General features: G+C 57.8%; 42 protein-coding genes and 1 pseudogene. 28 read left to right on the top strand and 15 right to left on the bottom strand.

The window, feature by feature from the left end; all coding sequences use genetic code 11:
• A pseudogene (locus V7665_RS02140) lies at nt 1–242 on the top strand (hypothetical protein); the annotation flags it as partial.
• Between the two features lie 69 nt (nt 243–311).
• On the opposite strand, the gene V7665_RS02135 reads toward V7665_RS02140, so the two are convergent.
• Nucleotides 312–1,619, bottom strand: coding sequence for a M20/M25/M40 family metallo-hydrolase (locus tag V7665_RS02135; RefSeq protein WP_335662887.1), 1,308 nt, complete (start codon nt 1,617–1,619; stop codon nt 312–314).
• Between the two features lie 229 nt (nt 1,620–1,848).
• On the opposite strand from V7665_RS02135, the gene V7665_RS02130 reads away from it, so the two are divergent.
• From V7665_RS02130 to V7665_RS02120, 3 genes are all read left to right on the top strand, one after another.
• On the top strand, nt 1,849–3,135 hold the full coding sequence (locus V7665_RS02130) for an OmpP1/FadL family transporter (RefSeq protein WP_335662886.1): 1,287 nt from the start codon (nt 1,849–1,851) through the stop codon (nt 3,133–3,135).
• Between the two features lie 405 nt (nt 3,136–3,540).
• Nucleotides 3,541–4,401, top strand: a complete 861-nt coding sequence (locus V7665_RS02125) for an OmpA family protein (protein ID WP_335662885.1) — start codon at nt 3,541–3,543, stop codon at nt 4,399–4,401.
• A 44-nt stretch (nt 4,402–4,445) separates the two neighbouring features.
• Nucleotides 4,446–5,102, top strand: coding sequence for a hypothetical protein (locus V7665_RS02120; protein WP_335662884.1), 657 nt, complete (start codon nt 4,446–4,448; stop codon nt 5,100–5,102).
• A gap of 13 nt (nt 5,103–5,115) precedes the next feature.
• Here the strand turns inward: V7665_RS02120 and V7665_RS02115 are convergent, their stop codons facing one another.
• Nucleotides 5,116–6,432, bottom strand: a complete 1,317-nt coding sequence (locus V7665_RS02115) for a hemolysin family protein (protein ID WP_335662883.1) — start codon at nt 6,430–6,432, stop codon at nt 5,116–5,118.
• Nucleotides 6,433–6,588: 156 nt separating this feature from the next.
• On the opposite strand from V7665_RS02115, the gene V7665_RS02110 reads away from it, so the two are divergent.
• Together V7665_RS02110 and V7665_RS02105 are read left to right on the top strand one after the other, a co-directional pair.
• Nucleotides 6,589–7,269, top strand: a complete 681-nt coding sequence (locus V7665_RS02110; protein ID WP_335662882.1) for an OmpA family protein — start codon at nt 6,589–6,591, stop codon at nt 7,267–7,269.
• A gap of 67 nt (nt 7,270–7,336) precedes the next feature.
• Nucleotides 7,337–8,104 (top strand): SDR family NAD(P)-dependent oxidoreductase, encoded by a 768-nt coding sequence (locus tag V7665_RS02105; RefSeq protein ID WP_335662881.1) that lies wholly within the window; start codon nt 7,337–7,339, stop codon nt 8,102–8,104.
• A 3-nt stretch (nt 8,105–8,107) separates the two neighbouring features.
• Here V7665_RS02105 and V7665_RS02100 read toward each other — a convergent pair whose 3' ends face one another.
• Entirely contained in the window at nt 8,108–9,340 is a 1,233-nt protein-coding gene (locus tag V7665_RS02100; RefSeq protein WP_335662880.1) for a UbiH/UbiF/VisC/COQ6 family ubiquinone biosynthesis hydroxylase, read from the bottom strand.
• A gap of 171 nt (nt 9,341–9,511) precedes the next feature.
• Here V7665_RS02100 and V7665_RS02095 point away from each other — a divergent pair, with 171 nt between their 5' ends.
• The 5 genes from V7665_RS02095 (at nt 9,512) to V7665_RS02075 (ending at nt 15,451) form a co-directional block, all read left to right on the top strand.
• Nucleotides 9,512–11,824, top strand: coding sequence for an FtsK/SpoIIIE family DNA translocase (locus V7665_RS02095; protein WP_335662879.1), 2,313 nt, complete (start codon nt 9,512–9,514; stop codon nt 11,822–11,824).
• 82 nt (nt 11,825–11,906) lie between these two features.
• Entirely contained in the window at nt 11,907–12,536 is a 630-nt protein-coding gene (locus V7665_RS02090) for a LolA family protein (protein ID WP_335662878.1), read from the top strand.
• Between the two features lie 291 nt (nt 12,537–12,827).
• Nucleotides 12,828–13,622, top strand: a complete 795-nt coding sequence (gene xth / locus V7665_RS02085; protein ID WP_335662877.1) for an exodeoxyribonuclease III — start codon at nt 12,828–12,830, stop codon at nt 13,620–13,622.
• Entirely contained in the window at nt 13,619–14,716 is a 1,098-nt protein-coding gene (gene ribA / locus V7665_RS02080) for a GTP cyclohydrolase II (RefSeq protein WP_335662876.1), read from the top strand. The genes xth and ribA overlap by 4 nt, the downstream gene beginning before the upstream one ends.
• A gap of 249 nt (nt 14,717–14,965) precedes the next feature.
• Nucleotides 14,966–15,451 carry a DUF2165 family protein gene (locus tag V7665_RS02075; protein WP_335662875.1) on the top strand — a complete coding sequence of 162 codons (486 nt, stop codon included), beginning with the start codon at nt 14,966–14,968 and terminating at the stop codon, nt 15,449–15,451.
• A 96-nt stretch (nt 15,452–15,547) separates the two neighbouring features.
• Here the strand turns inward: V7665_RS02075 and ssb are convergent, their stop codons facing one another.
• The 4 genes from ssb to V7665_RS02055 all read right to left on the bottom strand — a co-directional run bounded on the left by ssb (nt 15,548) and on the right by V7665_RS02055 (nt 19,045).
• Nucleotides 15,548–16,075 (bottom strand): single-stranded DNA-binding protein, encoded by a 528-nt coding sequence (gene ssb / locus V7665_RS02070; protein WP_335662874.1) that lies wholly within the window; start codon nt 16,073–16,075, stop codon nt 15,548–15,550.
• 46 nt (nt 16,076–16,121) lie between these two features.
• A complete protein-coding gene (gene feoB / locus V7665_RS02065) occupies nt 16,122–17,981 on the bottom strand; it encodes a ferrous iron transporter B (RefSeq protein WP_335662873.1) in 1,860 nt (619 codons plus the stop codon).
• A gap of 3 nt (nt 17,982–17,984) precedes the next feature.
• A complete protein-coding gene (locus tag V7665_RS02060) occupies nt 17,985–18,254 on the bottom strand; it encodes a FeoA family protein (RefSeq protein ID WP_335662872.1) in 270 nt (89 codons plus the stop codon).
• Between the two features lie 125 nt (nt 18,255–18,379).
• On the bottom strand, nt 18,380–19,045 hold the full coding sequence (locus tag V7665_RS02055) for a COQ9 family protein (protein ID WP_335662871.1): 666 nt from the start codon (nt 19,043–19,045) through the stop codon (nt 18,380–18,382).
• 130 nt (nt 19,046–19,175) lie between these two features.
• Here V7665_RS02055 and V7665_RS02050 point away from each other — a divergent pair, with 130 nt between their 5' ends.
• Nucleotides 19,176–20,276 (top strand): alkene reductase, encoded by a 1,101-nt coding sequence (locus V7665_RS02050; protein ID WP_335662870.1) that lies wholly within the window; start codon nt 19,176–19,178, stop codon nt 20,274–20,276.
• A 15-nt stretch (nt 20,277–20,291) separates the two neighbouring features.
• Here the strand turns inward: V7665_RS02050 and V7665_RS02045 are convergent, their stop codons facing one another.
• Both V7665_RS02045 and V7665_RS02040 read right to left on the bottom strand, forming a co-directional pair.
• Complete coding sequence (locus V7665_RS02045) at nt 20,292–20,747, bottom strand: DUF1465 family protein (RefSeq protein WP_335662869.1); 456 nt, start codon at nt 20,745–20,747, stop codon at nt 20,292–20,294.
• A gap of 160 nt (nt 20,748–20,907) precedes the next feature.
• A complete protein-coding gene (locus V7665_RS02040) occupies nt 20,908–21,105 on the bottom strand; it encodes a YdcH family protein (protein ID WP_335662868.1) in 198 nt (65 codons plus the stop codon).
• A gap of 195 nt (nt 21,106–21,300) precedes the next feature.
• Here V7665_RS02040 and V7665_RS02035 point away from each other — a divergent pair, with 195 nt between their 5' ends.
• The 6 genes from V7665_RS02035 to ftsH all read left to right on the top strand — a co-directional run bounded on the left by V7665_RS02035 (nt 21,301) and on the right by ftsH (nt 28,932).
• Entirely contained in the window at nt 21,301–21,453 is a 153-nt protein-coding gene (locus tag V7665_RS02035; RefSeq protein WP_335662867.1) for a YdcH family protein, read from the top strand.
• Nucleotides 21,454–21,561: 108 nt separating this feature from the next.
• Nucleotides 21,562–23,844, top strand: coding sequence for a phosphoenolpyruvate--protein phosphotransferase (gene ptsP, locus V7665_RS02030; RefSeq protein WP_335662866.1), 2,283 nt, complete (start codon nt 21,562–21,564; stop codon nt 23,842–23,844).
• 173 nt (nt 23,845–24,017) lie between these two features.
• Nucleotides 24,018–24,854 carry a helix-turn-helix domain-containing protein gene (locus V7665_RS02025; RefSeq protein ID WP_335662865.1) on the top strand — a complete coding sequence of 279 codons (837 nt, stop codon included), beginning with the start codon at nt 24,018–24,020 and terminating at the stop codon, nt 24,852–24,854.
• A 121-nt stretch (nt 24,855–24,975) separates the two neighbouring features.
• Nucleotides 24,976–25,854: a hypothetical protein gene (locus V7665_RS02020; RefSeq protein ID WP_335662864.1), complete on the top strand. Its 879-nt coding sequence runs from the start codon at nt 24,976–24,978 to the stop codon at nt 25,852–25,854.
• Nucleotides 25,855–25,857: 3 nt separating this feature from the next.
• Complete coding sequence (gene tilS / locus V7665_RS02015; RefSeq protein WP_335662863.1) at nt 25,858–26,811, top strand: tRNA lysidine(34) synthetase TilS; 954 nt, start codon at nt 25,858–25,860, stop codon at nt 26,809–26,811.
• Between the two features lie 168 nt (nt 26,812–26,979).
• Entirely contained in the window at nt 26,980–28,932 is a 1,953-nt protein-coding gene (gene ftsH / locus V7665_RS02010) for an ATP-dependent zinc metalloprotease FtsH (RefSeq protein ID WP_335662862.1), read from the top strand.
• A 104-nt stretch (nt 28,933–29,036) separates the two neighbouring features.
• Here ftsH and rpoZ read toward each other — a convergent pair whose 3' ends face one another.
• Nucleotides 29,037–29,384, bottom strand: coding sequence for a DNA-directed RNA polymerase subunit omega (rpoZ, locus tag V7665_RS02005; RefSeq protein ID WP_067201203.1), 348 nt, complete (start codon nt 29,382–29,384; stop codon nt 29,037–29,039).
• Nucleotides 29,385–29,545: 161 nt separating this feature from the next.
• Between rpoZ and V7665_RS02000 the strand changes: the two genes are divergently transcribed.
• Together V7665_RS02000 and V7665_RS01995 are read left to right on the top strand one after the other, a co-directional pair.
• Nucleotides 29,546–30,757: a phospholipase D-like domain-containing protein gene (locus V7665_RS02000; RefSeq protein ID WP_335662861.1), complete on the top strand. Its 1,212-nt coding sequence runs from the start codon at nt 29,546–29,548 to the stop codon at nt 30,755–30,757.
• A gap of 159 nt (nt 30,758–30,916) precedes the next feature.
• A complete protein-coding gene (locus V7665_RS01995) occupies nt 30,917–32,008 on the top strand; it encodes a serine hydrolase (protein ID WP_335662860.1) in 1,092 nt (363 codons plus the stop codon).
• Between the two features lie 3 nt (nt 32,009–32,011).
• On the opposite strand, the gene V7665_RS01990 is transcribed toward V7665_RS01995, so the two are convergent.
• Nucleotides 32,012–32,185 (bottom strand): hypothetical protein, encoded by a 174-nt coding sequence (locus V7665_RS01990; protein WP_335662859.1) that lies wholly within the window; start codon nt 32,183–32,185, stop codon nt 32,012–32,014.
• A gap of 108 nt (nt 32,186–32,293) precedes the next feature.
• A complete protein-coding gene (locus V7665_RS01985) occupies nt 32,294–32,617 on the bottom strand; it encodes a hypothetical protein (RefSeq protein ID WP_335662858.1) in 324 nt (107 codons plus the stop codon).
• A gap of 235 nt (nt 32,618–32,852) precedes the next feature.
• On the opposite strand from V7665_RS01985, the gene V7665_RS01980 reads away from it, so the two are divergent.
• The 5 genes from V7665_RS01980 to V7665_RS01960 all read left to right on the top strand — a co-directional run bounded on the left by V7665_RS01980 (nt 32,853) and on the right by V7665_RS01960 (nt 39,668).
• Nucleotides 32,853–33,872 carry an ArsR/SmtB family transcription factor gene (locus V7665_RS01980; RefSeq protein WP_335662857.1) on the top strand — a complete coding sequence of 340 codons (1,020 nt, stop codon included), beginning with the start codon at nt 32,853–32,855 and terminating at the stop codon, nt 33,870–33,872.
• Nucleotides 33,869–34,825, top strand: a complete 957-nt coding sequence (metF, locus tag V7665_RS01975; RefSeq protein WP_335662856.1) for a methylenetetrahydrofolate reductase — start codon at nt 33,869–33,871, stop codon at nt 34,823–34,825. Before V7665_RS01980 ends, metF begins: the two co-directional genes overlap by 4 nt.
• Nucleotides 34,822–35,871, top strand: coding sequence for a homocysteine S-methyltransferase family protein (locus tag V7665_RS01970; protein WP_335662855.1), 1,050 nt, complete (start codon nt 34,822–34,824; stop codon nt 35,869–35,871). The genes metF and V7665_RS01970 overlap by 4 nt, the downstream gene beginning before the upstream one ends.
• Before the next feature lie 103 nt (nt 35,872–35,974).
• Nucleotides 35,975–38,590 (top strand): methionine synthase, encoded by a 2,616-nt coding sequence (gene metH / locus V7665_RS01965; protein WP_335662854.1) that lies wholly within the window; start codon nt 35,975–35,977, stop codon nt 38,588–38,590.
• Nucleotides 38,591–38,723: 133 nt separating this feature from the next.
• Nucleotides 38,724–39,668, top strand: a complete 945-nt coding sequence (locus V7665_RS01960; protein ID WP_335662853.1) for a right-handed parallel beta-helix repeat-containing protein — start codon at nt 38,724–38,726, stop codon at nt 39,666–39,668.
• A gap of 15 nt (nt 39,669–39,683) precedes the next feature.
• Here the strand turns inward: V7665_RS01960 and V7665_RS01955 are convergent, their stop codons facing one another.
• A complete protein-coding gene (locus V7665_RS01955; RefSeq protein ID WP_335662852.1) occupies nt 39,684–41,357 on the bottom strand; it encodes an alkaline phosphatase family protein in 1,674 nt (557 codons plus the stop codon).
• Nucleotides 41,358–41,440: 83 nt separating this feature from the next.
• Here V7665_RS01955 and V7665_RS01950 point away from each other — a divergent pair, with 83 nt between their 5' ends.
• Both V7665_RS01950 and V7665_RS01945 read left to right on the top strand, forming a co-directional pair.
• On the top strand, nt 41,441–43,528 hold the full coding sequence (locus V7665_RS01950) for a protein-disulfide reductase DsbD family protein (protein ID WP_335662851.1): 2,088 nt from the start codon (nt 41,441–41,443) through the stop codon (nt 43,526–43,528).
• A 43-nt stretch (nt 43,529–43,571) separates the two neighbouring features.
• Nucleotides 43,572–44,186 (top strand): thioredoxin family protein, encoded by a 615-nt coding sequence (locus tag V7665_RS01945; protein WP_335662850.1) that lies wholly within the window; start codon nt 43,572–43,574, stop codon nt 44,184–44,186.
• A 614-nt stretch (nt 44,187–44,800) separates the two neighbouring features.
• Here V7665_RS01945 and V7665_RS01940 read toward each other — a convergent pair.
• Together V7665_RS01940 and uvrB are read right to left on the bottom strand one after the other, a co-directional pair.
• Entirely contained in the window at nt 44,801–45,592 is a 792-nt protein-coding gene (locus V7665_RS01940) for a class I SAM-dependent methyltransferase (RefSeq protein ID WP_335662849.1), read from the bottom strand.
• A 113-nt stretch (nt 45,593–45,705) separates the two neighbouring features.
• Nucleotides 45,706–47,883: an excinuclease ABC subunit UvrB gene (gene uvrB, locus V7665_RS01935; protein ID WP_335662891.1), complete on the bottom strand. Its 2,178-nt coding sequence runs from the start codon at nt 47,881–47,883 to the stop codon at nt 45,706–45,708.
• A gap of 140 nt (nt 47,884–48,023) precedes the next feature.
• Here uvrB and V7665_RS01930 point away from each other — a divergent pair, with 140 nt between their 5' ends.
• Nucleotides 48,024–48,566: a DUF3617 domain-containing protein gene (locus V7665_RS01930; protein ID WP_335662848.1), complete on the top strand. Its 543-nt coding sequence runs from the start codon at nt 48,024–48,026 to the stop codon at nt 48,564–48,566.
• Nucleotides 48,567–48,789 lie beyond the last annotated feature (223 nt).

Here is a 48,789-nt window from a genome sequence, read left to right as displayed (position 1 = left end):
TGCACATCGTCGATTTCGGCCAGTCGGAGCAATTGCCGCCGCTGTTTCGCTCGATCTTGCAGCAATGGCTGGCGCTGTTTCATGTGGCACCGCGCGCGCATCTCGGTGCATTTCTGGCCGAGCTGGACAGCGAGATTGGCACCCAAAGCGAATTTGTCAGCCAATATCGCGGCTATAGCTGGCGGTTCGTGGTCAGGCGGCCGACAACGGCAACTCTGGCAGCTTCGGCAATATCGCCTTAAAGATTGCTGTGACAGTGCATTTTGATTTCCATAATTTACCCCTTCTCCCGTGAGGGAGAAGGGTAATCATCACTGCAACAGATCACTCGCCAACAAATCCGCCACCAGCAAGGCGGTGCGTTGCGTGGCCTGCTGAAGGCTGGTCAGGTCCATATCTTCATCGACGGTGTGCGCGCCGGTACCCGCAACGCCCAGTCCGTCCATGCTGGCGACATAGGGTGCTACGAAGCTGATGTCCGCCGCGCCGCGCCCTTCCGGCGGGAAGGATTGAGCGGGTTCGAGGCCGAGTCGCGCGTGCACCGCGTTGACGCGGTCGAGCAGCGCTTCATTCGCCTCGGTCAGCTCCATCGCGGGATATCGGTCCTCGAAGGTGATGGTCGCCCTGGTCAGCGGCAGGCTGTCCTCGACAATCCCGCGCATCAGGGTTTCTGCGGCACGCAATTGCGCGTCGTTCATGAAGCGCAGGCCTCCGGAGGCGATGGCGGTCTCGGCGATCACATTGTCCTTGCCGCTGAGCGTCACCGCTCCGGCGCTGCCGACGGGGTCGATGGCCGATCCGGCCGCGACCATGCCGGGATTGAAGGTCAATCCGAGCGGTCCGCGCACCTCGCCGTAGAAGCGGTTCAGGATGCGCGCCATTTCGAACGCGGCGCCGGCACCGCTACCATCGCTGAAAATTCCCGAAGAGTGAGCGCGCTTTCCCGTTACCTCAAGCTTCCATTTCGAGGAACCGCGCCGGCCAACCACGGCCCACTCGGCGCTGCCGCCTTCGAAGTTAAGCGCGTAGTCGGCAGCTTTGCCCGCCGCAATCAGGTCCTTGCGGGCCTCGGCCAGCGGTGCACCGACGCTTTCCTCATCGCCGGTGAAAAATATCGTCACCTTGCCGCCCTTGATCGCCTCCGCCTCGATCAGCGCCCGCATGGCATAAATGACCACTGCATTGCCGCCCTTCATGTCAGAGATGCCCGGGCCGCGCAGCTTGTCACCGTCGCGCTCGAAGCGCTGGAACGGACTGTCGGGTTCGAACACCGTGTCGAGATGGCCGATCAGCAGGAGGTTTGGCCCTGCGCCAAAATCCCGTTCGGCGACCAGGTGACCGCCGCGCGCCATCGATTGCGGCATGTCGATCCAGCGAACCGCAAAGCCGATATCCTCCAGTTCGCGCCGGTAGATTTCGCCGACCTTGCGGACCCCTTCGGCATTGAGCGTCCCGGAATTCTGATTGACCGTCGCTTCGAGCAATTGCAGCTGCTCCGCGCCATTGGCGTCGACGGCGTCAAGAATGGGCTTGTCACTGGCGCTGGCACCAGTGATCGAGACCGTGATCGTGGCAAGCAGCAGGCAGGCGGAAGTGGCGGCTTTCATTATCGCGAACATGGTGAGGCCTTTTCTCTTCGGTCATGGATATTTGCAATGAGGGTGGAAAATAGCGGCCCAGCGCTCAACCGCAAGGGGGCATCTGCCGCCAGCACCGATCCCACCAAGCTCAGCTACTTCGCACGCAATCTTTCCTAACTTGCTGCGCGCGGCTGGGGATCGCTAGGGACGCGCTCCGGCGAACACCCTCTCCCGTTCCGCCGATGCATTAACAGAAAGTCGCATCGTCATGTCCCGTCTTATTTCACACGCCTCCAGCCACCGGATCACTTCGCTTGCCGGCCTTCTGCTCGCCAGTGCGGCGCTTTGCCTGCCGAGTGCGGCGCAGGCGACGGACGGCTATTTTCTCAACGGCGTCGGGGCCAAGGCCAAGGGCGCTGGCGGCGTCGCCATCGCGATGCCGCAGGATGGTTTCGCGATTGCCACCAACCCGGCTTCGGCGACCGCAATCGAACACCGGCTGGATGTCGGCTTCGAAGTCTTCATCCCCGATCGCGGGTCCGAGATCATCGGCAATCAGGCGGGGCTAGATGGCACTTATTCGGGCAATGACGCCAATCCCTTCATCCTGCCCGAATTTGCTTATGTCCGGCCGCTGTCCGACACGGTTTCGATCGGCATTGCGGTCAACGGCAATGGCGGCATGAACACCGATTACAAGAGCAATCCCTTCGCCAGTTTCGGCGCCACCGGTCCGGCGGGCGTGAACCTGCGGCAGGTTTCGATTGCGCCGACCATTGCGGTGGAGATTGCGGAAGGACAGAGCCTGGGGGTGTCGCCGCATTTCGTCGTGCAAAGTTTCGAAATGAATGGCATCCAGCCGTTCGCCGCCAATTCGCAAAACCCGGGCGCTTTCACCAACCGGGGTGAGGACTGGGCCTTTGGTGCGGGTTTCCGCGTCGGCTATCTCGGCTCTTTTGGCGACAATCTGCGCCTTGGGGCCTTTTACCAGTCGAAAGTCTGGACCACCAAATTCGACCGCTATGCCGGGCTGTTCGCCGAACAGGGCGGTTTCAACATGCCCGCTTCCTGGGGCGTGGGCGTTTCGGTAGACGCGACGCCAAAGCTTACCCTGGGCGCAGATTTCAAACATATCGAATATTCCCATGTCAACTCGGTTGGAAACCCGATTGCGGCGCTGCTCCAGGGCAGACCGTTCGGCGCGGATGACGGCCCCGGCTTCGGCTGGGACGATATCGATGTGTGGAAATTCGGCGCGGTCTATCAGGCCAGCGACAAGCTTGCCCTGCGCGCCGGCTATGGCCGTTCCGCCAACCCGATCCCGCAATCGGAGACCTTGCTCAACGTGCTCGCGCCCGGCGTCGTGCGCGATCATTTCACGGTCGGTGCAACGTTCAAGCCATCGGAAAATTTCGAAATCACCGGCTATGCGATGCGGGCGCCGCGCCAGACGGTGAACGGGTCCGGCTCGATTCCCGCGCCCTTTGGCGGCGGCGAAGCGAATATCCATCTGGCCGAAACCGCGGTCGGATTTTCCTTCGGCTTCGGCTTCTAAACCGACTTCACCGGATTAATGCACCCCATCATAATGATGGGGTGCATTAATCCTCCAACTCTCGGCGGGAATAGAAATTTCGGGACAATGCCGAGCAAATTTCAAACGCACGAAAGCCTGACCGCAACACCGGCAACAGCGATCATGAAGTGCATTGCCTGCACCGTCAGCTTGGGCCGAACAGGCTCGGTACAACCGCAGCAACCAAGGCAATTGCAGCTGTCCAACCGACAAATCCGGCTAAATTAACCATAGATAGCTGCATTTTGTTTCATATAGGGACATTTTTACTGCCCACGCCTATGTACAGGCGGCTAGCAACTGGACTCAGCCATCAATTTCCGTCATTTTGATGAAATATTTCGAGCAGTGGCAATCCACCGAAAAAGGGACTGAGGTTAGCTAATGAAAATCGGAAGCAAAATTTTAACCGGTACGGCGGCGACATTGATTTTGGCGCTGGTCGGCCATGCTGCAACCGGTGAAAAATTCATCTCCGGTCTGGAGCAAAAGGCGCAGACAGAACTGGCCGCGCGGGGACTCGATGGCGCCAGCGTCAGCCTGGGTCGCGATCCCCTGTCCCGCGGTGCCATTCTGGATGGCGCAGTGACCGATGAGGTAAAACAGGACGCACTGAACGTGGTCATGACGATCCCGGGCATCTCCGGCGCGAGCTGGCAAGCCGGGGAAGCCGTCGAAACAGCCGAGGGCACCGCCGCATCAGTCTCGACCGCTGCCGACCAGGATAAAGTCGCCAAATGCCAGGCCGATGTCGACAAGATTATCGCAACCAAAGGCATCAGCTTCCGCTCCGGCAGCGCCTATTTGTCGCTGGAAACCAAGCAAATTCTTGACCAGCTCAGCGCAGCTTTGCAGGCTTGCGCGGGACTGTCGATCACGGTCGAAGGCCATACCGACGACAATGGCGATAGCGAAGTCAACCTCATCATGTCGCAAGAGCGGGCCGATCGGATCAAGGCGGGATTGGTCGAACGCGGGATCCCGGAAGCTCTGATCACCGCAAAAGCCTTTGGATCGACGCAGCCACTGGTAACCGGTTCGGATGCTGCCGCCGATGCGCAGAATCGCCGAATTGCGATCCGGATCGCCGCCGCAAGCAGTCCGTCACAAATTGATGCAAAAGCGCCACAGCAAAATTCATCCATGCCCCTTTTGCTTGAAAATCTGTTGCTCCTGCTGGTCACTTTTGCGATTGGGCTCGCTATTGGCTGGTTCATCTGGGGTCGCAACGACAAAAATTATTAGCCAATCGTGGCGATGGACAGAATTCAGAACGGGGTTTTGAGACAATGATTACGATGATTTCGGCCAATTGGCTGTTATACCTGATTGCACTGCTGATCGGTGTCGTCACGGCTTTCTGGATCTGGGCTGCAACCGGCCGGGAAGCATCCGCCGTCGATAATTTTGACGCCAATGACGGCCTGCTCGAAAAAGCCGGCGAGCCGGTCCAGCCGACAGAAGCCCATCCCGAACCATCCCCGCCAGCGGCAGCGGTGCCGAAGCCAACGCCAAAGCCCGAAGCGGTCGTCAAGCCTGCGGCAGCTATGCCGGTGCCAGAGCCCTCACTGCCGCCCGAACCGGTTGTCGAGCCTGCCGCCGCTGAACCTGTAGCCCCGGTCAAGCTGGTGGTAACGACAGAGGCTGAAACAGCAGCGGACGACACGCCAACCGCCGGCAAGCCCGACATACCGGCGGCGGTCGGAGAGCCGGACAATCTGCGTCTTATCAAGGGCATTGGTCCGAAACTGAACAAGCAGCTGATCACGCTTGGCGTCACCCGGTTTGACCAGATTGCCGAGTGGAAAGAGGCTGAAATTGCCGAGGTCGATCGATATCTTGATCCGTTCAGCGGGCGGATTACAAAAGATGCCTGGATCGATCAGGCCAAATTCCTGGCCAAGGATGATATCGCCGGTTTCGAGAAGAAATACGGCAAGCTCTAGGGTCTGAACCTCGTCAATCGATATCGGGGTTGCTCGCCCGGACAATCAGCTTGTCGATCTTGCGGCCATCCATATCGACAATTTCGAATATCCAGTCCTGATCTTCAAAGCTTTCGCCTTCTTCGGGCAGATGGCGCAATTGCGCCAAGGCATGACCGGCAACCGTCGCATAGTCGCGGCCTTCTGACAGCCGGAGACTGAGCTTTTCGGCCAGCGCATCAATGGCCATCGCCCCGGAGACCAGAAAGCTGCCGTCCGCACGCTCGATCAGGCTGCGCTGGGTTTTTTCATCCTGGTCGGAGACAAATTCGCCGGCGATCGAGCTGAGCAGGTCATTGGGCGTCACGATCCCTTCGAAATGGCCATATTCGTCGTGGACCAGGATCATCGGCACTTCGGTTTCGCGCAATATTTCCAGCACATCGAGCGCATCCAGCTGGTCCGGCACCTTTTCCAGCGGCCGCATCAGCTTGCGCAGGTCCAGTTCCTCGCCGCCCAGTTGCGCCGCGACGATATCGCGGGCCTGGACCACGCCGCGAATTTCGTCGACAGAATGTTCGGCGACGGGAAAGCGGCTGTGCTGGGATTCCATCAGCAGCTTGTGAATATCCTCGCGCTGCGCATCGATGTCGAGCCAGTCGATTTCGGTCCGAGGGGTCATCACCTCGCGAATAGGGCGGTCGGCCAGGCGCACGACTCCGGCCATCACGGCGCGTTCATGCTCTTCGATGACGCCGGAACGCGTCGCTTCGGCAAAAACCATCTGCAATTCGTCCGCGGTCACATGACTGATCTGATCGCGTTTCATCCGCATCATCCGAAAGATCAGCGCGCTGCTATTGTCCAGCAGCCAGACCAATGGCGCGGAAATACGGGCCAGCAATTCCATCGGCTGGGCCATGGCCAGCGCGATTCGTTCCGCCGAGCGCAAGGCAATCTGCTTTGGCACCAGTTCGCCAACCACCAGCGAGGCATAAGTGGTCAGGCCAATGACCAGCACGAAACCGACCGTGATCGATGTTTCCTGGCCCATGCCCAGCGCCTGCAAACGTTCCGCAACCGGCCCGCCGAGGCTGGCTCCGGAAAATGCCCCGGCAATGATACCGATCAGGGTGATGCCAATTTGCACGGTGGAGAGAAATTTGCCGGGATCCCCCGCAAGGCGAAGGGCGGCTTTGGCGCGCCTGCTCCCCTGGTCCGCCAGACTGTGGAGCTGCGCCTTGCGCGCAGAAACAATCGCCAGTTCCGACATGGCAAATACGCCATTGATCAGCACCAGCACAACTATGATCGCAACATCAAACCAGGGAAAGGGTGTCATATTGTCCATTTAAAGGGCGAAATGCCATAAGCCCTTTAGCAGCAAGTTTTACATAATCTCAAGTTTGCTGTCAGTCGCCGTTCATTTATCTTGGGTTAAATGAACGCTTCTGATTGGCGGGGCGTATTGCCAATCGAAAAAAGAACCAAAAAAAGGGAAAATAACATGCGGATGAACAGATCAATAATTGCAGCGGCTTCGCTTGGTGCCTTGGCGCTAACCAGCGGCTGCGTGACCGATCCCGAAACCGGGAACCGGACCATTTCAAAGGCAGCCATCGGCGGCCTCGGCGGCGTTGTCGGCGGCTACCTGCTAGGTGATGTTCTTGGCGGAAAAAATGACCGTACCGCCAAGATCGTTGGCGCCGGCCTTGGTGGCCTCGCTGGTGCGGGCATCGGCTATTACATGGACGAGCAGGAAAAGAAGCTTCGCGAACAGACTGCCGGTACCGGTATTGACGTGACTCGCGAAGGCGACAATCTGATTCTCAACATGCCGTCCAATGTCACATTTCCAGTCGACAGCAGCGCGATCCAGCCCAGCTTTCAGACCACTTTGGCCAATGTCGCCGATACGCTTTCTCGCTATGAGAAGAGCTATGTCGATGTACTCGGCCATACCGACAGCACCGGTAGCGACGCCTATAACCAGTCGCTGTCCGAACGGCGCGCGGAAGCGGTTGCCAATTTTCTTGCCAACAGCGGCGTCCAGCGCGCCCGTCTGGCGACAAGAGGCTATGGTGAAAGCCAGCCGATCGCCAGCAACGCCACCGAGGCAGGACGGGCAGCCAACCGCCGGGTCGAAATCAAGATTGTTCCGATCGCGCAGTCAGATCTGAACAACTAAATTAGCGCTTGCGTTAGACCGATCATTCCGGGCATCCCCGGCAAAAATTTGCAGAGGATGCCCGGCCATGACCACAGTCAATTTTTCGATCGATCTCACAGGACGGACCGCCATCGTAACCGGTGCATCCGCTGGTCTGGGGCGCCGCTTTGCCAAGGTGCTGGCGGCCTGCGGCGCGAAAGTCGCCTGCACAGCTCGCCGCAAGGACAAGCTCGACGATCTGGTTGCCGAAATCACCGCGGATGGCGGCACGGCCCAGGCCTTTGCGCTGGATGTGCGCGATGCGGCCCAGCTGCAGGCGATCATTCCAGCCGTGACGGAAGCTTTGGGCCAGCCGGATATCCTGGTGAACAACGCCGGGATCGTCGATGCCGAACATGCCACAAGGATGTCGATCGAGTTGATCGACGATGTTCTGGATACAAATCTGCGCAGCGTGTTCATCTTGTCGAACGAGTTTGCCCGTCCACTGATCGCCCAAAAAACGCCCGGACGGATCGTCAATGTCGCGTCTATCGCAGCGACCAGCTATAGTGGTGGCGGGGCCGCCCTCTATTCAATAACCAAGGCCGGTGTGGTTCGTGTCACCGAAACGCTGGCGGTGGAATGGTCGAAATTTCACATCAATGTGAACGGCATCGCGCCGGGCCTGTTCGCCACCGACATGGCCGATGGCATGATCGAACGTGCCGGCGATTTTTCGGTACATTTCCCGCGCAAGCGCGTGGCACAGCCGGAGCAGATGGACAGCACATTGCTCTTTCTGGTGTCGCCTTCGTCGGATGCGGTGACCGGAACCGTGATCAAGATCGATGACGGCCAGGGCTCGCGCTAGACCCTAGACCAGCTCACCCCGGAGCAATTTGGGCAGATCGCCGGTCTCGCCTTTTGCCTCGGCCATGAATTGCGCCTTGAGCGGCGGAATCCGCTGGACCAGGCCGATGCCCATGCGGCGGATTTTCGAAGAGGTTTCGCCCGGCAGGCCGAACAGGCGGGTCAGCAGATCAGTCGCCGCCGACACCATCATATTGTCAAGACTGCGCCAGCGATCATAGCGCGCCAATATCTGTGAATCGCCGAGATCAAGGCCGGTTCGCGCCCCTTCGACCAGACATTCGGTCAGCGCCGCGACGTCGCGCAAGCCCAGGTTGAGCCCCTGCCCGGCGATCGGATGGATGCCATGGCCAGCATCGCCGATCAGCACCAGCCGATCGGCGGTCAGATGGGAACTGTGGTGGAAACCCAGCGGATAGGTCGGGCGATCGGTGAGCAGCTCGATTGCGCCGAGAAAGCCGCCGGTTTTCTTCATCATTTCGGCAACAAAGGCGCGCTGGTTGATCTTGGCATAAGCGGGGCCGTCTTTTCTCGAGACCGTCCACACAACCGCCGAGCGGTGTCTGCCCTCCGCGTCGTCTAGCATCGGCAGGATGGCAAAGGGGCCGGACGGAAAGAACAGCTCATAGGCGGTATTGCCATGCGGCTTTTCATGGGCGATCTTGCAGACAATCGCGCTATGGTCATATTGCCAGTGCGCCATGATGATCCCGGCTTCCTCGCGCATCCGGCTGCCCCGGCCATCGGCCGCAATCAGCAACGGCGCCGATAGCTGCTCGCCATTGTCGAGCGTTATGTCGACCAGATGTTGCTTGCGATCACAGGAAGCGATTTGTGCCGACAGGTGCAGCGCAATCCCGTCATGGGCCTGAACCGCTTCAAACAACAGCCGGCGAAGCACCGCATTTTCGACCATGATGCCCATCGGGCCTTCGCCTTCGCCGGGTACAAAGTCGAGGGTTCCCGGCTTCAGTCCATCATTGACCAGTATCTTCTCGATATCACAACCATGCGGCCGCAGCTTGTCGGCCAGGCCAATGGCATCAAACATCTTCCAGCTGGCGCTGTTGATCGCCGAAACCCGGGCATCATTTTGCGGATTCAGCAGGTCGGCCGGGTCAGCTCGGTCGATGATCGCGACCCGCAAGCCATGGGCAGCCAGCGTCAGCGCCTGAGTCAGGCCAATCATGCCTGCGCCCAATATGATGATATCGCTATTCCGAGAATCAAATCCCATGGAGACTGCCTTTCCGCGCCATAATATTGAGATATAGGTAGGCATCGACGGCGGGGAAGGAAAGGCAAATCCGGTAAAATAACGCCAAGAAACTTGACGGCGAGTCCCCGATTCGCGCAAAGGAGCGAATAGTTAATGCGCGCCTTCGGCTGGGGTGACGCACGGGAGTAAATGATGGCCGATAAAGCCGATGAAGCGAACTGGCGCGAAATCATGCGTCTCAGCCTGTTGCGCAGTGGTGCCCTGCTCGGGGCCATCGCGATCTATCTGGCGACGATATTCCTGTTGCTGGCATTGCTCAGCTATTCCCCCAGCGACCCTTCGTTGAACACCTCTGCCGGCAGCGTCGATCATAACTGGATGGGCATTTTTGGCTCCTATCTGGCCGATCTTTTATTGTTGCTGATCGGCTTGCCGGTCATGTTGTTCCTGCCGCTGCTGCTTTTGCTGGCCAATCGGCTCTGGCGGGACATTCCACAGCCGGCCTGGAAGCGGCAATTGCTGTGGTGTCTGCTCGCAGCCTTGCTGGTCGGCACCGGTCTGGCCTTATGGTTCCCGGATTCGCAAATGGAATTGCCCTCGGGTCTTGGCGGACTCGCCAGCATGCTGTTTGCAAACGCTATCAATGCCGGTCTCAACGCCTTGTCTGCCAGCTGGAGCGGCCTGATTTCCGGTGCCCTGATCGCCCTGACCATGGCTAGCGGCCTTGCCCTCGGCTATAGCAGCCTGCGGCTCGACAGACCGCTGTTTTCCGGAACAACTTTAAGAATTCCGTCGGTAAAAAGTCCCTTTGCCCAAAAAGAAGACGGTCTGGTGATCGAACCGGATCGGTCCGGCGTTGCCAAGGCCAAGAAAGAACCCGCTCCGCGCAAATCGGTGAAGCCCGACAACCGGCCACCACCGGAGATCAGCGACCGGGCCTTGCCGCCGAAAAAGGCTGGCGTCGGCAAAGGCAAGCAGGGTGATTTCTTCGGACCCTATGTGCTGCCATCGCTCGACCTGCTGACCCCTGCGCCGCCACAGAATAACAATGTGATCGACAAGGCCGGCCTCGAACGCAACGCTCGCCTGCTCGAATCCGTGCTCGATGATTTCCACGTCAAGGGCACGATCAACGCGGTCCGGCCGGGGCCGGTGGTCACCATGTATGAACTGGAACCGGCACCGGGCATCAAGGCGAGCCGGGTGATCCAGCTGGCCGAGGATATTGCCCGCAATATGTCGGCGCTGTCGGCGCGCGTCGCCGCGATTCCCGGACGCACCGTCATGGGCATAGAATTGCCCAATGCCACCCGCGAGATGGTTGTGCTGCACGAGATGGTTGGTAGCGACAGTTTCGCCGAACAGACCGGCAAGCTGCCGATCATATTGGGCAAGAATATCTCCGGCGATCCGGTCATCGCCGATCTGGCGCCGATGCCGCATCTGCTCGTTGCCGGTACCACCGGTTCGGGTAAATCCGTCGGCCTGAACTGCATGATCCTGTCGCTGCTCTATCGGCTGACGCCGGACGAGTGCAAGATGATCATGATCGATCCGAAGATGCTGGAACTCAGCACCTATGACGATATTCCGCATCTCTTGTCCCCGGTCGTCACCGAACCGGCCAAGGCGATAAGAGCGCTGAAATGGGCGGTCGAGCAGATGGAAGAACGCTATCGGATGATGTCCTCGCTTTCGGTGCGAAATCTGGCCAATTACAACGACAAGGTGAAGGGCGCCAAGGCCAAGGGCCAGCCGCTCGGCCGCCGTGTCCAGACCGGCTATGACCCCGAAACATCGCGACCGATCTACGAGGAAGAGCAGCTCGATTATGAAGTGCTGCCGCAGATCGTGATCATCGTCGACGAGCTTGCCGACCTGATGATGACCGCGGGCAAGGAAGTCGAATTTCTGATCCAGCGGCTCGCGCAAAAGGCGCGTGCGGCCGGCATCCATTTGATCATGGCAACCCAGCGGCCATCGGTCGATGTCATCACCGGCGTCATCAAGGCCAATCTGCCGACCCGGATCAGCTTTCACGTGACCTCGAAAATCGATTCGCGGACGATCTTGGGCGAACAGGGCGCAGAACAGCTGCTCGGCAAGGGCGATATGCTGTACATGCCCGGCGGCAAGCAATTGACCCGGGTCCACGGGCCGTTCGTTTCCGATGACGAAGTGCGGCGGGTCGCCGATCACTGGCGTTCGCAGGGAACGCCGGATTATATCCAGGCGGTGACCGAAGAACCCGAAGATGGCAGCTTTGCCCTCGACGGTGCTGATCTGAGCGACAGCAAGGAAGACCGGCAATATACGCAGGCCTGCCAGATTGTCTTCGAGAGCCAGAAAGTTTCGACCAGCTGGCTGCAGCGGCAGTTGCGGATCGGCTATAATACCGCCGCCCGGATCATCGACCGGATGGAAGAGGATGATTTCATCAGCGCGCCCAACCATATCGGCCGCCGCGAAGTGCTGCGCGATCAGAATGGCGAACCGCTCTAGCCTTTTTTGCTGACAGACTGATTAAGCCACTGTTCAATCGCCACTGGCTAGGCGGGCATCTGGATAATCTGGAGTTTTCTTAATGTTGAAATATGGTTTCGCCTTGATCGCTGCGCCGCTGGCCCTGACAGCCAGCCTGCCGGCCACCGCCCAGCAAAGCCCGACCGACAGTCTGTCGAAAATTTCGACCCATTTGCGTTCGATGTCGACGATGACCGCGAATTTCAGCCAGACCGATCGCGGCGGCCAGTTGCTGACCGGGACGCTGATCATCAAGCAACCCGGGAAAATTCGCTTTCAATATCAGAAGGAAGCCAATCTGCTGATCGTCGGCGACGGAAAAGCCCTGACGCTGATCGACTATGACGTGAATCAGGTCCAGCGCTGGCCGATCAGCAACAGCCCGCTGGCGGCGCTGCTCAATCCGGAACGAGACCTGTCAAAATATGGCAAAATCGTTCCGACTCGCAATCCGGCGGTGTTGAGCGTCGAGGTCAGCGATCCGAAACGCCCGGAATATGGTATCATCACCATGGTTTTCAGCAAAAAAGCCGGTGCGCCTGGCGGGCTGAAGCTGGACGGCTGGGTGTCACTCGATTCGAAAAATAATCGCACGTCGATCCGGCTTTCCAATCAGAAATTCGGGGTTCCAGTCTCCAATAGAAGTTTCAACTGGGACGATCCGCGGAGAAAAAGCCGCGCCAAGCGATGAACCGAGACGGACTGCCGATCAGCAGAAAATGATATGTATTCCGTTCATATTCGCGACAGAAATACCGGCCTATAACCAACTACAGGATGCGAAGAGACACTCAGGTTTTCCCCCCTGTTACCTGATGAAACAAGTCTCTACCCATTCTATGCGTGACGAACGCGAGTTAGCCCCCACCTCCTTAATGCCCCCGGAGGTGGGGGTTTTACTTTCTCGACCCGGCAAAATTACCGAACATCCCGATTGCCTTTGCGCTTGGGTTTCTGTGCGAGCGTGGCTATCAGTCTCGGCATGAATGATACCCTGAAAATCGTCAGCTGGAATATTAACAGCGTCCGTGCCCGTCTCGACATCGTCGAGCGCTTTCTGACCGAGGAAGCACCCGATGTCCTGTGCCTGCAGGAAACCAAGGTGCGCGACGACCAATTCCCCGAAGGGATGTTCCGGCGCCTCGGCTATAATCATATGATCCTGAACGGTCAGCCGATGCACCATGGCGTTGCCATCATCAGCCGCATCCCGCTGCACAAGGATGAACGATTTGACTGGCAGGACAATGGCGAAGCCCGCCATGTTGGCGCGGTGCTGCAAAATGGCGTAAGAATCGAGAATGTCTATATTCCCGCAGGCGGCGAAATCGCCGACCGCGAACAAAATCCGAAATTCGGCCAGAAGCTCGATTTCTTTGGCCGGATGACCGAATGGTCGGAAAATCTCAAGGAGCCGACGATCCTGCTGGGCGATTTCAACGTCGCGCCACTGCCGTCCGATGTCTGGAGTCACAAGGCATTGCTCAAGGTCGTCAGCCACACCCAGATCGAGATCGACCATCTCTACAAGATGCGCGATGCGCATGGCTGGGTCGATGTCGGTCGCAAGCTGGTTCCCGATCCCGAGCGCCTGTTCACCTGGTGGAGCTATCGCGCCAAGGACTGGCGGGCGTCTGACAAGGGCCGCCGGCTCGACCATGTCTGGGTCAGCCCGGAACTGGAAGACAAGGCGATCAGCCATTCGGTCCTCGAAGATGCGCGCAGCTGGGGCAAGCCATCGGATCACGCGCCACTGATCACGGAATTCAAATTTTGAACGCAGCGCCTCTCGATGGGGCCCGTGAGGTAGATGGGCCCCGAAAGGCTGCCGCTCGCCGAGCGGCCCGCGCGATTGATGCGCTGCGCCGGGGCTGGCCAGTCGGCGTCGAAGCGGATGGCGCGCGGCTGAATCTGCTGCCGGTGGAAACCGGCAATCTGGCGGAGGCCCTGCCTTCGTCCGGCATCGTGTCGCTGCTGATCTCCGCCAGCCGCGCGGCGACGCTCAAATTGCTCAACCAGTTTGCCGCAGCCGACCCGAATCTGCCGATCCAGATCAGCCTGCCTGCACCGGTCACAGCGGCAGAGATTACCGCGATCGTCGATCCGGTGCTCGACATGCAATATCCGATGAAGGGCCCGTTTCGCAGCGAAACGCTGACCAATCCGCCAGCCGCGATGGCGGCGATGGAACTGGCGCGGCAAGCCGGTCTGTTGCCCGCCTTTCTGATCGTCGATGATGCGGAGGATATTGCCCTGGCAGAGGATGCTGCGGCCTATGCCGATTCCACAGCCCTAGCGATTAGCGCCCATGCCCGGCTGCCGGTCGCGGCCAATGCCGAAGCACATATTTACGGCTTTCGCAGCGATGCCGATGCCACCGATCATATCGCACTGGTCGTCGGCAAGCGCGACAGCAGTACGCCGGTCGTCCGCCTGCACAGCGAATGTCTGACCGGCGATGTGCTCGGCAGCCTGAAATGCGACTGCGGCCCGCAACTGCACGCTGCGCTGGAACAGATGGGCGAGGCCAGCTGGGGTGTGCTGCTCTATCTGCGGCAGGAAGGCCGCGGCATTGGCCTGATCAACAAGCTGCGCGCTTATGCTTTGCAGGATCAGGGCTTTGACACGGTCGATGCCAATCAGCGGCTGGGCTTTGCCATAGACGCGCGGGATTTTTCGATTGCCGCCCGGATGCTGCAATTGCTCAATATAGCAAAGGTCAAATTGCTGACCAACAATCCGGAGAAAGTGGAAGGGTTGGAAGCATCCGGCGTTACGGTAGAAGAACGGCTGCCGGTCAAGATTGTCGCCAATCCGCACAATGAATTTTATCTCGATACCAAGCGCGACCGGACCGGGCATAAATTATAGCGGATTGCGACGACCGCTTTAAAGTTGCATGAAAAAAACGTCCGCTTTCGAAAGAAAGCGGACGTTTTTTATGCGGTACCAGCGCGAACGCCCTAGACCGGCTCATCATTATCGAAATCGCTGTCAAAGGCGCCGCTCCGTTCGGCATTGTGAAGATCGCGTCTGACGAACGGATCCAAAGCGTCGAAAAATATCACTTCAGTTGCTGGCTCCCAACCGATATTGACAGACCGGAGGGGGGATAATGATATGTTACGGATCTTGAAAATCTTGCTGGTTTTGAGCGTCGCGAGCTGGGGATTGCTCGGCGCCTTTGGAAATATTGTCGACTGGAGTGGAACAACAGGAGCAGTGACAGCTGCAACTTCGATGACAACATTCGACGGCGGTGCCGATAATTGGCGGGCAACCTCCAATCCCGCCATCATTCTTGCCGGCGCGCTGGCCATAGTGTTTTTCAAATCGGCCAGCGCCATTTTGTGCCTGACCGGATCATGGCAGATGTGGGTCGCGCGCGCAGGTGAAGCCAGCGCCTTTGCCAAGGCAAAAACATACGCGCTCGCCGGCTGTGCAGTCGCGATTTTCATGCTGTTTTCCGGATGGATCGTCATCGCCGAAACATGGTTTGAACTGTGGCGATCCGAAGTCATGCGCGAAGCGGCGCTCGACGCCGCCTTCCGCTATTGCGGGATGATTGGCGTGATTGCGCTGTTTGTCGGGATGCACGACGAATAGGTCAGCCACCTTTTCTGTGTCGAAAAAGGGCCGACCCTTCGCTCTGCTGCTATCGCGGACGATGCCTCAGACGTACTCAGGCTCTATATTTGCCTATCAAAACGGAACGTCGTCGTCCAGATCGCTGTCAAAGGCGCCGCCGCCCTGGCCGCCACCGGAACCGCCACCGGTCTGGCCCCAGCTATCGTTGCCGCCACCGCCGCCGGAAGGTGCGCCGCCGCCTTGACCGCCGCCCCAGCCATCGTTGGAACCGCCCTGACCGCCGCCACCTGGCTTGCTGTCGAGCATTTCCATTTTCGCGTCAAAGCCCTGCAGCACGACATCGGTCGAATAGCGGTCATTGCCGGACTGATCCTGCCATTTGCGGGTCTGCAGCTTGCCTTCGAGATAGACCTTGCTGCCCTTGCGCAGATATTTTTCGGCGACCCCGGCAAGGCCTTCGTTATAGATCGAGATATTGTGCCACTCGGTCTTTTCCTTGCGCTCGCCGCTCTGCTTGTCTTTCCAGCTTTCCGATGTCGCAACGCTGAAATTGCAGACTTTGCCGCCATTGGCAAAGGTGCGCACTTCCGGATCCTTGCCCAGATTTCCTACGATGATGACTTTGTTGATGCCGCCGGCCATTTCAAATTCCCCAAAAAATATACGTGATTATCGATTCTTGAGGACTCTATAGACCGAGGGCGACGGCACTCCAATATGTAATACCGGCCGCGACATAAGCGAGCGTAAAAAGATAGGCGACCATGAACGCCGGCCATCGCCAGCCGTTGGTTTCGCGGCGGGTAACCGCGATCGTCGAGATGCACTGCGGGGCAAAGACAAACCAGGCGAGAAAGGCCAGCGCCGTCGGCAGCGACCAGCGGCTTTGCAGGCGCTCGGTCAGGGATTTGGCTTCCGCCTCCTCATCCGGTGCATCAATCGCGTAGGTGGTGGCCAATGCCGCTACCGCCACTTCCCGCGCCGCCATCGCCGGGATCAGGGCAAGCGCGATATCGCGATTGAAGCCGATTGGTTCGACGACCGGCGCGATGACATTGGCGATCCGCCCGGCCACACTATAATCGACCTGACTCATCGCGCTGTCTTCGGGCACTTTCGGAAAGGTCAGCAGCAACCACAGGACGACGGTCGCACCGAAGATGATGGTGCCGGCGCGGCGCAGGAAAATCCAGGCGCGCTGCCACAGACCGATCAATATGTCTTTCATCAGGGGCAGCTGATATTTCGGCATTTCCATCAGGAAGCCGCTATTCGGGCCCTTGGTCACCGTGCTGCGCAGCACCAGCGCGACGATCATCGCGCCGACAATGCCAAAGACATAGAGGCCGAACAGCACCAGACCCTGCAGCCCGATGCCGGGCCCGACCTGGGTCGGCGGGATGAACGCGCCGATGATGATCGCGTAAACTGGCAGGCGGGCCGAACAGGTCATCAGCGGAGCGACCAGGATCGTCGTCAGCCGGTCTTTCGGATCGGAAATGCTACGCGTCGCCATAATCCCGGGTATGGCGCAGGCAAAGGAGGACAATAGAGGAATGAAGCTGCGTCCGGACAGGCCGACGCTGGCCATCATCCGGTCCATGATGAAGGCGGCGCGAGTCATGTAACCGCTGGCTTCGAGCAACAGGATGAACAGGAACAGGATCAGGATCTGTGGCAGGAACACGACCACCGAACCCACGCCGCCGATCGCGCCTTCGATGATGAAGTCGCGCAGGAAACCCGACGGCAGATTGGCCTCGACCCCGGCAGCCACCCATTCGCTGGTGCTTTCGATCAGGCCGATCGGCGCCTCCGACCAGGCGAAGACCGCCTGGAACATCACGAACAGGACGGCGAACAGGATGATTGGTCCGGCGAACGGGTGCAGAAAGAGCCGGTCGGCCCGTTCTGACCAGCGCCGGCCGGCGGTTTCGGAAACCACCGCCAGATTGGCAATCCGCTTTGCCTGTTTGCTCAGGCCCCGATCGCGATCCTTGGCAACGACCGGTTCGATATTTTCGGGCTTGTGCAGGAGGCGGTTTTCCACCGCAGCGGACAAATCTTCGAGACCGCGTCGCCGTACAGCTACGGTCGGGATCACGGGTACGCCCAGAGCCTGCTCCAGCTTCGCCGGATCGAGCGTCAGCCCGTCGCGCTCCGCCAGATCCATCATGTTGAGCGCGACCACGACCGGCTGGCCGAGCGCGATGACTTCGAGCGCGAACCGCAAATGATTGTCGAGATTGGCGGCGTCGAGCACCAGGATGATCACGTCGGGGCGGCGTTCGCCTTTCTGCAAACCCATGACGACGCTGCGTGTTACTTCCTCGTCGGGGCTGGTCGGATCGAGGCTGTAGCTGCCCGGCAAGTCGACCAGTTCCGCAGGCCGGCCATCGGCAAAGCTGAAATGACCGGATTTGCGTTCGACCGTGACGCCGGGATAATTGGCGATCTTCTGCCGCGCGCCGGTGAGCGCGTTGAACAGGGCACTCTTGCCGGAATTGGGGTTGCCCGCGAGGACAATGAGAGGAGCGAGTTCTGACATCAATCAGGCGGGGGTCGTCACCGCAACGGGGCAAACCGATATTGCCTTGGCATGCGACTTGCGCACGGCGATCATCATCCGCCCGACTTTCAGGGCGATTGGGTCATTCATCCCGAACATACCCTTGTAAAGCTTTTCAACCGACACGCCTTTGTCGATGCCGAGCGCCCGCAAACGCCGACCCTCGTTGTCGGAAATGGCCGCCCAGTCAATCGCCACGACTTCAGCGCTTTGCTTGAGGGACAGCTGGTCCAGGGTTGTGGGTGTTTGCATAAATCGCAACGCAGCCTTTCTAATTGCGATTGATTATCAATATTGATTAGGCTTGGCGAGTCTTTTTGTCAGATTATGCTCCGCCGGTGGTGGCAAACTCCAACCAATTACAGCGCTATGCCGTGTCAGGCCCCCCGATAGCGCAACCGGCCGACAAAGCGCGCCATGCTGAAGCGATCGCCACCCCGGCCCGTGACCTTGGCCTTGACCTTCTCGAACTGCATTATATTTTCGATTCTACGGTCCAGAAAGGCACGGGTTTCGACAAAATCTTCGCTTTCATCGTCAAGAAAGACACTGATTGTGCTGCCATATACCCCGGATAACAGGGTTCTTTTGCTATAATGATTATAGTCGGTGGCGGTATCTCCGGCGAGCCGCCACATCCGGTCCGCCGCCCGCCAGCCCATTTTCGCGGCCCGGCGCACATGCGGCGGCGCCGCAAGGATCGCCAGAGCCCGCCGCAAACCTTCGCGATCAGCCTCCAATGCTTCCAGTCGCGCTTCGACCAGCGCCTTGATCCGTTGCCGCACTTTCATCGCAGCCAGTTCATCCGCGCTATATTTCGCCGCCATCTGCGCATCAACCGCCTGAAACCAGGCGTCGATCATGTCGACCGGTCCTTCGTTAAAGGCGAGTCTGGCAAGATCGGCATCGATACCGGCGAGGTCAGCAGCGGCCAGCACAGCCGTCTCGTTCCAGCCGTCAAACGCGGCCTGCGCCGCCAGTTCAGGCGCTAGAAAGGCGCGCACCTCATCCAGGGTGGGATCTTCAGGAAGCGATGCGGTCATGGGAGTTCCTTTGAAATCAGAGCTATCAATATAGACAGAAATTGCTTGGTTTCAAACCATTGCATTTGGCCCTGCGGTCTCTTAACTGTCTGATTAACAATTCAAGCCTCTTGATTCAGGGAATTCCATCTTGACCACATTGTTCGACCCGATCTCCATTGGCGCCATCGAGGCCCCGAATCGCATGTTCATGGCCCCCCTCACCCGTTGCCGTTCAACCATGGAACATGTTCCGACGCCGATCATGGGCGAATATTATGCTCAGCGCGCCGGCGCTGGTCTGATCATTTCGGAAGCGACTGGAATCAGCCAGCAAGGCCTAGGCACACCATTTGCGCCTGGGATCTGGAACGAGGCACAGACCGAAGCATGGAAACCCGTGATCGAACAGGTCCATCAAGCCGGTGGCAAGATCATCTGCCAGCTCTGGCATATGGGCCGCATCGTCCATCCCGATTTCCTGAATGGCGAGAAGCCGGTTTCCGCTTCCGCCACGACCGCGCCGGGCAGCGTCCGGACCTATGCCGGCAAGAGAGACTATGAAGAAGCACGCCCGCTGGAAATCAGCGAAATTCCCGGCCTGCTTGACGATTATCAAAATGCTGCGGAAAATGCCAAAAAAGCTGGCTTTGATGGTGTGCAGCTGCACGCCGCCAATGGCTATCTTATCGACCAGTTCATCCGTTCCGGCACAAATTTGCGGATCGATGAATATGGTGGACCGGTTGAAAATCGCATTCGTCTGCTCGGAGAGGTAACCCAGCGCCTGGTTGATGTCTGGGGCGGTGACCGCGTTGCTGTCCGCCTGTCTCCCAATGGCGATTCCCAGGGTGCGGATGACGCGACGCCGGTCGAGACCTTTACCGCAGCCGCGAAATTGCTCGACAAGATCGGCATCGCCTTTCTCGAACTGCGCGAGCCCCCTGCCCATGGCACCTATGGCAATACCGATGTGCCACCAGTCAGCCCGCATATCCGGCCGGTGTTCAAGGGACCACTGGTGCTCAACAGCGACTATTTCTATGACAATGCAACGGCGGCGCTGGCCGAAGGCAAGGCCGACGCGATCAGCTTTGGCCGGACCTTCATGACCAATCCCGATCTGCCCGAACGATTCCGCACCGGCGTGGAACTGAACCCGATCGACTTCACCCCGACCTGGTATAGTCAGGGACCGGAAGGATATATTGATTATCCGACGATAGATCAGCAGGAGGTAGCGACTGCCTGAACCGAGCTTGCCTTGCTAAAAGGCGCTTTGCAGGCGGCGGAACATGTCCTGAACCGCTGACTCGGCCTCCATTTCCTGCTCCATGCGCGTCGCGAGACGCTGCAGGCGCTGGAACAATTCTTCGCTGGCCATGACGATCTGGCGCGCTTCGACCGGGAAACGATCCGTCATCGCCTGGTCGGTGGCTGGGGCCTGACCGAGCGCGCGATCATGGTTCCAGGCTTCTCCTGCGGACAATTCCCCGCTGTGCAGGGCTTTCTGGTTCAAAAGCCAGGCGATGCAGTGCATCAATCTTGTCGTCACTTTCAGCGATTCACAGGAAAAGGACACGGCGAGAAGATTGCCCGGATCGGACTCTTCGGTGAATCGCCCCGACTCAAAATAGGACCGCGCCTCGTCCGCCAGCAACATCGCTTCGGTATAAAGGGCGTCCAGCAATTTGGGTGTCAAAAGAGATTCACGATCTGCCATATTTGCGCCGTAGCAAAAAACCGGCCCCGGTTGACAGTAAATTTTGGCTTTCCGACCGGCCCAGGAGACGTCTGTTTCAAACTGACACGTGGGAGATTCCGGGGTTAACTGGTGGATAGCTTTGGTTAACGATTGGCAAGCCCGCAGAACAGCGAGTGCCTCAGGCAATGATGTCGGGAATGAGTTGGTTCTCCAGCAAGATGATACGATCGCGCAATTGCAATTTTCTTTTCTTGAGTCGCGCCGTGCGGAGCTGATCCGGACTGCCTGCTTCGACCAGCGCGGCAATCGCCTCGTCGAGATCGCGATGCTCAATTTTCAGCAGTTCGAGCCGCGTTTGCAACTCTTCATCGCTCATCCCCATTCTGGTTCAATCTCCCTCTTGCGTCACTGCAACAATTTTGCAATCTTAACCCTATTCATGGTTCAAGTCTAAACCAAGACAATTTAATCATGAAGCCGGACGCCAAGGCCGATTGGCGGGTACAGCAGGAAAGGAAGCTTTCGTCCTCTTTCAATTTCAAAATCAACATTTTTTTTTGAGGAGACTTTAATGATTCAGAATCACATGTCAGCATTGCGCGAAAAGCATGAAGCGCTGGAACGCAAGATCAATGAAGAAGAAACCCGGCCGCTACCCGACACGATTCGAATCCACAGCCTCAAAAAAGAGAAGCTCCGACTGAAAGAAGAATTGCTGAATTAGCCGTGAGTGGGCGCCGACGCCCACGCTGAACTAATATCAATAAATCTGCTTTGGTCGAGGCTGCTTTTCGACATCGCACTCCCGTGGCCTTTCTGCTAGGCAAAGATCATGCCATCAACAGACCCCTCGAGTACCAAGACCGCTCGCAATATCCTAACCGGCCTGCGGTCGATCATGGCGTCGCGTGGCAATGCCCAGACCAAATTGAATCAGGTCGTCGAAACCGTTGCCGAAGCGGTCAGCAGCGAAGTCTGCTCAATCTACTTGCGCCGCGACGGCCTGCTGGAATTATTTGCGACCCGCGGGCTCAACGCAGAAGCGGTTCACGTCACCAAACTGGCCATGGGGGAAGGGCTTACCGGCTATATCGCAAAGAACGTCGAGACGCTGAATCTCGACGAGGCGGCGAGTCATCCCGATTTCCAGTATCGGCCGGAAACCGGCGAAGAAAAATTCCACAGCTTTGCCGGCGTACCGATTATCCGCAATCAGCAGGCAATTGGTGTTTTATGTGCCCAGCATGTCGAACCGCGCCGCTATTCCGAAGTGGAGATCGAGGCCTTTCAAACGGCCGCGATGGTCCTGTCAGAATTGATTACCAGCGCTGAATTGGTCGATGACAATCTTGCAGAAGAAATTGCGTCGCTAGACAATGGCGCCAACCGTCTGAGCGGCTTGCAACTGGTCAAGGGCAAGGCCAGCGGCCACGCGGTCTTTCACCAGCCACGGGTGAAAATCGAACATACGGTGGCGGAGGATACCGAGGCCGAACGGCACCGGGTCTATTCGGCATTCGACAAGATGCGCGACCAGATCGACCAGATGACCAGTCAGGCGGAATTCGGGGTCGGCGGCGAGCATGAGGAAGTGCTCGAGACCTACAAAATGTTCGCCTATGATGAAGGCTGGAGCCGGCGCATCAATGAAGCCATCGACAGCGGCCTGACCGCCGAAGCGGCGATCGAACGCGTGCAGCAGCATACCCGGATGCGCATGCGGCAAATTGATGATCCGTTGTTGGCGGAGCGCATGCATGATCTGGAAGATCTCGCCAACCGTCTGCTGCGGACCGTTTCCGGACAAATGGGTACCGCAGCCAAAATGGGCTTGCGGCAGGACACGATTTTGATTGCCCGCAATCTCGGACCGGCAGAACTGCTCGAATATGACCGGCGCAAGTTGAAGGGCGTGATTCTCGAAGAAGGCTCGCTGACCGCCCATGTCACGATCATCGCGCGCGCGATGGGCATCCCCATCCTCGGCCAGGTCAAGAATATCCGGCAAGTCGTGCGGGAAGACGACCATCTTCTCCTCAATGTCGACGAAAAAGCCGTGTTTGTGCGACCCAGTCCCTCGATGGAGGACGCGTTTGAAGCGCAGCTGGAGCTGAGTCAGAAAAAGCGCGCCGCATATTCCGAGCTGCGCGACAAGGAAGCCGTGACAAAAGACGGTGTCCGGATCACGGTCAATATCAACGCCGGCCTGCGGGACGACCTGGCTTTGCTCAACCTGACCGGTGCCGACGGTATCGGGCTGTTCCGGACCGAATTTCAGTTTCTGGTCGCCGCAACCATGCCGGGACGGGCTGGCCAGACTCGCTTCTATCGTGATGTGCTGGATGCAGCCGGCGACAAGCCGGTTGTATTTCGCACGGTCGATATCGGAGGTGACAAGCCGCTCCCCTATTTTCAGACCAGCGATTCCAAAGAGGATAATCCGGCCATGGGCTGGCGGGCAATTCGCATTGGCCTTGAACGGGATGCCCTGATGAAAGTGCAGGCGCGGGCCCTGATCGAGGCAGCGGCAGGACGAAAACTGAATGTCATGTTCCCGATGGTCGCAGAACCCTGGGAATTTGATGAAGCCAAGGCGGTATTCGAAAACCAGCGCGCCTATCTGCACAGCCAGAAAAAGCGACTGCCTTCAGCGATCCGATATGGCGCAATGCTTGAGGTTCCGGCGCTGGCAGAATGTCTTGATCTGATGGCAGACCGGCTCGACTTTCTGTCGATCGGGACCAATGATCTCACCCAGTTTCTTTTTGCCGCAGACCGGAGCAATCCGAAATTGGCCGAGCGGTTTGACTGGATGAGTCCGGCCATTCTCAGATTCCTGCGCCGCGCGTCAGACAATGCGGAACGGTTCGGCATTCCTCTCGGCGTGTGCGGAGAAATGGGTGGCCGCCCTTTGGACGCTCTGGCGCTATTGGGATTGGGCATTCGCAATTTGTCGATCACGCCTGCTTCGGTTGGCCCGATCAAGGCGATGGTCCGTTCGCTCGATCTCGGTCAGGTCAAACTGGAAGTTGAAGCCATTTTGAAGGAAGCACCTGCCGAACCAAGACTGCGTCTGGAACAATGGGCAAATCAGCACAATATTGACTTGGACTGATCCGTTTTCTGCCAATCAGTCGGCAATTTTTCTACTGAATTGCCCAAAATGGTGAAATGCAGCATCTCAACCATGATTGTCATTGACTTTTGCTGCCCAAACTGGCTCTTTTCGAAGGAATATCCGGTAAGTGCGAAAAGGGTCGCAAAATGATCCGGCCAAGGGAGTTTTGAGTGGCCGAAGAAACCAATGACGACGAAAATGTCGAGCTGCATCTGCACAGCACAGGTGAATTATTGCGCCGTGCGCGGGAGCAGAAAAATCTGTCGCTCGAAGATATCGCAAAAAAAACCCGGATTCCGCAGCGCCATCTCGAATCGATCGAGAGCGGTGATTTTGATGCGCTGCCCGGGCGGACCTATGCAATCGGCTTTGCCAAATCCTATGCCCGAACGGTCGGGCTGAGTGATGCTTCCATCGGTAGCCAGCTGCGCGCGGAAATGGATGAACAGGGCCACGCCGCTTACCAACCCGAAGTCAGCGGATATGCTCCGGCCAACCCGTCCAGCATTCCACCCCGCTATCTGGCATGGACGGCCGCCGGCATCGGGATATTGGTGCTTGTCGGCTATCTGGTCTGGCGCACGTTGATCCTCAATCCCGGTGACCTGCCGGAAATCACGGACAGCGAATCTGCGACACCGATGGAAACCGTTTCGAGCAACCCCAATCCGCAGGCCCTCGAGAATATCGGCTCGGTGCCGTCAAGCGAGGGAACCGTGGTGCTGACAGCAACCCAGCCGGTCTGGATAAAAATCTATGATGCCGAAGGCAAGCGCCTGTTCGAAAATGAAATGGCGGCAGGGGACACTTTCACTGTTCCGGCTGATGCCGACAATCCTCAGATCCTGACCGGGCGCCCCGATGCGCTAACCGTCACCATAGACGGCCAGGTCGTTCCGCAACTGGGCACTGCAGAGCGGACTATCAAGGATGTAGGAGTCAGCGCGGCAGCGTTGCTTTCCCGGGACACAGCCAGCAATCCAGCGGCCGATTCATCGCCTGATTGACGAACGCACGAGCCATTAGGTGAAGCGGCGAGCGAGCGGAACGCGTCGGTTCGCTGTGATAATTTTCTCTACCTTTCAGAATAGTATATGGTTAATATACGAGAAATCAGCGGAGGCCTCGATGAAGACATTTGGTATCACTATCCTGCTCACCAGCTTGCTTGTCAGCGCGCCGGTATCGGCCCAGAACGCAAATGTAGACCAGCGGGTCGATCGGCTCGAGCAAGAAATGCGTGCGGTTCAGCGCAAGGTTTTTCCCGGCGGCTCGACCCGCTATTTCGAACCCGAAATAACGGCAGAGCGCGGCCCTGCATCGCCCGCAACCGCCATCACGACTTCGGCCGTTAGCGACTTGATCGCACGGGTAGATGCGCTGGAATCCAGCCTGGCCAGCCTCACCGGTCAAGTTGAGGAAAACGGGTTTCGGCTGAAAAAAATTGAAGACCGGTTGGCCGCGACGGCAGCGCCAGCGGTTAGCCCGCCAGCCACGAGCACCAACGGATCTGCGCCAGTAGCGGCCCCAAAAGCAGCACAAGCAACGGCGCCAGCGGCTGCACCTGATCCCAAGCGGGTTGCCGGTGTTGCCGCGATCGTCATGCCGGACACCGGAGATGCTGCGGAAGATGCCTATGTTTATGGTTATCGACTGTGGGAAGCAGAATTCTATCCGGAAGCGCAGGCGCAGCTGAAGAAGATGGTCGAGGATCATGCCGGCCATCGGCGCGCGAGTTTCGCTCAAAATTTGCTCGGCCGCGCTTATCTTGATGATAAAAAGCCCGCGCTGGCTTCGGTTGCCCTTTATGAAAATTACCAGAAAAGACCGCGGGGAGAACGCGCCCCGGACAGCCTCTATTTTCTGAGCACCGCGCTGGTGCAACTGGGCAAGAAAACCGATGCCTGTCGGGTATTGGCGGAAATGCAGGATGTCTATCCCGAGGTCGCCAGCGGCCGGCTTGCTGATCGCGTGGCATCGGGCAAGGTTGCTGCCAACTGCAAATAGATCATGAATGATGCAGCCGCCTCGCTCGACCAACGCTTTACAGAGGCACTGGACCGGCTGATTCCCGGGTTTGAATCGAATGACCAGAAACTGGGCCTGGCCGTTTCCGGCGGTCCCGACAGTCTGGCGCTGCTATTGTTGGCGTTACAAGCCTGGCCGGGCAGGATTGCCGCTGCAACGGTCGATCATGGCCTGCGCCCTGCCGCTCGCACGGAAGCGGAATTTGTCGCATCAATTTGCCGTGAACGCGGCATCCCTCACGAAATATTGCGGCCAGTGGTTCCGATCCGTGGCAGCATTCAGAGCGCAGCCCGACACGCGCGCTACGGATTGCTGCACGACTGGATGAAGGATAACCATATCCACTGGCTGGCCACCGCCCATCATGCCGATGACCAGCTGGAAACCATGATCATGCGCATATTGCGCGGCAGCGGCGTTGACGGGATGTCTGGCATCAGGGAGAAACGGACCAATATTATCCGGCCCCTGCTCCATTTTCAAAAATCAGAACTGATTTCCTATGTCGCCAGCCAGGGCATCGACGCGATCAACGACCCCTCGAATCGCGATCAGGGCTATGATCGGGTGCGGGTGCGCAATGCGCTTGAGGACCTGGAAGGATTTGACACAAGGCTCGCCAGCCAGAGTGCCAGTGCAATAGGCGCCGCGCGCGAGGCAATCGAATGGATGGTCGAACGGCTTGCCAGGGAACATATCACCAGCACGGATTTTGGCTGCTCACTCTCGCAGACCGCCTTTCCACCCGAGATTCAGCGGCGACTCCTGCTCGCATGCCTGCATATCTGTGATCCCGCATTATCCCCGCGCGGCAACCAGATTGACCAGACGATTATCGCACTGGAACAGGGCGAAACCGTCACCCTGGGTGATATATTGTGCCGGGGCGGTGATAATTGGCAGTTTCAGACCGCGCCAAAGCGCCGGAATAGCTAGTTTTTCTGGCTCAACCTTCGTCCAGAACGGTTCCGATCACACTGATCGGTAAAAACATTAGCGCTCATATTGTCATCCGCGGTAAAAGGACTATCTTTAGAGCATGAATAAAATAGCCGCGCGGTGTCCAGCACCCGCAGCCACAATGATTACAGGACAAGATGCGCAATGAATGACGAACAGGATCCAAAAGACAATCCCTGGATGAAGAGCATGTTCATCTGGGCTGGCGTTATCGTTGCGCTGCTGCTCACGGTTTCGATGTTTGGAGCCGGTGCCGCGAACGACGCGGGAACCGGAATCAGCTATTCTTCATTCCGCAACAAGGTGGAAGAAGGCAGCGTGAAAAGCGTTGCCATCGCGCCGGACAAGATCACTGGCGAACTCACCAATGGCGACATGTTCTCGACCACGCCGGTTGGCAGCGATCCGTCGCTGGTGACACTGCTGGATGAAAAAGGTGTCGAATATAGCGGCAAGGCACAGGAACAGGCCAGCATCTGGCAGATCATTCTCGTGCAATCCCTGCCTTTCCTCTTGATCCTCGGCATCGCCTTTTTCGTACTGCGCCAGATGCAAAAGGGCAGCGGTTCCGGAGCAATGGGCTTTGGCAAGTCCAAGGCAAAGCTGCTGACCGAAAAACAGGGCAAGGTCACCTTTCAGGATGTCGCAGGTATTGATGAAGCCCGCGAAGAGCTGGAAGAAATTGTCGAGTTTCTGAAAAATCCCGCTCGCTTTGCCAAGCTTGGTGGCCAGATACCGAAAGGCGCGCTGCTTGTCGGTTCGCCTGGTACCGGTAAAACCCTCTTGGCTCGCGCCATTGCTGGCGAAGCGGGCGTACCGTTTTTCTCCATATCCGGTTCAGATTTTGTCGAAATGTTTGTCGGTGTCGGCGCCAGCCGTGTCCGCGACATGTTCGAACAGGCCAAGAAAAATGCACCGTGCATCGTCTTCATCGATGAAATTGACGCGGTCGGTCGCCATCGTGGCGCCGGTCTCGGCAATGGTAATGACGAACGCGAACAGACGCTGAACCAGCTGCTGGTCGAGATGGACGGTTTTGAGGCCAATGAAGGCATCATCATCATCGCCGCAACCAACCGCCCCGACGTGCTGGATCCCGCTCTGCTGCGTCCCGGCCGTTTTGACCGGCAAGTGGTCGTTCCCCGCCCCGATATCGAAGGGCGCGAAAAAATCCTCGCGGTGCATATGAAGAAAGTGCCGCTGGCTCCGGATGTCGACCCACGCACCATTGCGCGCGGCACCCCCGGCTTCTCCGGCGCCGACCTCGCCAATCTGGTCAACGAGGCCGCTTTGATGGCAGCCCGCCGTGGCAAACGAATGGTCGCGATGAGCGAATTCGAGGACGCCAAGGACAAGGTCATGATGGGCACCGAGCGCAGGTCCATGGTGATGACCGACGACGAAAAGCGGATGACCGCTTATCATGAAGCCGGTCACGCTATTGTCTCGGTGCATGAGGTTGCTTCCGATCCGATCCACAAAGCGACGATCATTCCCCGCGGCCGCGCACTCGGCATGGTCATGCGCCTGCCCGAGCGTGATAATTACAGCTATCACCGCGACAAGATGCACGCCAATCTGGCGGTGTCGATGGGCGGACGCGTCGCCGAGGAAATCATCTTTGGCTATGACAAGGTCTCTTCGGGCGCCTCAAGCGACATCCAATATGCGACCAAGCTGGCGCGCGACATGGTCACGCAATGGGGCATGTCCGACGAGATGGGTCCGTTGCAATATGAGGAGGAACAGGGTGAAACCTTCCTCGGCTATTCGCAATCCCAGCGCGTCCACATGTCGGACGAAACCGCGAAAAAGATCGATCTGGAAATTCGCAAGCTAATCGATGACAGCTATGATCGGGCGAAACATCTGCTGACCACGAACGAGGATCAACTCCACGCGCTGGCCAATGCACTGCTCGAATATGAGACCCTGTCGGGCGACGAAATTGATGAAGTGATCAAGACCGGCAAGATCGAGCGTCCGGATGGTGATGTCGCCAAGCCGACTGCTGTGCCATCGATCGGCGCAACCATCCCGAAAGCGGGACGGAAGAAGAAGGGCCCGTTTGGCGATCCCAAACCGCAAGGCGCTTAATCCGCCTTCAGCCGATGGAACAAGATATAAGAAAAGGCCGCTCGGGATTATTCCCGGCGGCCTTTTCTTTGTCTCGGTAAATCCTGCGCCGTAACGCGGACCGTTTAGCGGCGACCGTAGTCTCCAGCGACACCGGCACTGCGTGGTGGTGCAGCAGCCGTGAGGCGAAGCGCTTCTGCCGACTGGCTGATCGAACCGATTTCATCCGGCGTATCATCATCGTCGATGAGAACCTTCTGCAGCGATTGAATCAGGCTTTCTTGCAGATCCTTCGGCTTGACCGTTTCTTCTGCGATCTCGCGCAGCGCCACAACCGGGTTTTTATCGCGATCGCGATCAACAGTCAGCTCTGCGCCGCCTGAAATCTCACGTGCGCGCTGGGCAGCAAACAACACCAGATCAAACCGGTTTGTGACTTTATCAACGCAATCTTCAACCGTAACGCGAGCCATAAGGCGCTCCTGATTCTGCAAACTATAGGAAAAGAGGCCTGCATCTAGGCCGGCGGGCGGGATTTGTCAACAAATCCGCACGCGCCCCAACATATCCGAGCAAGCCAATCGGCAATCTAATGGTTTGTCGGTGCGCCAGTGATAATCTATGCCACTCAACCATGGAGAGCATCACGTCGAATAACCAGCTATTGCAACCCGGCCTGCCGCAATGGTTTGATGTCGGTGGCAACCGGTTGCGGCTTGTCCGCACGGCAGCGGACCGCCTTTCCGCGGTGGTCGACATGATCGAAGGGGCGGACAAAAGCCTCAAGCTGTTCTTCTACATGTTCGAGGATGACCGCGTCGGCCGGACGATCATGGACATGTTGATTGCGGCCTGCAAGCGGGGCCTTGCGGTCGAAATGATGGTCGACAGCTTCGGCTCCAATGGCGCCCCGCGCAAATTCTTTGACCCGCTGATCGAGGCCGGCGGGAAGTTCAGGATCTTCAGCCCCCGCTTTTCCACCAGCTATTTTGTCCGCAATCACCAGAAAATGATAATCGCGGATGATCGCTGCGCCTTGATCGGCGGATTCAATATTGCCGACGAATATTTCACGGTCCATCAACCGGCCGGGGATAGCAGCCTGACCGACGACAGCTGGGAAGATCTTGGCCTTGAAATCGAGGGCCCCGAGGTCGCCAATCTGGCCAGCTATTTCCGCCTGTTGTCCGACTGGGTTTATCGGGACAATGGCAATATTCGCGCGCTGCGCAAGATGGTGCGGCACTGGGATGCCGGCGATGGCCAGTTTCAATGGCTTCTGGGTGGTCCGAGCAATCGCCTGAGTCGCTGGGCGCGAGCGATCAAGAAGGATCTTGAAAATGGCAGCAGGCTTGATCTCGTCACCGCCTATTTTTCCCCGGGACAAGGGCTTTTGCGGCGGATCGGCGGATTATCGAAGCGCGGCGGACAAAGCCGGATCTTATTGCCAGGCAAAACCGACAATGCGGCGACCATCGGAGCAAGCCGGTTGCTATACGGATATCTGCTGAAGCGAAACGCTCGCCTTTTTGAATATCAACGCAGACGCCTGCACACAAAATTGGTGATCGTCGACAATGCCGTCTATATTGGTTCGGCAAATTTCGATTTGCGCAGCCTGTTTATCAATGTCGAAATGATGTTGCGGATAGAAGATGCCGACTTTGCCGATCATGCGCGCACGGTGATTGATATTTTGCATGAAAACGCCGAAACCATCACGCCGGAACTACACAAATCCCGCCGGACTTTGCTCAATCGCCTGCGCTGGACAATATCCTATTTTCTCGTGAATACACTCGACTATCGCGTTACCCGCAGACTCAATTTCGGCATCAAGAAATAGAAGTCTCTTTGCGATGATAGGCAGCTTTGCCAGACCGCTCGAACAATCTGTCGCAGCAGGAGACACATTCACCGCAATCCGCAGTATTGCCCCTATTCAGACAGAGGCGCTTAGTTAGAAGGATATATGAACATTCCAACAGCATATGATCGACAACCCATGAGACATTTTCGGCATATATGGATATTGCTGCTGACCGTCACCTTGACCGCTTGCGCGTCCACATCAAACCGGCCGCTAGCCCAGCCCAATAATGCGTCACCCCCGGTCTATCAAAATCGGTCACCGTCGGTATCGCCGCGCGCTGACAATGCGCGGGAACAGCCCAATCCTGCGTTGGTTCGCGAAATAGATGAACTATGGCGGACTTTTCCTGGAAAGACCGGAATTGCGATCAAACGGATCGATGGTGAATGGGAATTCGGACACCGGGCTGATGAATATTTCCCCCAGCAAAGCGTTTCCAAACTGTGGGTCGCAATGACCTTGCTCGACAAGATCGATCAGGGCCACGCATCATTGTCCGACTCGATCCGCATCGGCAAGGAAGACCTGACCGTATTCCATCAACCAATGGCGGTTGAAGTGGAACGGGAAGGCGCGGTTGTGAAAAGCGTCTATACATTGCTCGAAAAGGCACTTGCGAGCAGCGACAATACCGCAAATGACGCCTTGCTTCGTCATGCTGGCGGGCCAGACGCTGTCCGCAGCTTCATCGCGAAAAATTCGCTCGGAAAAATCCGCTTCGGACCCGGCGAACGATTGCTGCAAAGCGGCATTGCCGGGATGGAATGGAGGCAGAACCTGTCCTACCGCCGGACCTTCTATGCGGCCCGCGCCAAAATACCGGTCGAGCAACGACGGCAATCACTCAACGCCTATCTTGCCGATCCGGTTGATGGCGCCAGTCCGATGGCGATTGCCCGTGCCCTCGACAAACTGGCCCGCGGCGAACTGCTTTCCGCGAATTCGACGAAATTGCTGCAAGCCATATTGAAACGGACACATAGCGGTCCGAACCGGCTAAAGGCTGGCGTGCCGGCGGGGTGGGAATTTCTGCACAAAACCGGGACCGGTCAGGTTCTTGGTTCGATAGCAACCGGATATAATGATATTGGTATCATGACCGCTCCCGATGGCACGCGCTATGCCGTGGTCGTATTGCTGGGTGATACGACCGCTTCGATTCCCGAGCGCATGCGCCTGATGCAGGCAGTGACCCGGGCGGTCGGCCGCTACCACCCGGGATAAAGCCTATTCGGTATCGGCAGCGTCCGTGTTCATATTCTCGATCGATTCAGGCGGCGTGTTGCGCTCGTCGAGCATTTTCGCCGCTTCATCCAGCGCTTTTGCTTCGCCAACGGTGACGCCTCCCGGGCCGGGATCATTTTGCGCCGGGCCGCATGCGACCAAAAGGGTCAATGACATGATAGTGAATATGCTTCTCATGACAGCTTCATAAAGCCTATCCTTGCCGGACCAAAGACAAAAAAAGGGCCACCCAAAGGCAGCCCTTTTTTTTAGAATATCAAAAGCTTATTCAACCGCTTTTTTCGCAGCGGTAGCAGCCTTGTCGACGGCCGTGCTGGCAGCGTCCTTGGCAGCCGTACCGGCAGCGTCAACAGCTTCACCAGCCGCATCGGCGGCTTCACCAGCTTCAGCGGTTGCATCGGCAGCAGCTTCGCCCATGGCGTCCGCAGCACCTTCAGCAGCGTCCATGGCATCATCAGCAGCTTCTTCAGCGGTTGCTTCAGTGCCTTCTACGGCCTCTTCTGCACCAGCTTCAGCATTGTCTGCACCAGAACATGCGGCCAAGCCAAGTGCGGCGGCCAGAACGATTGATGTTGTAACTTTTTTCATTGGGGTAACCCTCTATTTTATTCCTCAAAAACCAGGCCGGCCAGGAGTTGTTTTACCTCCTTTGGCCTGCGATGCATAGCTTTAGCGATATGGCGGAATGAACGCAACGAAGAACCTGTTTCGGCAATTTGCCGATTTGGCAATTCTCCTTGCCCGGCTGTCGGAAACAAAAGCCAAATAGGGAAAATCATGCCGATTGACCAGATATAAAGATTTCTTTATATAGCTATCTGACATGGACCATATCTTGAACATCTTTAGAGCGCTCGCCGACCCTACACGGTTGAGAATCATGCTGTTGCTGCAAAAGATGGAACTGGCCGTCGGCGAACTGGCGCAAATTCTTGACCAAAGTCAGCCCCGCATTTCCCGCCACATAAGAATTTTGGATGAAGCCGGACTGGCCGAACGCCGAAAAGAAGGCAGCTGGGTTTTTTTGAAACCAGGACCCGCAGCCGAGCTGCAAATATTGGGCCGCATTTTTCGGTCGGACACGGTCGTGAAATCGGAACAGGCGACGCGGGATCAGGCACAGCTTGCGCTGGTTCGCAAAGCCCGCGCTAAGATGGCAGAACGCTATTTTGCCGCACATGCCGAACAATGGGATGCGATCCGGTCGCTACATTTGCCCGAAGCAGAAGTTGAGGGCGCGATGCTCGCCTTGCTGCAGGACATACCGCTCGGCAAGATGCTCGATATCGGGACCGGGACGGGGCGGATGGTGGAATTGTTCGGGGCCTCGGCACAATCGATCGTTGCGATCGACAATAGTCCCGAAATGTTGCGACTGGCTCGAGCCAAATTGCTCGAAAGCGAAACCGCTAGCGGTTCGAACCTGGTGCAGAAAACCGAATTGAAACAAGGCGACTTCAACCATCTGCCGCTGGCAAATGGTGCGGTTGATAGCGTCATCCTGCATCAGGTTCTGCATTATGCGCAGCATCCGGAAGCTGTTTTGGCGGAAGTGTCCCGGGTGTTGAAATCCGCTGGCATCGTCCTGATCGCCGATTTTGCGGCCCATGACCGGGAAGATTTGCGCACCGAACATGCGCACGCACGGCTTGGCTTCAGCGATGACAGCATGAAACATTGGCTCACCGCATCGAAGCTCGAACTGGTCGAGACCAGATCGCTGGACGGAGGTGAACTGACGGTAAAAATATGGGTCGCCAGGAAAGCCATCATTCCCAGCTTGCATCCCGATTCCGAGAAACTGGCCTCCCAAACTGAAAATTTGAAAAGAGCATCAGCATGAACAATCCAACACGGCCAATGGGCCTGATCGAACTGGAAGAGGCCAAACGGGCGCTTGATGCGCCGCTCTTTGCCGGATTGAGCGGCGATGCCGATGTTTCGTTCGAATTTTTTCCACCAAAGTCGGACCAAATGGAAAAAACCCTGTGGGAAAGCGTGGTAACGCTCGAGCCGCTCAGCCCGCGATTTGTTTCCGTGACCTATGGTGCTGGTGGAACCACACGCGAGCGCACCCATGCCACGGTGGCAAGGATTGCCAAGGAAACCAATATTCCGGCTGCAGCCCATCTGACCTGCGTTGGCGCCAGCAAAGACGAAATCGCCGAGGTCGCTCGATCCTACTGGGATGCAGGTGTTCGCCATATTGTCGCCCTGCGCGGCGACCCGCCCGCAGCAGGCCAGGCGTTTGAGCCGCATCCGCAAGGCTATGCCAGCGCGGCAGAACTGGTAAAAGGTCTGACCGATATTGCCCCGTTCGAAATATCGGTTGCCGCCTATCCGGAAACCCATCCCGAAGCCGATTGCCCGCAAAGCGATCTCGATAATCTGAAGCGCAAGCTGGACGCTGGCGCCAGCCGGGCGATCACCCAGTTTTTCTTCACCGCAGAAGCTTTTTTCCGGTTCCGCGACGCGGCGGCGGCGGCTGGCATCGACGCCGAACTGGTGCCCGGCATTTTGCCGGTTTCCAACGTCGCCCAGACCCGCAAATTCGCAGGGATGTGCGGCGCAGAAATTCCGCCCTGGATGAACGACCTGTTCGAGGGGCTGGATGACCATCCCTCGGCACGGCAATTGATCGCGGCCACGGTGGCGGCGGAATTGTGCCGCAAGCTTTATGCCGGTGGCGTTCGCCAGTTCCATTTTTACACGCTCAACCGGGCAGAGCTCAGCTACGCGATTTGCCACTTGCTCGGCAAGCGCCCCACCAGCGGACAACAGGAGAAAGCGGCATGACCAACGCACGCGAACAATTGCAGAAACTGGCCGCAGAGCGGATATTGGTGTTTGATGGCGGCTATGGCACGGCGATCCAGAACTATCGTCTGGGCGAAGAGGATTATCGCGGCAATCTCGACCTGACCGATGATCAGAAGGGCAATAATGATCTGCTCAGCCTGACGCGGCCGGATATCATTGAAGCCATTCATACCTCCTATCTCGATGCCGGCGCTGACATTATCGAAACCAATACGTTCAGTTCCACCGTGATCAGTCAGGCGGATTATGGCTGCGAGCATCTGGTGCGCGATCTGAACGTCAAATCGGCTGAAATTGCCCGCGCGGCCTGCGACAAGGCCGAAGCCAGGGATGGCCGGCCGCGCTTTGTCGCCGGGTCGGTTGGTCCGACCAACAAGACGCTTTCCCTGTCCCCCGATGTCAATGATCCCGGCTTCCGCGAGATTGAATATGATTATCTGAAGAGCGTCTATCGCGACCAGTGCGATGCATTGATCGACGGCGGAGTCGACTTTCTGTTGATCGAAACCATATTCGACACGCTCAATGCCAAATGCGCCGGAATGGCGGCGATGGAAGCCGCAGAAGCGAGCGGGCGGGACGTGCCGCTGATGCTATCGATGACCCTGACCGACCTGTCGGGCCGGAACCTGTCCGGCCATACGGTCGAGGCATTCTGGCACGCTGTGCGGCATTTGAAGCCGCTGACCATCGGCCTCAACTGTTCCTTCGGCGCCGACCAGCTCAGACCGCATCTGGCGATGCTGTCGAAAGAGGCGGACTGCCTGATCATGGCCTATCCCAATGCCGGCCTGCCCAATGATCTCGGCGAATATGACGAGATGCCGCAAGAGACGGCAGAATTGATCGGCGACTGGCTGAGGGATGGCCTGGTCAATATCGTCGGCGGTTGCTGTGGCACGACACCGGACCATATCCGGGCGATTGGCGATGCCGTGGCCGACCAGGACCCGCGCAAGATACCGGCGATTACGGTGCGAACACGCCTCTCCGGACTGGAGCCGTTCACCATGGCGGCTTGAACGATCAGCATTCCCCTTCGTATCGCGCCTGGCAAGGCACGAACCGCGCAGAAATAATTGTCTCCCGGCTTTGCTCGAGACCAACGGATAACATCACATCATTATGACCACATCTTCCTCCACCAATTTCGTCAACATCGGCGAGCGTACCAATGTTACCGGCTCTGCCCGCTTCAAGAAGCTCATCCTCAACGACGACTATGAAGCCGCGGTCGAAGTCGCGCGCCAGCAGGTCGAAAATGGCGCGCAGGTGATCGACATCAACATGGATGAGGGCCTGCTCGACGCGCATCATGCGATGACCACCTTTCTCAAGCTGATCTCCGCCGAACCCGATATCGCGCGCGTGCCGGTGATGATCGACAGCAGCAAATGGTCGGTGATCGAGGCCGGGCTGAAATGCGTATCCGGCAAGCCGATCGTCAACAGTATCTCGATGAAGGAAGGCGAGGAGCAGTTTCTCGATCAGGCGCGCAAGTGCATGGCTTATGGCGCGGCGGTTGTGGTCATGGCTTTTGATGAAACCGGACAGGCGGATACCATGCAGCGCAAGATCGAGATTTGCGAGCGCGCCTACAAGCTGCTGACCGGAATTGGCTTCCCGCCGGAAGATATCATCTTCGATCCCAATGTGTTCGCGATTGCGACCGGGATTGACGAGCATCGCCGCTATGGGCTCGATTTTATCGAGGCGACCCGCGAAATCCGGAAACGCTGCCCGCATGTCCATATCTCCGGCGGGCTGTCGAACCTGTCGTTCAGCTTCCGCGGCAACGAACCGGTCCGCAAGGCGATGCACAGTGTCTTTCTCTATCATGCGATACCCGCCGGCATGGACATGGCGATCGTCAACGCCGGCCAGCTGGATATTTACGACGATATCGATCCCGAGCTGCGCGAGCTTTGCGAGGATGTGATATTCGACCGCCGCGAGGATGCCACCGACCGGCTGATCACCCTGGCCGAAAAATTCCGCGGCACCGACGAAGTCGCGGAAAAGGCGGCGGCGGAATGGCGCGGCTATGAAGTGAACAAGCGGCTGGAACATGCGCTGGTCAAGGGCATAGACGCGCATATCGTCGATGATACCGAGGAAATGCGGCTGGCGGTCAAGGACCGCGGCGGCCGGCCGATCGAAGTGATCGAGGGGCCGCTGATGGACGGCATGAATGTCGTCGGCGACCTGTTCGGATCGGGCAAGATGTTCCTGCCGCAGGTGGTCAAATCCGCCCGCGTGATGAAAAAGGCCGTCGCCCATCTCTTCCCCTATATTGAGGCGGAAAAGGACGAAAAGGCCAAGGGCAAGGGCAAGATCATCATGGCCACGGTCAAGGGCGACGTGCACGACATCGGCAAGAATATCGTCGGCGTCGTGCTGCAGTGCAATGGCTTTGAGGTCATCGACCTCGGGGTGATGGTATCCTGGACCGACATCCTGAAGGCCGCCAATGAAAATGACGCGGATATTATCGGACTGTCCGGGCTGATCACGCCGTCGCTGGATGAAATGGTGACCGTGGCCGAAGAAATGGAGCGGGCAAAAATGCAATTGCCGCTGCTCATCGGTGGCGCAACCACATCCAAGACCCACACGGCGCTACGCATCGAACCCGCCTATAGCGGCCCGACCATCCATGTGCTGGATGCCAGCCGCGCCGTCGGCGTGGCCTCGCAACTGGTCAGCGACACCCAGGCGGTCGGCTTCATCGCCAAAACCCGGGAAGATTATGAGCAGGTCCGCATTGCGCGGGCGGGCAAGACCGGGAAAAAACTGGCCACGCTCGAAGAAGCGCGGGCCAATGCGGCCGTGGTCGACATGTCGCTCAAGGCTCCGGCACCAGCCAAGCCAGGATTGCATGTCTACGAAGACTGGGATCTGGCCGACCTGCGCGACTATATCGACTGGACGCCGTTTTTCAGAGCCTGGGAGCTGGTCGGCAATTATCCGGCGATCCTCACCGACAAGATTGTCGGCGAAAGCGCCAGCGACCTGTTCCGCGATGCACAGGTCATGCTCGACAAGATTATCGAGGAAAAATGGCTGACCGCAAAAGGCGTCGCCGGCCTGTGGCGGGCGCGACGCGACGGCGATGACATATTGGTTTCTCCGGAAAATGACGAATTCACCCTGCCGATGTTGCGGCAGCAGGTTGTCAAACGGGGCGGCAAACCGAACAATTGTCTCGCCGATTTCATCGACACCACAGATGACTGGATGGGCGGCTTTGCAGTGACGACCGGCCATGGCATCGATGAACATGTGCAACGGTTCGAAATGGACAAGGATGATTATAACAGCATCCTGTTGAAAGCGCTGGCCGACCGGCTGGCCGAAGCCTTTGCCGAGCGCATGCACGAACATGTCCGCAAAGACCTGTGGGGCTATGGGGCCGAAGAGGATCTGAACAAAAAGGACCTGATCCGCGAAAAATATCAGGGCATCCGCCCTGCCCCCGGCTACCCGGCATGCCCGGACCATAGTCTGAAACCGATCCTGTTCGAGATGCTCGATGCAACGGAAAATACCGGCATCGAACTGACCAGCGGCTTCGCAATGACGCCGACCGCTGCGGTTTCCGGCTTCTATTTGGCTCACCCGCAAGCCGACTATTTCGGTGTCGCCCGGATCGGCGAGGATCAGGTGGAAGAATATGCAGACCGGCGCGGCACGACTCTCGACCAGGCGCGCCAGTGGTTGCGGCCCAATCTCAACGAATAGGCCTGCCTGGTTAACCCGTTAACCTCTGTCGCTCAGCCTGAATTCATCTGGGACAGGCCAAGTTTTTACATTGTTTGACATCGCAGCAGGCGATAGTGAAAATGCCCTATTCTCCCGAGTCAGGATGACATAAATGTTCTTTAAGTCCCCGTTGCTAGCCGCAATCATAGTGGCATCTGTCGCCGGAACCGCTGTACAGGCCCAGCGCGATGCGCCGTTCACGGTCTCGGAAACCGGAGCGACCTATTCCCGGCTGGCCGACGCGGTCAAGGCCGTTGGCGGCAATAATGCGACCATCGTCATCGCACCGGGTTCCTATGGTGATTGCGCGGTCCAGACAGCGGGTCGCATCACCTACAAGGCCTCCATCCCGGGCCGCACGATCTTCGACGGCGGCATCTGCGAGGAAAAGGCAACGCTGGTCCTGCGCGGCAAAGCGGCAACCATCGACGGTATCATCTTCCAGAACCAGCGCGTTCCGGATGGCAATGGCGCCGGCATCCGGATCGAGCGGGGCGATCTCTATGTCTATAATGCCATGTTCCGCAATGCCGAAGAGGGCATATTGAGCGCCGATGATGAGAGCGCAGAAATTGTCATCGACCGGTCAACCTTCCAGCGCCTGGGCCGCTGTGATCGCGGCCTGTCCTGCGCGCACAGCATCTATATTGGTTATTTCGGATCGCTGAAGGTGACCAATAGCCGGTTCGAAAAAGGCAATGGCGGACATTATGTCAAAAGCCGCGCGCCCCGGGCGACAATCACCAATAACAGTTTTGATGACACCCAGGGCCGCAACACCAATTATATGATCGACCTGCCAGCCGGCGCGACCGGGGTGATCAGCGGCAATGTCTTCGTGCAGGGCCAGAACAAGGACAATTGGAGCGCCTTCATCGCAGTGGCGGCCGAAGACAGGGACCACAGTTCCACCGGTCTCAATATCCATTCCAACAACGCGTCGCTGGCCAAGGGCGTGCAACGCAACACCTGGTTCGTCGCCGACTGGAGCGGCGATCAGCTAAGGATTGCGAACAACAGCCTGGGCCAGGGATTGACCCGCTACCAGCGACGCTAGCGTCAGGACCCAGATTCAATCGCAGCTATTGGCAGGCCCGCCGTCGATATCCAGACATTTCCCGTCGGTTTCATCCGCCGGGATTTCCACGCCGACCAGCGCCGCCAGCGTTGGCGCGATATCGACCGTCATCACCGACAGCGGCTGTTCAAAATGCTGCATGCCATCCCGCCAGAACAGGATCGGCACGCGGCGATCATAATCCCACGGGCTGCCATGGGTCGCGACATAGCCGCGCGCGGTTGAGGCAATCGGGGTGACCCCCTTTTTGAGCAGGACGATAAAATCGCCAGACCGGTCCTGGTTGAATGAGGCCCGGGCGCGCTGCGCCAGGGTCCATATTTCGGGAGATCCGCGCGGCACTTCTATCGCCGCCAGATCATCATGCTCCAGCACCGCTTCTACCTGTGCGTGCGCCGCGATCAGCGCCATCGCGCTGTCCTTGACCCGTTGCCGCTGCTTTTCCGGCAGATCCCGACTGACATAATAGTCGCCAATTGGTCCATCTGCGTACAGGACCGGCTTGTCGCCGGGGATATTGAGCTCCTTGGCCACAGTCTTGCCAATCGTCTCTGCATTGAGATTGGGATCGATCCGCTGCGCTGCCGGCACGCCCTGCAGGCTCATCCGTTCCGGCAGGTCAAGACCACCATGATCGGCGGTCAGCATCACGACATAGTCAATATTCTCGCGATCCAATATGTCAAAAAATTCGCCGAGCGATCGATCCAGTTCGCTCATCTGGATGCACATTTCGAGGCCTTCTGTGCCGAAGGCATGACCGATATAGTCGGTCGCGGACAGTCCGACGGATATCACGTCCGTGGTTTCGCCCTGACCCAGTTTCATTTCATTGATCACCGCCGAAGCTGCGGCCAGGATCGACCCGTCGAAATCCGGGGAACCCCGATAAATGCTCGCCCCGCCTTCAGGACGCTGGAAGGCATAGTCACCAACAGACTTGCCATCGCCATGCATGATTTTGGCGCTATGCGCCACGCATTGCGCCGGGATCGCATAAGCGGGACGGGCTTTGTCAATGTGTTCGCCGATCGCCTTGTTCAGCGCTGCCACCGACGGCAAAGTCTTGCGACCCTCCAGAGTGGAAAAGCCCTTGCCTTTCCACCAGTAAATCTCGTCGACATTTTTGCCGCCCATCATCAGGGCTGCCCGGTCCTTGCCCGCCACCGCAACATTGCGCGATTTCGGCGATATTGTCTTGAGCCGTTCGCCCAGCGTCGGCACCAGAAGATGCCAGGCCGAGGCGACATAATCGCCCTGCATGGCGGCGGTGATATCACCAAAGCTGGTGCCGGCAATGCGCTCGTCTTCGGCACAATAGACGGTCTTGTCATCGCGTTTGATCGACAGGTCGATCCAGTTGTTGGCAATGATCCCGGCGCGTCCGGAATGCACACCGGTCATGATTGTCGAATGGCCCGGGCAGGTTTCGGTGGCCGCGTGCGATTGATAGCCGGACGGAAATACCACACCGCTCGCCAGACGGTTCAGGCCGCCGGTAAAGCTGCTGCGATATTCGCTGAACAGATCGGCGGAAAACTGGTCGACCGAAATCGCGACAACCAGTTTCGGCGAGGCTTTGTCGGCGGCGCTGTGATCTTCGGCATTTGCAGTGCCCGAAAATATGATAGACGCGGTCAGGGCTGTAACTATGATCGTTTTTCGCACGAATGGTCCTCACTGATGAATGCCGCTATAGAAAGCTGCCTGCCAATAGCCTAATGCGTTTAAACAGGAAATAGTGAGTTTTTATGACATTTGATTTTCGCATATTCTCGATAATGCTGGCGTTCGCGGCGCTGGTCTTTGCCCCCGCAGCCGAGGCGCAGAACCGGCTGGGCAATACAGAATTGAATGTACCCGCCACGCTGATGGCGGAATCGCAACAGGTGAAGCCAGGGCAAAGCGTGACGCTCGCCTTTGTCATGGAACCCAAGCCAACCTGGCACGGCTATTGGGAAAACCCCGGTGATGCGGGCATTGGCATGAGCTTTGACTGGAATCTGCCCGCTGGTGTGACCGCCGGAAATCCGCAATTTCCCGTCCCCGACACGCTGCTGATCTCCAGCATCATGAACTATGTCTACAAGGGCGATTATGCGGTTCTGGTCAATCTGGTCCTGTCCGACAAGGTCCGGCCCGGTCCGTTGCCGATTTCGGTAAAATCCGAATGGCTGTCCTGTACCGACGAGATCTGCGTGCCCGAGCAGGATGAATTGTCGATCACCCTGCAGGTCGTCGGCAACGATACGCCGCTAGTGCTGGACAAGAGGTTCAACGGTTTCCGCGCAGCTCTGGCCCGGCCCCTGGGCAGTGAAGCCCGCTTTTCCGTCAGCAATGATCGGTTCCGCCTGTCGATCCCGCTGCCAGCCAATGTCGAGATCGACAAGCCCTATTTCTTCATCAAGGAAGACGGCATTGTCGACTATGCCGCACCACAGAGTTTCAGTCGTGATGGTGACCGCCTGATCCTCGAAACCGGCGCGCGCGGGGATGAGCTGGATACGATCACCGGCATATTGAAAATCGGCGATCATCTGGGCTTTCTGCTGACCGCGACCAAAGGCAAAGTCGCGATGACCGGCCTGCCCCTGGCTGGCGACGGAGCCAAGACAGAGGGAAACGCTTCGCTGCTGTTCCTTGCGCTGGGCGGTGCCTTGCTGGGCGGGTTGCTGCTCAACCTGATGCCCTGTGTCTTCCCGATCCTGAGCCTGAAAGCCATCAGCCTGGCCAAGGCTGGCGGCAACGAAACCGAAGTGCGGCGTGATGCGCTGGCCTATACCGCCGGTGTCGTTCTGGTCGCCACCGCGCTTGGCGCGATCCTGCTCGGCCTGCGGGCCAGCGGAGCCGCGGTTGGCTGGGCATTTCAGCTGCAGGACCCCCGGATCATCTTCGTACTGCTGGCGCTAGTGACGGCCATCGGCCTCAATCTCGCTGGCCTGTTCGAGCTGCCCAATCTGAATTTCGGCAACAAGCTGACGAAGAAAGACGGTGCAGCCGGATCCTTCTGGACCGGCGCGCTCGCCGCCTTTGTCGCCACCCCCTGCACAGGGCCGTTCATGGCCGCTGCCCTGGGCGCCACGATTGTGCTTCCACCGATTGCCGCATTGGTCATTTTTGCCGGACTTGGCGTCGGCCTGGCTCTGCCCTTCCTGCTGCTCGCCTTCGTGCCGGCGATCCGCAACCGGCTGCCGAAACCGGGGCCCTGGCTGGATAGTTTTCGCAAGGCGATGGCGGTGCCAATGTTTCTCACCAGCATCGGCCTGATCTGGCTGCTCGGCCGCCAGATTGGAACCGACGCGCTCGGTCTGTCGCTGATCTTCCTGCTGACGGTCAGCCTGATCCTGTGGTGGTTCGGCGGCGGCCAGATCAAGGGCCTGTCGCGCGGCGCGCTGACCAGCGCAGCAATGGTAGTCGCCATATTGGGGGGTATCATCGCTCTCCCCGGCGAAGAGGCGATGAACAGCCAGAAACTGGCAAACACATCGGCCGCAACTTTGCCCAGCGAAGCCTTTAGCGAAACGCGATTGTCCGAATTGCGCGCCTCCGGCCAGCCGGTTTTCGCCTATTTCACCGCCGACTGGTGCATCACCTGCAAGGCCAATGAGGCCGCTGCGATCCAGCGTACCGAAACCGCCGATGTTTTTGCAGCCGCCAACGTCACCGTGCTGATGGGCGACTGGACCCGGCCCGATCCGGAGATCAGCAGATTTCTGGAAAAACACGGCCGCGCCGGCGTACCGCTCTATCTCTATTATGCGCCCGGCAAGGAGCCGGTGATTCTCCCGCAGATTCTCACGGTCGCAACATTGACCGATCTGGTCACCAACCCGGTATAAAATGCACCACTTGATTCAATCCCCCAATCAACGGAGACAATAAGTGCGGAACCTTCCCTCTTTCGCGGTCGCAACCATCGCCGCCATCGCACTGGCAAGCCCGCTGGCGGCAGCCCAGAAAAACGGCGCGAATGCCCAGGATTTCAAACTCACCGACGTCAATGGGAAAACGATCCAGCTGTCGCAGTTTCGCGGCAAGACCGTGGTGCTCGAATGGCACAATCCCGGCTGCCCGTTCGTGTCCAAACATTATAGCAGCGGCAATATGCAGGCGACCCAGAAAGCGGCGCGGCAACAAGGCGCTGTCTGGCTGACGATCAATAGCGGCGCGAAAGGGAAACAGGGTCATATGACCGGAGCCGAAGCGAAAGCGCTGATCGCGACACAGAATATCCAGTCGACCCATTATCTGTTCGATGCGAAAGGCCTGGTCGGCAAAGCCTATGGCGCAAAAACCACGCCGCATATGTATATCATCGATAGCGCCGGCACATTGGTCTATCAGGGTGGTATCGATGACAAGCCGACGGCAAATGCCGCAGATATCAAAGTTGCGCGCAATCACGTGCTTGCGGCACTGAGCGAGATCAAATCCGGAGACAAGGTCAGCGTCGCGCAAGCGCGGCCCTATGGCTGCTCGGTCAAATATGCGTCCTGAATAGGCGGGAGATTGCAGGGCTGGCACGCAAACTTTACGCGCGCGCCAGCCCTGCGCTCCAGAATCCGGGGATAGGAGGACGGCCTGCGACCCGCCGAAAGCCATCCGTCAACAGGTCCCCGGACCCAAAGGCGAAACAAATATTGCCCGTTGCGATTTCCGGGGGTCGGGAGACAGATCCAATACACAACCCGGATCTGCCCCCGCCTCTGTTCCGACAGCGTGCGACCCTACCTAAAGGCGCCGCCGGTCAAAATCTTCCTCACCGCCGACCAGTTTTAATTGGTGGGGAGAGGTATTTTTTCGCTTTTCGATGCTGAACCCAATCTATTACAGCACGCTGGAATGTTGCTGTGGGACCAGTTCTTATCAATACAGTGTTTATAGGAGCGCATTACACAACCGGACATGAACGAGCGCGTAAACTAATGTATCTTATTGCAAGGCATTGAATTGATATTAGACTTTTATGAACAATGCGCGTGAATAGTGGCAGAGAGACTTCAAATCGACAGGGCGAATTCCAGCAGTCACCGAAAATGCCTGACTTTCCATATAGTTACGATTGTTATCGATTCGCGCCTTCGATTTGATCCGGCACAGCGCGCAGATCGCTAGCCGGGCTTGCGAAAACGCATCACAAAGCGGCTGGTTTTGCCGCGCACCGCTGGGTCGAAGACATTTATCTCCAGATCATCATCGGGGTTGGCAAACATCTCGCTTTCCCCGTCCAGCACGAAACCGGCCTCGAGAAAATCAGACCGGGCGGTTGCCGGGTCGATACGGTGGGTCTTTTCCACCACAATGCGGGTATCGCCGGGTGAACCAACATGGTCGATCACGGCTACCACACCGCCTGGTTTCATGCCCGCGTACAGATTTGCCAGCACGACAGTCGGGTCCATTCGTTCAAATTTATACTGTTCGCTTTCCCAGTAAAAATCATGATAGATCAGGTGCAGCATGGCAAAATCAATGCTGTTTGCCGCTGGCATATAATCGGGCAATTGCGAAGCCACCATGGTCACATTCGGCTGCCGCGCAGCGACGCTTGCCCATTTTTGCTTGGACTGGTCGCTGGTCGTGAACTGCGGCGGATTGACGGCGATCACCGATCCGCTCGGCCCGACGGCGCGGCCCATGATTTCACTATAATAGCCGCCACCAGCGAATATATCGAGCGCGGCATCTCCGGTTTTCAGGCCCATGAAGGCCAGCACCGCTGCCGGACTGCGGCTCTCATCCAGTTTTACATCCGCTTCATCCCGTCCCGGAGCAGTCACGGCTGATGCAAAATCAGGCGCCATTTCTTCTGTGGCAGAGGCCGGAGGCGCTTCTTTCGCAGCGAGCGGAACCGCGATCGCCAATGCCGAAGTTGCCAAGGTCAAAAATATGGATGTACGCATGATTTCTCTCCCCAAAATATTGTCAGCAACATGGACCGGCAGGCGCTTTTGCACAAGCGGCGGGGATGTGATTGGTCTATATCGGCATGCCGTTTATCGAAACAGAACCGCCACTACATCTTCCGCTGCGTCTGCCCATAGCCCATTTTCCGCGTTCCCGGACGTCCCTCGGTCGACCTGCCTTTCGGCTGTGCAAGCTGCAGGTCGGCTGGCAGTCCCAGCTCTTCCGCCTCGAGCTTGCGGATTTCGTCGCGCAGGCGGCCTGCGGTTTCGAACTCCAGATCAGCCGCAGCATCGCGCATCTGTTTCTCCAAGCTCTCGATATGTTTCCTCAGATTATGGCCGACGAGATGGTTGCTGTCGCCGTCGACCGCGCCGGTGACCATATCCTTGGCCGTGGCATGGGCGATGATATCGCCGATATTTTTCTTGATCGAGAGCGGCGTGATATTGTGCTCCAGATTATATTCCACCTGCTTCTCGCGGCGCCGATCGGTCTCGCTGATCGCGCGTTCCATCGATCCGGTCATCCGGTCGGCATAGAGAATGACCCGGCCGTCGACATTGCGCGCGGCGCGGCCAATCGTCTGGATCAGCGACGTTTCGCTGCGCAGAAAACCTTCCTTGTCGGCGTCCAGTATCGCCACCAGCCCACATTCCGGAATATCGAGCCCTTCGCGCAACAGGTTGATGCCGACCAGCACGTCATAAACGCCCAGCCGGAGATCGCGGATCAGCTCGATCCGTTCCAGCGTCTCGACATCGCTGTGCATATAGCGGACCTTGATGCCGGCTTCGTGCATGAATTCGGTAAGATCTTCGGCCATTCGCTTGGTCAGCGTCGTGATCAGGGTGCGATAACCCTGCGCCGCGACCTTGCGACATTCGTTGATTACATCATCGACCTGATCCTCGACCGGCTTGATCTCTACCGGCGGATCGATCAGCCCGGTGGGGCGAATGACCTGTTCGCTGAACACGCCGCCGGTCTGTTCCATCTCCCATTTGCCCGGCGTCGCCGACACGCTCACCGTCTGCGGCCGCATCGCGTCCCACTCGTTGAAACGCAGCGGCCGGTTATCGATACAGCTGGGCAGGCGAAACCCATATTCTGCCAGGTTTATCTTGCGGCGGTGATCGCCCTTCGACATCGCGCCGATTTGCGGCACCGTCTGATGGCTTTCATCGACGAACAGCAGCGCATTGTCCGGTAAATATTCAAACAGGGTCGGTGGCGGCTCGCCCGGCAGACGGCCGGTCAGGAAGCGCGAGTAATTTTCGATGCCGGCGCAACTGCCGGTGGCCGCGATCATCTCGAGATCGAAATTGGTCCGCTGTTCCAGCCGCTGATGCTCGATCAGCTTGCCCTCGGCTTCCAGCTCCTTGAGCCGGACGGCAAGCTCGAATTTGATCGCTTCCATCGCCTGTTTCATCGTCGGCCCCGGCGTGACATGGTGCGAATTGGCGTAGACCCGCACCTGGTTCAGGCTGGCGCCCTTCTTGCCGGTCAGCGGATCAAATTCGACTATTTCTTCAATCTCGTCGCCGAAGAAGCTGATCCGCCAGGCCATATCCTCATAATGCGACGGGAATATTTCCAGATTGTCACCCCGCACCCGGAAAGTGCCGCGCGCGAACGCCATGTCATTGCGTTTATATTGCAGCGACACCAGCTTGCGGATGATATCCCGCTGATCGACCGATTGGTCTTTTTTGAGATCAAAGATCATCGCCGAATAGGTCTCGACCGAACCAATGCCGTAAAGACAGGACACCGACGCGACGATGATCACGTCATCGCGCTCGAGCAAAGAGCGGGTCGCGCTGTGCCGCATCCGGTCAATCGCTTCGTTTACCGAGCTTTCCTTCTCGATATAGGTGTCCGACCGCGCGACATAGGCTTCGGGTTGATAATAATCATAATAAGAGACGAAATATTCGACGGCATTTTCCGGGAAGAAATTCTTGAACTCGCCGTAAAGCTGCGCCGCCAATATCTTGTTGGGTGCCAGGATCAGGGCGGGCCGCTGCAGCTCGTCGATGACCTTGGCCATGGTGAACGTCTTGCCCGATCCGGTTACCCCGAGCAGCACCTGATCGCGCTCCTCTTCGAGCATCCCGACGACCAGTTCCTTGATCGCTGCAGGCTGGTCGCCAGCGGGCTCAAAATCGCTGACCAATTTAAACGGCCTTCCGCCTTCCGATTTTGCCGGACGATTGGGCTTGTGCGGGACGAAATCTTCGCCGGTTTCCGGCTCTGCCAGGCCTCTTCTGATCACCAATTCTGTCATCGGGCTGATATGGAACAAAAAGGGTCCAATGTCATCCCCGTTATGGAGTTTCCTGAGGATAGGGGTGATAGCAAATTTACATCGGCGGCTCATCGGTTTAAGTGTGGTTCGGGAGCAATCACAATTGAGGGAATATTCTCGTGAATAAATTACTAATTTCAGTGGCTGCACTGAGCCTGATAGCCGGCTGTTCAGACAAGGGCGCGGACCATGACGGTGACGGCAAGATCACCGCCGAAGAAGTTGCCGAAGAAATGAACAGAGTTACACTCGAGCCCGGCGAATGGGAAAATACCGTAGAAATAGTGGATGTGAAAATCGATGGGCTGCCTGACGGCATGCCGGCCAATATGATGGACAGTATGAAGGGCAAGGTCACGACCTCAAAGTCCTGCATCACCAAGGAAGAGGCGGAAAATCCGGGTGCGCAATTTTTTGCTGCGCAGGAAAAAACCAGTTGCGAAGTCAAGAAATTCAACATGAGCGGCGGTGCCGTATCTTCCGAAATGGCCTGTAGCAATATGGGCGGCACTCCTGGCGACATGACCATGGCGATGGATGGCCAATATGGCCCGAGCAGCTATGACATGACCATGAACATGCATGGCGGTGCATCCGGCATGAAAATGAACATATCGGCCAAGAGCAGCGGCAAGCGGATCGGCGACTGTCCAACGGGATGATTCTGGGCTTCACGAAAGCAAACGAGATCAAGGCAGGGGCGTATCGCTCCTGCCTTTTTTTGTCGCTGGCCGCACTCGCCGCGCAGAACGGATGAAGCATGACCCCGCAGGTCATTGCATCTATTTCTGCGACTGATAGGTTTCATCCCGAAACCGAGTCGCCACCCCAATGATAATCTGGAGAGAATAGATGATCGCCTACACCATGCTTGGCACCAACGAT

The organism is Parasphingorhabdus sp. (assembly GCF_036964675.1).
In the GTDB taxonomy this organism is placed as follows: domain Bacteria; phylum Pseudomonadota; class Alphaproteobacteria; order Sphingomonadales; family Sphingomonadaceae; genus Parasphingorhabdus.
This window is presented reverse-complemented; position numbering and strand designations above follow the sequence as displayed.

Excerpts from the sequence above, each read along its gene's own strand:
- V7665_RS02135 (WP_335662887.1), bottom strand. The coding sequence starts at position 1,619 with ATGTTCGCGATAATGAAAGCCGCCACTTCCGCCTGCCTGCTGCTTGCC.
- V7665_RS02130 (WP_335662886.1), top strand. The coding sequence starts at position 1,849 with ATGTCCCGTCTTATTTCACACGCCTCCAGCCACCGGATCACTTCGCTT.
- V7665_RS02125 (WP_335662885.1), top strand. The coding sequence starts at position 3,541 with ATGAAAATCGGAAGCAAAATTTTAACCGGTACGGCGGCGACATTGATT.
- V7665_RS02120 (WP_335662884.1), top strand. The coding sequence starts at position 4,446 with ATGATTACGATGATTTCGGCCAATTGGCTGTTATACCTGATTGCACTG.
- V7665_RS02115 (WP_335662883.1), bottom strand. The coding sequence starts at position 6,432 with ATGGACAATATGACACCCTTTCCCTGGTTTGATGTTGCGATCATAGTT.
- V7665_RS02110 (WP_335662882.1), top strand. The coding sequence starts at position 6,589 with ATGCGGATGAACAGATCAATAATTGCAGCGGCTTCGCTTGGTGCCTTG.
- V7665_RS02105 (WP_335662881.1), top strand. The coding sequence starts at position 7,337 with ATGACCACAGTCAATTTTTCGATCGATCTCACAGGACGGACCGCCATC.
- V7665_RS02100 (WP_335662880.1), bottom strand. The coding sequence starts at position 9,340 with ATGGGATTTGATTCTCGGAATAGCGATATCATCATATTGGGCGCAGGC.
- V7665_RS02095 (WP_335662879.1), top strand. The coding sequence starts at position 9,512 with ATGATGGCCGATAAAGCCGATGAAGCGAACTGGCGCGAAATCATGCGT.
- V7665_RS02090 (WP_335662878.1), top strand. The coding sequence starts at position 11,907 with ATGTTGAAATATGGTTTCGCCTTGATCGCTGCGCCGCTGGCCCTGACA.
- xth (WP_335662877.1), top strand. The coding sequence starts at position 12,828 with ATGAATGATACCCTGAAAATCGTCAGCTGGAATATTAACAGCGTCCGT.
- V7665_RS02075 (WP_335662875.1), top strand. The coding sequence starts at position 14,966 with ATGTTACGGATCTTGAAAATCTTGCTGGTTTTGAGCGTCGCGAGCTGG.
- ssb (WP_335662874.1), bottom strand. The coding sequence starts at position 16,075 with ATGGCCGGCGGCATCAACAAAGTCATCATCGTAGGAAATCTGGGCAAG.
- feoB (WP_335662873.1), bottom strand. The coding sequence starts at position 17,981 with ATGTCAGAACTCGCTCCTCTCATTGTCCTCGCGGGCAACCCCAATTCC.
- V7665_RS02060 (WP_335662872.1), bottom strand. The coding sequence starts at position 18,254 with ATGCAAACACCCACAACCCTGGACCAGCTGTCCCTCAAGCAAAGCGCT.
- V7665_RS02055 (WP_335662871.1), bottom strand. The coding sequence starts at position 19,045 with ATGACCGCATCGCTTCCTGAAGATCCCACCCTGGATGAGGTGCGCGCC.
- V7665_RS02045 (WP_335662869.1), bottom strand. The coding sequence starts at position 20,747 with ATGGCAGATCGTGAATCTCTTTTGACACCCAAATTGCTGGACGCCCTT.
- V7665_RS02040 (WP_335662868.1), bottom strand. The coding sequence starts at position 21,105 with ATGAGCGATGAAGAGTTGCAAACGCGGCTCGAACTGCTGAAAATTGAG.
- V7665_RS02035 (WP_335662867.1), top strand. The coding sequence starts at position 21,301 with ATGATTCAGAATCACATGTCAGCATTGCGCGAAAAGCATGAAGCGCTG.
- ptsP (WP_335662866.1), top strand. The coding sequence starts at position 21,562 with ATGCCATCAACAGACCCCTCGAGTACCAAGACCGCTCGCAATATCCTA.
- V7665_RS02020 (WP_335662864.1), top strand. The coding sequence starts at position 24,976 with ATGAAGACATTTGGTATCACTATCCTGCTCACCAGCTTGCTTGTCAGC.
- tilS (WP_335662863.1), top strand. The coding sequence starts at position 25,858 with ATGAATGATGCAGCCGCCTCGCTCGACCAACGCTTTACAGAGGCACTG.
- ftsH (WP_335662862.1), top strand. The coding sequence starts at position 26,980 with ATGAATGACGAACAGGATCCAAAAGACAATCCCTGGATGAAGAGCATG.
- rpoZ (WP_067201203.1), bottom strand. The coding sequence starts at position 29,384 with ATGGCTCGCGTTACGGTTGAAGATTGCGTTGATAAAGTCACAAACCGG.
- V7665_RS02000 (WP_335662861.1), top strand. The coding sequence starts at position 29,546 with ATGGAGAGCATCACGTCGAATAACCAGCTATTGCAACCCGGCCTGCCG.
- V7665_RS01995 (WP_335662860.1), top strand. The coding sequence starts at position 30,917 with ATGAGACATTTTCGGCATATATGGATATTGCTGCTGACCGTCACCTTG.
- V7665_RS01990 (WP_335662859.1), bottom strand. The coding sequence starts at position 32,185 with ATGTCATTGACCCTTTTGGTCGCATGCGGCCCGGCGCAAAATGATCCC.
- V7665_RS01985 (WP_335662858.1), bottom strand. The coding sequence starts at position 32,617 with ATGAAAAAAGTTACAACATCAATCGTTCTGGCCGCCGCACTTGGCTTG.
- V7665_RS01980 (WP_335662857.1), top strand. The coding sequence starts at position 32,853 with ATGGACCATATCTTGAACATCTTTAGAGCGCTCGCCGACCCTACACGG.
- metF (WP_335662856.1), top strand. The coding sequence starts at position 33,869 with ATGAACAATCCAACACGGCCAATGGGCCTGATCGAACTGGAAGAGGCC.
- V7665_RS01970 (WP_335662855.1), top strand. The coding sequence starts at position 34,822 with ATGACCAACGCACGCGAACAATTGCAGAAACTGGCCGCAGAGCGGATA.
- metH (WP_335662854.1), top strand. The coding sequence starts at position 35,975 with ATGACCACATCTTCCTCCACCAATTTCGTCAACATCGGCGAGCGTACC.
- V7665_RS01960 (WP_335662853.1), top strand. The coding sequence starts at position 38,724 with ATGTTCTTTAAGTCCCCGTTGCTAGCCGCAATCATAGTGGCATCTGTC.
- V7665_RS01950 (WP_335662851.1), top strand. The coding sequence starts at position 41,441 with ATGACATTTGATTTTCGCATATTCTCGATAATGCTGGCGTTCGCGGCG.
- V7665_RS01940 (WP_335662849.1), bottom strand. The coding sequence starts at position 45,592 with ATGCGTACATCCATATTTTTGACCTTGGCAACTTCGGCATTGGCGATC.
- uvrB (WP_335662891.1), bottom strand. The coding sequence starts at position 47,883 with ATGACAGAATTGGTGATCAGAAGAGGCCTGGCAGAGCCGGAAACCGGC.